57 protein-coding genes (1 of these 57 only partly in view) are annotated in these 54,173 nt (G+C 67.6%); 31 read left to right on the top strand and 26 right to left on the bottom strand.

Annotated elements, in window-relative coordinates:
* From def to MAA8898_RS10625, 5 genes are all read left to right on the top strand, one after another.
* Positions 1 to 53 carry the end of a peptide deformylase gene (gene def, locus MAA8898_RS10645; protein WP_094020997.1) on the top strand. 442 nt of this gene lie to the left of the window's left edge, so the window shows 53 of its 495 coding nt (coding positions 443-495); its start codon lies beyond the left edge, outside the window; its stop codon occupies positions 51 to 53.
* Between the two features lie 168 nt (positions 54 to 221).
* On the top strand, positions 222 to 1,133 hold the full coding sequence (fmt, locus tag MAA8898_RS10640) for a methionyl-tRNA formyltransferase (protein ID WP_094020996.1): 912 nt from the start codon (positions 222 to 224) through the stop codon (positions 1,131 to 1,133).
* Between the two features lie 62 nt (positions 1,134 to 1,195).
* Entirely contained in the window at positions 1,196 to 1,435 is a 240-nt protein-coding gene (locus tag MAA8898_RS10635; RefSeq protein ID WP_094020995.1) for a hypothetical protein, read from the top strand.
* Positions 1,436 to 1,629: 194 nt separating this feature from the next.
* Positions 1,630 to 1,863, top strand: a complete 234-nt coding sequence (locus MAA8898_RS10630) for a GlsB/YeaQ/YmgE family stress response membrane protein (RefSeq protein WP_094020994.1) — start codon at positions 1,630 to 1,632, stop codon at positions 1,861 to 1,863.
* 113 nt (positions 1,864 to 1,976) lie between these two features.
* Positions 1,977 to 2,966, top strand: coding sequence for a glutathione S-transferase family protein (locus MAA8898_RS10625; protein WP_094020993.1), 990 nt, complete (start codon positions 1,977 to 1,979; stop codon positions 2,964 to 2,966).
* 3 nt (positions 2,967 to 2,969) lie between these two features.
* Here MAA8898_RS10625 and MAA8898_RS10620 read toward each other — a convergent pair whose 3' ends face one another.
* The gene (locus MAA8898_RS10620) at positions 2,970 to 3,350 is read right to left on the bottom strand and encodes a response regulator transcription factor (protein ID WP_094020992.1); all 381 of its coding nucleotides are present in this window, start codon (positions 3,348 to 3,350) and stop codon (positions 2,970 to 2,972) included.
* 231 nt (positions 3,351 to 3,581) lie between these two features.
* Here MAA8898_RS10620 and MAA8898_RS10615 point away from each other — a divergent pair, with 231 nt between their 5' ends.
* The gene (locus MAA8898_RS10615) at positions 3,582 to 4,757 is read left to right on the top strand and encodes a lytic murein transglycosylase (RefSeq protein ID WP_094020991.1); all 1,176 of its coding nucleotides are present in this window, start codon (positions 3,582 to 3,584) and stop codon (positions 4,755 to 4,757) included.
* 28 nt (positions 4,758 to 4,785) lie between these two features.
* On the opposite strand, the gene MAA8898_RS10610 is transcribed toward MAA8898_RS10615, so the two are convergent.
* From MAA8898_RS10610 to ade, 3 genes are all read right to left on the bottom strand, one after another.
* Entirely contained in the window at positions 4,786 to 5,208 is a 423-nt protein-coding gene (locus MAA8898_RS10610; RefSeq protein ID WP_245853358.1) for a response regulator, read from the bottom strand.
* A gap of 13 nt (positions 5,209 to 5,221) precedes the next feature.
* The gene (locus MAA8898_RS10605; protein WP_245853356.1) at positions 5,222 to 7,018 is read right to left on the bottom strand and encodes a CHASE domain-containing protein; all 1,797 of its coding nucleotides are present in this window, start codon (positions 7,016 to 7,018) and stop codon (positions 5,222 to 5,224) included.
* A gap of 128 nt (positions 7,019 to 7,146) precedes the next feature.
* Positions 7,147 to 8,841 carry an adenine deaminase gene (ade, locus tag MAA8898_RS10600; protein ID WP_094020989.1) on the bottom strand — a complete coding sequence of 565 codons (1,695 nt, stop codon included), beginning with the start codon at positions 8,839 to 8,841 and terminating at the stop codon, positions 7,147 to 7,149.
* A gap of 241 nt (positions 8,842 to 9,082) precedes the next feature.
* Here ade and choX point away from each other — a divergent pair, with 241 nt between their 5' ends.
* From choX to MAA8898_RS10575, 6 genes are all read left to right on the top strand, one after another.
* Positions 9,083 to 10,003: a choline ABC transporter substrate-binding protein gene (choX, locus tag MAA8898_RS10595; protein ID WP_094020988.1), complete on the top strand. Its 921-nt coding sequence runs from the start codon at positions 9,083 to 9,085 to the stop codon at positions 10,001 to 10,003.
* 264 nt (positions 10,004 to 10,267) lie between these two features.
* Positions 10,268 to 10,891 (top strand): ABC transporter transmembrane domain-containing protein, encoded by a 624-nt coding sequence (locus MAA8898_RS27205; RefSeq protein ID WP_306456420.1) that lies wholly within the window; start codon positions 10,268 to 10,270, stop codon positions 10,889 to 10,891.
* Positions 10,892 to 10,902: 11 nt separating this feature from the next.
* Positions 10,903 to 12,150 (top strand): ABC transporter ATP-binding protein, encoded by a 1,248-nt coding sequence (locus MAA8898_RS10590; protein WP_306456426.1) that lies wholly within the window; start codon positions 10,903 to 10,905, stop codon positions 12,148 to 12,150.
* Between the two features lie 211 nt (positions 12,151 to 12,361).
* Positions 12,362 to 13,090 carry a gamma-glutamylcyclotransferase gene (locus tag MAA8898_RS10585; RefSeq protein WP_141194828.1) on the top strand — a complete coding sequence of 243 codons (729 nt, stop codon included), beginning with the start codon at positions 12,362 to 12,364 and terminating at the stop codon, positions 13,088 to 13,090.
* A 272-nt stretch (positions 13,091 to 13,362) separates the two neighbouring features.
* The gene (locus MAA8898_RS10580) at positions 13,363 to 13,731 is read left to right on the top strand and encodes a nuclear transport factor 2 family protein (RefSeq protein WP_094020986.1); all 369 of its coding nucleotides are present in this window, start codon (positions 13,363 to 13,365) and stop codon (positions 13,729 to 13,731) included.
* A 17-nt stretch (positions 13,732 to 13,748) separates the two neighbouring features.
* On the top strand, positions 13,749 to 14,036 hold the full coding sequence (locus MAA8898_RS10575; RefSeq protein ID WP_094020985.1) for a hypothetical protein: 288 nt from the start codon (positions 13,749 to 13,751) through the stop codon (positions 14,034 to 14,036).
* An 18-nt stretch (positions 14,037 to 14,054) separates the two neighbouring features.
* Here MAA8898_RS10575 and MAA8898_RS10570 read toward each other — a convergent pair whose 3' ends face one another.
* The 4 genes from MAA8898_RS10570 to MAA8898_RS10550 form a co-directional block, all read right to left on the bottom strand.
* Complete coding sequence (locus tag MAA8898_RS10570) at positions 14,055 to 14,957, bottom strand: LysR family transcriptional regulator (RefSeq protein WP_094020984.1); 903 nt, start codon at positions 14,955 to 14,957, stop codon at positions 14,055 to 14,057.
* 422 nt (positions 14,958 to 15,379) lie between these two features.
* On the bottom strand, positions 15,380 to 16,684 hold the full coding sequence (locus MAA8898_RS10565) for a type II toxin-antitoxin system HipA family toxin (protein WP_094020983.1): 1,305 nt from the start codon (positions 16,682 to 16,684) through the stop codon (positions 15,380 to 15,382).
* On the bottom strand, positions 16,681 to 17,052 hold the full coding sequence (locus MAA8898_RS10560) for a helix-turn-helix domain-containing protein (protein ID WP_094020982.1): 372 nt from the start codon (positions 17,050 to 17,052) through the stop codon (positions 16,681 to 16,683). Before MAA8898_RS10560 ends, MAA8898_RS10565 begins: the two co-directional genes overlap by 4 nt.
* 525 nt (positions 17,053 to 17,577) lie before the next feature.
* Positions 17,578 to 18,198, bottom strand: coding sequence for a glutathione S-transferase family protein (locus tag MAA8898_RS10550; protein WP_094020980.1), 621 nt, complete (start codon positions 18,196 to 18,198; stop codon positions 17,578 to 17,580).
* Between the two features lie 31 nt (positions 18,199 to 18,229).
* Here MAA8898_RS10550 and choW point away from each other — a divergent pair, with 31 nt between their 5' ends.
* From choW to MAA8898_RS10535, 3 genes are read left to right on the top strand one after another with little or no spacing between them, the layout of a single operon-like run.
* Entirely contained in the window at positions 18,230 to 19,111 is an 882-nt protein-coding gene (gene choW, locus MAA8898_RS10545; RefSeq protein WP_245853354.1) for a choline ABC transporter permease subunit, read from the top strand.
* Positions 19,108 to 20,115: a choline ABC transporter ATP-binding protein gene (gene choV, locus MAA8898_RS10540; protein ID WP_094020978.1), complete on the top strand. Its 1,008-nt coding sequence runs from the start codon at positions 19,108 to 19,110 to the stop codon at positions 20,113 to 20,115. The genes choW and choV overlap by 4 nt, the downstream gene beginning before the upstream one ends.
* Positions 20,112 to 20,633, top strand: coding sequence for a GNAT family N-acetyltransferase (locus MAA8898_RS10535; protein ID WP_094020977.1), 522 nt, complete (start codon positions 20,112 to 20,114; stop codon positions 20,631 to 20,633). Before choV ends, MAA8898_RS10535 begins: the two co-directional genes overlap by 4 nt.
* A 50-nt stretch (positions 20,634 to 20,683) precedes the next feature.
* Here the strand turns inward: MAA8898_RS10535 and MAA8898_RS26245 are convergent, their stop codons facing one another.
* Positions 20,684 to 20,845: a hypothetical protein gene (locus MAA8898_RS26245; protein ID WP_176445123.1), complete on the bottom strand. Its 162-nt coding sequence runs from the start codon at positions 20,843 to 20,845 to the stop codon at positions 20,684 to 20,686.
* A gap of 34 nt (positions 20,846 to 20,879) precedes the next feature.
* Between MAA8898_RS26245 and MAA8898_RS26240 the strand changes: the two genes are divergently transcribed.
* Positions 20,880 to 21,041, top strand: a complete 162-nt coding sequence (locus MAA8898_RS26240; RefSeq protein WP_176445122.1) for a hypothetical protein — start codon at positions 20,880 to 20,882, stop codon at positions 21,039 to 21,041.
* Between the two features lie 4 nt (positions 21,042 to 21,045).
* Here MAA8898_RS26240 and MAA8898_RS10525 read toward each other — a convergent pair whose 3' ends face one another.
* Together MAA8898_RS10525 and MAA8898_RS10520 are read right to left on the bottom strand one after the other, a co-directional pair.
* Positions 21,046 to 21,654 carry an enoyl-CoA hydratase/isomerase family protein gene (locus MAA8898_RS10525; RefSeq protein WP_094020975.1) on the bottom strand — a complete coding sequence of 203 codons (609 nt, stop codon included), beginning with the start codon at positions 21,652 to 21,654 and terminating at the stop codon, positions 21,046 to 21,048.
* Positions 21,651 to 22,406, bottom strand: a complete 756-nt coding sequence (locus tag MAA8898_RS10520) for an SDR family oxidoreductase (RefSeq protein ID WP_094020974.1) — start codon at positions 22,404 to 22,406, stop codon at positions 21,651 to 21,653. Before MAA8898_RS10520 ends, MAA8898_RS10525 begins: the two co-directional genes overlap by 4 nt.
* Positions 22,407 to 22,559: 153 nt before the next feature.
* On the opposite strand from MAA8898_RS10520, the gene MAA8898_RS10515 reads away from it, so the two are divergent.
* Positions 22,560 to 24,083: a DUF2125 domain-containing protein gene (locus MAA8898_RS10515; RefSeq protein ID WP_094020973.1), complete on the top strand. Its 1,524-nt coding sequence runs from the start codon at positions 22,560 to 22,562 to the stop codon at positions 24,081 to 24,083.
* Positions 24,084 to 24,200: 117 nt separating this feature from the next.
* Here the strand turns inward: MAA8898_RS10515 and MAA8898_RS10510 are convergent, their stop codons facing one another.
* Both MAA8898_RS10510 and MAA8898_RS10505 read right to left on the bottom strand, forming a co-directional pair.
* Entirely contained in the window at positions 24,201 to 24,953 is a 753-nt protein-coding gene (locus tag MAA8898_RS10510; protein ID WP_094020972.1) for an SDR family NAD(P)-dependent oxidoreductase, read from the bottom strand.
* Between the two features lie 72 nt (positions 24,954 to 25,025).
* Positions 25,026 to 26,273 (bottom strand): UbiH/UbiF/VisC/COQ6 family ubiquinone biosynthesis hydroxylase, encoded by a 1,248-nt coding sequence (locus MAA8898_RS10505; protein ID WP_094020971.1) that lies wholly within the window; start codon positions 26,271 to 26,273, stop codon positions 25,026 to 25,028.
* A gap of 46 nt (positions 26,274 to 26,319) precedes the next feature.
* On the opposite strand from MAA8898_RS10505, the gene MAA8898_RS10500 reads away from it, so the two are divergent.
* The 4 genes from MAA8898_RS10500 to MAA8898_RS10485 all read left to right on the top strand — a co-directional run bounded on the left by MAA8898_RS10500 (position 26,320) and on the right by MAA8898_RS10485 (position 32,962).
* Positions 26,320 to 27,648, top strand: coding sequence for an amidase (locus tag MAA8898_RS10500; protein WP_094020970.1), 1,329 nt, complete (start codon positions 26,320 to 26,322; stop codon positions 27,646 to 27,648).
* Positions 27,649 to 27,798: 150 nt separating this feature from the next.
* Positions 27,799 to 28,977: an aminotransferase class I/II-fold pyridoxal phosphate-dependent enzyme gene (locus MAA8898_RS10495; RefSeq protein WP_094020969.1), complete on the top strand. Its 1,179-nt coding sequence runs from the start codon at positions 27,799 to 27,801 to the stop codon at positions 28,975 to 28,977.
* 22 nt (positions 28,978 to 28,999) lie between these two features.
* Entirely contained in the window at positions 29,000 to 32,155 is a 3,156-nt protein-coding gene (locus MAA8898_RS10490; protein ID WP_094020968.1) for a DNA translocase FtsK, read from the top strand.
* Between the two features lie 213 nt (positions 32,156 to 32,368).
* Positions 32,369 to 32,962, top strand: coding sequence for a LolA family protein (locus tag MAA8898_RS10485; RefSeq protein WP_094020967.1), 594 nt, complete (start codon positions 32,369 to 32,371; stop codon positions 32,960 to 32,962).
* Positions 32,963 to 32,978: 16 nt separating this feature from the next.
* On the opposite strand, the gene MAA8898_RS10480 is transcribed toward MAA8898_RS10485, so the two are convergent.
* Positions 32,979 to 33,572 (bottom strand): transglycosylase SLT domain-containing protein, encoded by a 594-nt coding sequence (locus tag MAA8898_RS10480; RefSeq protein WP_094020966.1) that lies wholly within the window; start codon positions 33,570 to 33,572, stop codon positions 32,979 to 32,981.
* 246 nt (positions 33,573 to 33,818) lie between these two features.
* Here MAA8898_RS10480 and hspQ point away from each other — a divergent pair, with 246 nt between their 5' ends.
* Positions 33,819 to 34,145 (top strand): heat shock protein HspQ, encoded by a 327-nt coding sequence (gene hspQ, locus MAA8898_RS10475; protein WP_094020965.1) that lies wholly within the window; start codon positions 33,819 to 33,821, stop codon positions 34,143 to 34,145.
* A 73-nt stretch (positions 34,146 to 34,218) separates the two neighbouring features.
* Here the strand turns inward: hspQ and MAA8898_RS10470 are convergent, their stop codons facing one another.
* From MAA8898_RS10470 to MAA8898_RS25780, 8 genes are all read right to left on the bottom strand, one after another.
* Complete coding sequence (locus MAA8898_RS10470; protein WP_094020964.1) at positions 34,219 to 35,286, bottom strand: threonine aldolase family protein; 1,068 nt, start codon at positions 35,284 to 35,286, stop codon at positions 34,219 to 34,221.
* Positions 35,283 to 35,753, bottom strand: a complete 471-nt coding sequence (locus tag MAA8898_RS10465) for a YcgN family cysteine cluster protein (protein WP_094020963.1) — start codon at positions 35,751 to 35,753, stop codon at positions 35,283 to 35,285. The genes MAA8898_RS10470 and MAA8898_RS10465 overlap by 4 nt, the downstream gene beginning before the upstream one ends.
* Positions 35,750 to 36,682, bottom strand: coding sequence for a bifunctional riboflavin kinase/FAD synthetase (locus MAA8898_RS10460; RefSeq protein ID WP_094020962.1), 933 nt, complete (start codon positions 36,680 to 36,682; stop codon positions 35,750 to 35,752). Before MAA8898_RS10460 ends, MAA8898_RS10465 begins: the two co-directional genes overlap by 4 nt.
* 39 nt (positions 36,683 to 36,721) lie before the next feature.
* Positions 36,722 to 38,182: a MocR-like pyridoxine biosynthesis transcription factor PdxR gene (pdxR, locus tag MAA8898_RS10455; RefSeq protein ID WP_094020961.1), complete on the bottom strand. Its 1,461-nt coding sequence runs from the start codon at positions 38,180 to 38,182 to the stop codon at positions 36,722 to 36,724.
* A gap of 218 nt (positions 38,183 to 38,400) precedes the next feature.
* Positions 38,401 to 39,054 (bottom strand): YggS family pyridoxal phosphate-dependent enzyme, encoded by a 654-nt coding sequence (locus MAA8898_RS10450; RefSeq protein WP_094020960.1) that lies wholly within the window; start codon positions 39,052 to 39,054, stop codon positions 38,401 to 38,403.
* Positions 39,045 to 40,505, bottom strand: coding sequence for a tetratricopeptide repeat-containing sulfotransferase family protein (locus tag MAA8898_RS10445; RefSeq protein WP_094020959.1), 1,461 nt, complete (start codon positions 40,503 to 40,505; stop codon positions 39,045 to 39,047). Before MAA8898_RS10445 ends, MAA8898_RS10450 begins: the two co-directional genes overlap by 10 nt.
* A 93-nt stretch (positions 40,506 to 40,598) precedes the next feature.
* The gene (locus tag MAA8898_RS10440; RefSeq protein ID WP_094020958.1) at positions 40,599 to 41,567 is read right to left on the bottom strand and encodes a porin; all 969 of its coding nucleotides are present in this window, start codon (positions 41,565 to 41,567) and stop codon (positions 40,599 to 40,601) included.
* 8 nt (positions 41,568 to 41,575) lie between these two features.
* Positions 41,576 to 41,863 (bottom strand): hypothetical protein, encoded by a 288-nt coding sequence (locus MAA8898_RS25780; RefSeq protein ID WP_141194826.1) that lies wholly within the window; start codon positions 41,861 to 41,863, stop codon positions 41,576 to 41,578.
* Between MAA8898_RS25780 and MAA8898_RS10435 the strand changes: the two genes are divergently transcribed.
* Positions 41,856 to 42,368 (top strand): DUF3576 domain-containing protein, encoded by a 513-nt coding sequence (locus MAA8898_RS10435; protein WP_094020957.1) that lies wholly within the window; start codon positions 41,856 to 41,858, stop codon positions 42,366 to 42,368. The genes MAA8898_RS25780 and MAA8898_RS10435 overlap by 8 nt on opposite strands.
* A 73-nt stretch (positions 42,369 to 42,441) precedes the next feature.
* On the opposite strand, the gene MAA8898_RS10430 is transcribed toward MAA8898_RS10435, so the two are convergent.
* Positions 42,442 to 43,701, bottom strand: coding sequence for a glycosyltransferase (locus MAA8898_RS10430; protein WP_094020956.1), 1,260 nt, complete (start codon positions 43,699 to 43,701; stop codon positions 42,442 to 42,444).
* Between the two features lie 290 nt (positions 43,702 to 43,991).
* On the opposite strand from MAA8898_RS10430, the gene leuS reads away from it, so the two are divergent.
* The 4 genes from leuS to MAA8898_RS10410 are packed head-to-tail and all read left to right on the top strand — an operon-like array spanning position 43,992 to position 48,729.
* The gene (gene leuS, locus MAA8898_RS10425) at positions 43,992 to 46,613 is read left to right on the top strand and encodes a leucine--tRNA ligase (protein WP_094020955.1); all 2,622 of its coding nucleotides are present in this window, start codon (positions 43,992 to 43,994) and stop codon (positions 46,611 to 46,613) included.
* Positions 46,600 to 47,088, top strand: coding sequence for an LPS assembly lipoprotein LptE (gene lptE / locus MAA8898_RS10420; protein WP_094020954.1), 489 nt, complete (start codon positions 46,600 to 46,602; stop codon positions 47,086 to 47,088). The genes leuS and lptE overlap by 14 nt, the downstream gene beginning before the upstream one ends.
* Positions 47,085 to 48,110, top strand: a complete 1,026-nt coding sequence (gene holA, locus MAA8898_RS10415) for a DNA polymerase III subunit delta (RefSeq protein WP_094020953.1) — start codon at positions 47,085 to 47,087, stop codon at positions 48,108 to 48,110. Before lptE ends, holA begins: the two co-directional genes overlap by 4 nt.
* A 31-nt stretch (positions 48,111 to 48,141) precedes the next feature.
* A complete protein-coding gene (locus MAA8898_RS10410; protein WP_094020952.1) occupies positions 48,142 to 48,729 on the top strand; it encodes a glutathione S-transferase family protein in 588 nt (195 codons plus the stop codon).
* Positions 48,730 to 48,851: 122 nt separating this feature from the next.
* On the opposite strand, the gene MAA8898_RS10405 is transcribed toward MAA8898_RS10410, so the two are convergent.
* Entirely contained in the window at positions 48,852 to 49,166 is a 315-nt protein-coding gene (locus tag MAA8898_RS10405; protein WP_094020951.1) for a DUF1244 domain-containing protein, read from the bottom strand.
* Positions 49,167 to 49,179: 13 nt separating this feature from the next.
* Entirely contained in the window at positions 49,180 to 49,920 is a 741-nt protein-coding gene (locus MAA8898_RS10400) for an N-formylglutamate amidohydrolase (protein ID WP_094020950.1), read from the bottom strand.
* A 162-nt stretch (positions 49,921 to 50,082) separates the two neighbouring features.
* On the opposite strand from MAA8898_RS10400, the gene pyk reads away from it, so the two are divergent.
* Complete coding sequence (gene pyk, locus MAA8898_RS10395; protein ID WP_094020949.1) at positions 50,083 to 51,528, top strand: pyruvate kinase; 1,446 nt, start codon at positions 50,083 to 50,085, stop codon at positions 51,526 to 51,528.
* A 25-nt stretch (positions 51,529 to 51,553) separates the two neighbouring features.
* On the top strand, positions 51,554 to 51,778 hold the full coding sequence (locus MAA8898_RS10390) for a hypothetical protein (RefSeq protein ID WP_094020948.1): 225 nt from the start codon (positions 51,554 to 51,556) through the stop codon (positions 51,776 to 51,778).
* Between the two features lie 25 nt (positions 51,779 to 51,803).
* Here the strand turns inward: MAA8898_RS10390 and MAA8898_RS10385 are convergent, their stop codons facing one another.
* Positions 51,804 to 52,898: an AI-2E family transporter gene (locus tag MAA8898_RS10385; RefSeq protein WP_094020947.1), complete on the bottom strand. Its 1,095-nt coding sequence runs from the start codon at positions 52,896 to 52,898 to the stop codon at positions 51,804 to 51,806.
* Between the two features lie 558 nt (positions 52,899 to 53,456).
* On the opposite strand from MAA8898_RS10385, the gene rpmI reads away from it, so the two are divergent.
* Complete coding sequence (gene rpmI / locus MAA8898_RS10380) at positions 53,457 to 53,657, top strand: 50S ribosomal protein L35 (RefSeq protein ID WP_094020946.1); 201 nt, start codon at positions 53,457 to 53,459, stop codon at positions 53,655 to 53,657.
* 14 nt (positions 53,658 to 53,671) lie between these two features.
* Entirely contained in the window at positions 53,672 to 54,043 is a 372-nt protein-coding gene (gene rplT, locus MAA8898_RS10375) for a 50S ribosomal protein L20 (protein ID WP_094020945.1), read from the top strand.
* The last annotated feature ends 130 nt before the right edge of the window (positions 54,044 to 54,173 follow it).

The raw sequence follows: 54,173 nt of genomic DNA, 5'->3' as shown, positions 1-54,173 counted from the left end.
TGAGCAAGGTGAAGCGCGACATGCTGCTGCGCAAGGCGCGCAAGAAGGGCTGACCGGTCCCGCAGCGCCAAAGGCGTTTCGAAACGCCTTTGGACAAGCGGCTGCGCAGCCGCTTTTGAAACGCGCTTGCAAGCGCGTTGTCCAAGGGCCTTCGAAGGCCCTTGGGTCGCACCCCATCCTCGGTTAGACAGCCGTCCCGAGGCCAGCTTAGGATCGACCCGATGCGCATCGTCTTCATGGGCACCCCCGACTTCTCCGTCCCCGTGCTCGACGCGCTGGTGGCGGCGGGGCACGACATCGCCTGCGTCTACTGCCAGCCGCCCCGCCCCGCCGGGCGCGGCAAGAAGGACCGCCCCACCCCCGTCCACATGCGGGCCGAGGCGCTGGGCCTGCCGGTGCGCCACCCGGTCAGCCTGAAGACACCCGAGGCGCAGGCCGAGTTTGCCGCGCTGAAACCCGATGTCGCGGTCGTCGTCGCTTATGGCCTGATCCTGCCGCAGGCCATCCTGGACGCGCCGCGCCACGGCTGCCTGAACATCCACGCCTCGCTGCTGCCGCGCTGGCGCGGCGCGGCACCGATCCACCGCGCGATCATGGCCGGCGACGCGCAGACCGGCGTCTGCATCATGCAGATGGAGGCCGGGCTGGACACCGGCCCGGTGCTGCTGCGCGAGGCCATCCCCATCGGCGACACCGAGACCACCGGGGACCTCCACGACCGCCTCAGCGCGCTGGGCGCGCGGCTGATCGTCGAGGCGCTGGCGCGGCTCGACACCCTGATCCCGCACCCGCAGCCCGACGAGGGCGTCACCTACTCCGCCAAGATCGACAAGGGCGAGGCGGCGGTGGACTGGTCCCGCCCGGCCGAAGAGGTCTCGCGCCTGATCCGCGGGCTGTCGCCTTTCCCGGGCGCCTGGACCACGGCGCAGGGCGAGCGGATCAAGCTGCTTGGTGCCGAACCGGCGACAGGGCAGGGCGCGCCGGGCACCACGCTGGACGACGCGCTGACCGTCGCCTGCGGCAGCGGCGCGCTGCGTGTCACCCGGGCGCAGCGCGCGGGCAGGGGCGCGCAGGACGCCGCCACTTTCCTCATGGGCTTTCCCCTGCCCAAGGGCACGCAGCTGGGCGCGTGACGGGCTGGGCATTGCCCCGGCCCGCCGCTATCCTGACCCCGACCCAACAGAAGGCGCGCCAGATGTTTCCCTCCCTGATCGGCACCGTGGTGATCGCCGGGATCGTCGGATACCTGTCCGAAAAGACCGGCTTTACCCGCAACGGCATCCTGCAGAGCATCATCATCTGCATCGGCGGCGCCTTCCTGTTCTATTTTGTCACCATCATGTTCCACGTCGGCTTTCGCGCGCAGGGGCTGAACGCGATCCTCGCCTCGGTCGGCGCGCTGATCATCGTGCCCACGCACTGGCGCAGGCGCTGACCCGGCGGTGTCCCCGGCCGCACGCGCGGTCAGGGGGCGCTGCCCCCGTCGCCTTCGGCGCCTCCCCCGAGGTATTTTTCAAACCAAAGAAGCCCGAACGCGTCCACTTGCGGTCAGGAACGCCCCCTATGCCTGAGCCGCCCGCTGGACTATCCTGCGCGCAGGACGCGCCCTTTCCCCGTCAGGAGACCCCCATGCCCATCATCTGGCTCATCATCATCGGCGCCGCTGCCGGTTTCATCGCCACCCGGCTGATGAAGATGGACACCCCGATCCTGCCGACCATCGCCATCGGCATCGGCGGCGCGCTGATCGGCGGGCTGGTCCTGCGCTTCATCCTGATGGTCGGCGGCATGCTGGCGGGGCTGGTGGGCGCGGTGCTGGGGGCGCTGCTGCTGATCTGGGTCTGGAAGACCTACCTGCGCTGATCCCCGCGCCACGCGGCTGTGCGTGACCGCAAACCCCTTGCGCGCCCAGGGACCTTGGCCGCGCGGCCGACACCGACTACCTCCCTGGTACAGACACAAGAGGGGAGACCGTCATGGGACAGTTGATCGAGGGACGCTGGGACACCGGCTGGTACGACACCGGAAAGACGGGCGGCGCCTTTGTCCGCTCGGACTCGGTCTGGCGCAACTGGATCACCCCGGACGGAACGCCCGGACCCAGCGGCGAGGGCGGCTTTGCCGCCGAGCCCGGCCGCTATCATCTCTACGTCTGCCTTGCCTGCCCCTGGGCGCATCGCGCGCTGATCTTTCGCAGCCTCAAGGGGCTGGAGGACCTGATCTCCGTCAGTGCCGTGCATCCCGACATGCTGGACGATGGCTGGACCTTTGCGAGTGACCGGCAGGGCGCCACCGGCGACACGCTCTACGGCCTGCCCTTCCTGCGCGACATCTACACACGGGCGGACCCGAAGGCGACCGGCCGCGTCACCGTGCCCGTGCTGTGGGACAAGCAACGCCAGACCATCGTGTCGAACGAATCCTCCGAGATCATCCGCATGTTCAACAGCGCCTTCGACCGGCTGACCGGCAACAGCGCCGATTTCTGGCCCGAGGACCTGCGCACCGCGATCGAGCCGGTGAACGCCCGCATCTACGACACCGTCAACAACGGCGTCTACAAGGCCGGGTTCGCCACCACGCAGGCGGCCTATGACGCTGCCGTGGGGCCGCTGTTCGACACGCTCGACTGGCTGGAGGAGCGGCTGGCGCGCAACCGCTACCTGATGGGCGACCGCCTCACCGAGGCCGACTGGCGCCTGTTCACCACGCTGATCCGCTTTGACAAGGTCTACCACGGCCACTTCAAGTGCAACCGCGCGCGGATCGTCGACTACCCCAACCTCTGGGCCTACACGCGCGAATTGTACCAGTGGCCCGGCGTCGCCGAGACGGTCAACTTCGACCACATCACCCGGCACTACTACTACAGCCACGAGACGGTGAACCCGTATCGCATCGTGCCCGCCGGCCCTGATCTGGACCTCGCCGCCCCGCATGGCCGCGAGACGCTGAAGGCGGCCTGAGCCTCAGCCCGCGGGCGCGTTCAGCGGCGCCCGCGCGTAGTGGTGCACCATGCTGGTCAGGTCGTCGGGCGGCGTGGTGCTGGGCAGGTAGGCGCAGGCATTGGCGCACAGGTTGAAGATCGACCCGTCCGAAAAGAAGCCGCTGTTGGTGACAAAGATGATCCGCGCCTCGGGCTGGCGGTACTGCGCCACGTCCGCCACCGACAGCGCGCTGCCGTCCTCCAGAACGACATCCAGGATGATGACCTGGAATCGTTCGATCGCCAGCAGTTCGAACGCCTCGTCTTCGGAGGCCGCAAGCCACACTTGCGCCCCGCTGCGGTGCAGGTGCCGCTGCCAGAGCTGGGCAAGAGGCACGCGGCTTTCGACGATCAATACGTTCAAGCGGGCCTCCTGATACTATTCTTATGACTATAACAAGTTCATCAAACGTTCATAAGGGTGAAGATTCGGTTAATTGTTCGGTAATTTTGGAACAAACGGTAAATTTCCGCTTCGCGAACGGCACGATCCTGTCGCCGCGATGCCGCCGGGCAGGCTGTCCGACACAGCCCGCTTGCCCCTTGCGCCCGGATTGATAATCTGCCCGCAACAGGCATCGAACGGGGAATTTCCATGCGGTTTTCGGCATTTATCGGCGCTTTGGCGATGGCGGGCGCGGTGCAGGCGCAGGATGTGCCCTGCGGTGGCGGCTTTGGCGCCTTCGTCGAAGGGCTGAAACTCGAGGCGGTGACGCTGGGCCATGACCCGGAGACGGTTCGGCGGTTTTTCGCCGGTGTCCAGCAAAGCGACGCCGTTCTGCGGGCCGACCGCCGCCAGGGAATCTTCCAGGACCCCTTCGTCACCTTCTCGCGCAAGCTGATCAGCCAGGGCCGGCTGGACAAGGGCCGGCAGATGGCCGACCGCTACGATGCGGTGTTTGACCGGATCGAGGCCGAATACGGCTTGGCGCGCGGCGTGCTGCTGGCCTTCTGGGCCTTCGAGACCGATTTCGGCGCCTTCCAGGGCGATTTCAACACCGTCAACGCGCTGGTGACGCTGGCGCATGACTGCCGCCGCCCGCAGATCTTCCGGCCGCAGATCTTTGCCGCGCTGTCGCTCTACGAAAAGGGCGACCTTGATCCGGCGACCACCACCGGCGCCTGGGCCGGCGAGATCGGCATGGTGCAGATGCTGCCGCGCGACATCCTGGAGAACGGCGTCGACGGCGACGGCGACGGTCATGTGACGCTCAAGACCAGCGCGCCGGATGCGCTGATGTCCGGGGCCCGGATGCTGTCGCATCTCGGCTGGCGCCCGAACGAGCCCTGGTTGCAGGAGGTCACCGTGCCCGAGGGCATCGACTGGTTCGACACCGGGATGCACACCACCAAGACGGTGGCCGAATGGGAACAGCTGGGCGTGCGCGGCCGGCACGGGCCGCTGGACGACGGGCGGTTGCAGGCCTCCATCGTCGTGCCGCAGGGCCGCAAGGGGCCGCTGTTCATCGCCTATCCCAACTTCAGCGTCTACTTCGAGTGGAACCAGAGCTTTACCTACGTGCTGACCGCGGCCTATTTCGCCACACGGTTGCAGGGCGCGCCGGTCTACGACGCCGGCACCCCCGAGCCGGGCCTGTCCGGCGACGAGATGAAGCTGTTGCAGCGCAAGCTGGCCGATCGCGGTTTCGACGTGGGCGAGATCGACGGCATCCTCGGCGCCGGCACCCGCGCGGCGGTGCGCACCGTCCAGCGCGAACTGGGCATGCCCGCCGACGCCTGGCCGACCCCGGCGCTGCTCGGGCGGCTCTGACACCCGCCAGCCGCTAGCCCGGCGCGGCCTAGCGCGGCGGGCTGCCCGGCTTCGGCGGCGGCTCGCACAGCTCCCAGAAATCGCGCAGCGTCGCGAGGCTGGCCATCATGCCCTTCTTGTCGTGCGGCTTGACGATATAGCCGTTCGCGTGCTGCCTGTAGGCCTTGGCGATGTCGCGCGGGCAGTCCGAGGTGGAGAAGACAAAGACCACGGTGTCCGAACCCGCCCGCGCGCTGCGCAGCCGTTCCAGGAACTCGTGCCCGTTCATCCGCGGCATGTTGATGTCGAGCAGCACGAAATAGGGTGGCCGCAGCCGGTCCGACTCCAGCAGGTCCAGCGCCTCGAGCCCGTCCGAGGCATGGGCCACGGCGGCGTCCGGGGCAACCTTGCTCAGCGCCCGGCGGATCATCATCGCGTCCAGGCTGTTGTCTTCGACCAGCAGGATGTTCATCGCTCGCGCCATGTCACGCCGCGTGCTCCAGGGGGCCGGTCGCGCCGCCCGCGGTCCTGGGCCAGTCAAAGCTGAAATCGGCGCCTTGCCCCTCGGCCGAGGTCACGCGGACCTCGAAACCATGGCGCTGCACCGCCTTGCGGACGATGGCCAGCCCGATCCCGGTGCTTTCCGGGTCGCCCGACTTGCGCAGGGTCTGGAACACCTCGAACACCCTGTCCTGAAACTCGGGCGCGATGCCGTCGCCGTCGTCCCGGACCGAGACGCGCAGCCGGTCGCCGCTGTCGCGCATGGTCAGCCAGACCCGCGCGGTGCCCCGGCGCGGATGGTACTTGAACGCGTTGCCGACCAGGTTCTCGATCACGCGCCGGAAATTGTGGCTGTCGCAGGCGATCCGGTCGACATCGGTGTCCAGCGTGATCTGCGACCCCTCGACATCGAAATCCGCGACGCAGTCGGTCACCAGCGCGCCGACCGACAGGCCGGGACCGGGTTCGCCGTCCGGCTGGCTGACGCGCGAGAATTCGAGGATGCCCTCGGTCAGGTCGTTCATCCGCTCGACACGGTCGCGGATCATGTCCAGCTGGGACTTGATCTCGCCTTTCGGGTCCAGCGGGCCGACCATCTCTTCCAGGTCCTCTTCCAGCACGTCGGCCAGGAACCCGATCCCGCGCGCCGGCGTCTTGAGGTCGTGCGAGGCGATGTAGACGAATTGCTCGATCGCCGCGTTGGCCTTTTCCAGCGTCTCGGACTTGGCGCGCAGTTCCCCGGTCAGCTGGCGGGCATAGTCATGCGCCCGGTGGTTGGAGCGCGCCAGCATGACCAGGAAGGAGATCACCAGCACCTCGATGATCAGCCCGCCGATCAGGATCAGCGTCGGCTGGTCATAGCCGTTGGCGGCGCGAAAGGCCGCGTTGGTGCGGATGTCGATCATCCAGGTCCGGCCGTAGAGGTCCAGCGCGACGGTCTCTTCGAACATCGGTTCGGCGTCGTGCAACGGCTCGTCGCTGCCATGTTCGTCGTAGATCGTCCTCTCGCCGTCGCGCAGGCTGAAGCGGACCTCGCGCAGGTCCTTGGACAGCAGCCCCTCGACCAGGTTGCGCACCACGAAGGGCGCGTAGACGACCCCGGCAAAGCGTGCCCGCCGCTCCTCCAGCGTGGCCGGCACGGTGCCCCGGTAGAACGGCGCGTAGAACAGAAAGCCCGGCGTATGCCCGCTGTCCTGCACCAGCACGATCGGCCCGGTGATCCGGGCGGTGGCGCTGTCGCGGCTGTCCAGCAGCCCGGTCCGGCGGTTGATCTCGTGCGCCACGTCCAGCCCGATCGCGGCGGCGTTGATGTCCTCGGGTTCGATGTAGGTGATCGGCAGCAGGAACGGCTGCGCGTGATCCGGAAAGACCGAGAACGCCCGCCCCTCGGCGGCGCGCTCGGCCATGTAGGCGGGAAAATCGGGCCGCTCGACGTAGTGGATCACGCCGATGCCGTTCACGCCGGGATATGTCTCGCGCAGGTGCAGCGAATTGGCAAAGACGCGCCATTCCGCGTGGGTCAGCTGTCCGTCGCGTGACTCGACATGGGCGACCCCGGACCGCAGCGCATCCTCGTAGCGCGACATGCGGTCTTCGATCAGCCGGACGGTGCGGTCCCGCGCGGCCTCGAACCGGCCCTGGACCTGCAGATCGACCTGGTGTTTCGAATACAGCCAGGCGCCCAGCGTCAGGGACAGCGACATCGCGACGATGACGACATGCAACGCCGACAGGCGGCCCACCGTCAGGTCCAGGCGGTGCGAGGCGAACATCGACTTCATGGCGGTCCTTTCGGGATGGCGGGACCGCGCCAGCATCGTCACGAGGCGTTAACCCGAGGTGAAGGACCGTGCCCCGCGTCGGGTCAGTTTGTCTCGAAACGGGGTTTTCCCGGCGGGAACTCGCCGCCTCAGCCGATGATCTCGAACCTGTTCACATCCACCATGCCCCGGTCGGTGATCTTCAGCGCCGGGATCACCGGCAGCGCGAGAAAGGCCAGTTGCAGGAACGGCTCTTCCAGCCCCACGCCCAGCGATTTCGCCGCCGCGCGCAGGTCCACCAGCCGCGCGCGCACCGCCTCGAACGGCTCCAGCGACATCAGCCCCGCCACCGGCAGCGCCAGCTCCGCCAGCACCTGCCCGTCGCGCACCACCACGAATCCGCCCTCGATCTGCCCCAGCCGGTTCGCCGCCACCGCCATGTCGGCGTAATCCACACCGACGCAGGCGATGTTGTGGTGATCGTGGCAGACGGTCGAGGCGATGGCCCCCGCCTTCAGCCCGAACCCGCGGACAAAGCCGGTGGCGATGTTGCCGTTCCTGCCGTGCCGCTCCACCACCGCGATGCGCACGAGGTCGCGCGCGGTGTCCGGCGCCTTGTCGCCGTCGACGATGGCAATGTCCTCGTGCAGGTGATCGGTCAGGATCTGCCCCTCGCGGATGCCGATCACGTCGGTCTCCACCCGGTTGGCGCGGGCGCGGAAATCCTCGGCCACGACCCGCGGCGCCTTGACCGAATGCCGCCCCACCGGCGCCACCGTTTCCCGCCCCGCGAACGCCTCATCCGACAGCACCACGCCCCCCGCCAGCACCAGCCGCGCGTCGCAGGCCTCCAGCGATCCCAGCGCCACGATATCCGCCCGCCGCGCCGGCGCGATCATGCCGCGATCCTTGAGGCCGAAGGCCTCGGCGGCCGACAGGGTCGCCGCCCGGTAGACCGCCAGCGGCGGACAGCCCAGCCGGATCAGCTCGCGGATCATGTAGTCGAGGTGGCCATGCTCGCCGATGTCCAGCGGGTTGCGGTCGTCGGTGCACAGGCACATGTAGGGCGCAGTGCGTTCGTCCAGCAGCGGCTGGAGCGCGTGCAGGTCCTTGGAGACCGAGCCTTCGCGGATCAGCACCCGCATCCCCTTGCGCAGCTTTTCCAGCGCCTCTTCCGCGCTGGTCGCCTCGTGTTCGGTCCTTATGCCGGCGGCGACGTAGGCGTTCAGGTCCTTGCCCGACAGCAGCGGGCAATGCCCGTCCACATGCCCGCCCTCGAACAGCCGCAGCTTGTCCATGCAGTACGGATCGCGGTGGATCACGCCGGGAAAGTTCATGAACTCCGCCAGCCCCAGCCCCGAGGCATGCCCGCGCAAGGCGGCGATATCGGCGGCGTCCAGCTGCGCTCCGGCCGTCTCCATGTGGGTCGAGGGCACGCAGGACGACAGCTGCACCTTGATGTCCATCAGCGTGTGGCGGCTGGCCTCTTGGAAATAGCGCACCCCCGCCGCGCCGATCACGTTGGCGATCTCGTGCGGGTCGCAGATCGCCGTCGTCACCCCGCGCGGCCCGACGCAGCGGTCGAACTCGAAAGGGGTCACCAGCGAGGATTCGATGTGCAGGTGCGTGTCGATGAAGCCGGGCACCAGGATCAGCCCGCTGACGTCGATCACCTCGCGCCCCTCGTAGGTGTCGAACACGCCGACCACGGTGTCGCCGCAGATCGCGACATCGCCCTCCAGCAGATCGCCGGTCATCAGGTCGTAGACCCGCCCGCCGCGCAGCACCTTGTCCGCAACCTCGTCGCCGCGCCCCTGCGCGATCCGCCGCTCCAGTTCCGCCATGTGCCTGCCTCCTTGTGCCTTTCCCGGATCATGTCACAGGTGTCAGGGCGGGGCGAGGGGGGGCGCTGCCCCCCGTCCCGGAGCAAGTCCGGGACTCCCCCCGGGAGTATTTTGACAGAGAAGAAACACGGGCGCGGCGTTTATGGCTTCTTCTCTGTGCAAATACCCCCCTTATTGCACCTCGGTTGCAAAGCCGGCCAAGGCGCGGTCTACTCGCGCGCATAAAAACAGGGAGACCACCATGACCAAGACCCTTACCTCGGCCCTCGCGCTGGGCCTCTGCGCCGGTGCGGCGCTGGCAGACTGCGACTCTGTCACCTTCTCGGACGTCGGCTGGACCGACATCACCGCCACCACCGCCGCCACCACCCTCGTGTTGCAGGCGCTGGGCTACGAGACCGCCATCAAGGTGCTGTCCGTGCCGGTGACCTACACCTCGATGGCGGCGGGCGACATCGACGTGTTCCTGGGCAACTGGATGCCCACCATGGAGGCCGACATCGCGCCCTACCGCGAGGCCGGCACCGTCGACACGGTGCGCGCCAACCTGACCGGCGCGAAATACACCCTGGCCACCAACGCGGTGGGCGCGGCGCTCGGGATCGCCGATTTCGCCGATATCGCCGCCCATGCCGATGCGCTGGACGAGACGATCTACGGCATCGAGCCGGGCAACGACGGCAACCGCCTGATCATCGACATGATTGCCGCCGATGCCTTTGGCCTCAAGGAATTCGACGTCAAGGAAAGCAGCGAACAGGGGATGCTGGCGCAGGTCGGCCGCGCCGTCAGCCGCGACGAGCCTGTGGTCTTCCTCGCGTGGGAGCCGCACCCGATGAACGCCAACTATGATCTGACCTACCTGACCGGCGGCGACGACTGGTTCGGCCCGGACCTCGGCGGCGCCACGGTCTTTACCAACACCCGCGCCGGTTATGTCGCCGAGTGCCCCAACGTCGGCAAGCTGCTGACCAACCTCGAGTTCACGCTGGCGATGGAAAACCAGATCATGGGCGCCATCCTGGATGACGGGCAGGACCCGGAGGACGCCGCCAGGGCCTGGCTTTCGGCCAACACCGGCGTGCTCGACGCCTGGCTGGACGGTGTGACCACCAGGGATGGCGGCGACGCCATGGCCGCCGTCATGGGCGCGCTTCAGTAACAGGGCGCGTCACCGCGCGTATCGCCAAGGCCCCGCCATGTGCGGGGCCTTGTGTCGTCCGGAGGGACGTGAGGCGGCCCGATCCGGTCCGAACCGACGGGGCCGAGTCCCAGGGACTGCCTTTCCAACAGGCAGCCGCGGTCTGCCATGCCGGGGGTGCGACCCGTGCGGTCAATGCCGGATTGAAGCGGTCCGGACGATGCGCCATTCTGGACCCGGACCGGACCATTCCAGCCAAACGTGCCTGCGGAAAGAAATTTGTCCATGTCCAACCCCTTTGACTGGCTCACACGGCGCGCGCTGAACCTCGCTGACCCTTATGTCCACGGCTCCGGCGAGACGCCCTCGGCGCGGGTCTGGCCCTACCTGACATCGCATCTGCACCCGCTGCGGCGTGTCCTGATCTTCAGCGTGTTTGCCACGGTCCTGGCCGCAGCCGTCGAAGTCTGGCTGATCAGCTATGCCGGGCGGTTGATCGACATGCTGGCCGAAACACCGCCCGCGGCGATCTGGGACACGCACAGCCTCAGCCTGATCCTGGCCGCGGTGATGGTCATCCTGCTGCGCCCGCTGTCGCAGTTCGTCCGTTTCTCGGTGAACGACATCGCGTTTTCCTGCAACGTCGCCAACCTGTTTCGCTGGCGCGCCCACGATCACCTGACCAGGCAGTCCGTCGGCTGGTTCCAGGAGGACCTGGCAGGCCGCACCGCATCGCGGCTCGTGCTGATGGGCAACTACGCCTCGGACGCGATCTACCAGTCGATCAATGCCGTCGCCTTCGGCTTTGTCTACGTGATCGGGGTGGTGATGCTGATGGCCGGCACCGACATCCGCCTGGCGATCCCGCTGTTCATCTGGATGGCGCTGTACATCGCGCTGATGGCGTGATCGTGCCGCGCATGGTCCGCGCGATGGAGAACTTCAGCGCCGCCAAGTCGGGGCTTCTGGGCAAGCTGGTCGACACGTTCTCCAATTTCGACACCGTCAGCCTGTTTGCCCGCCGCGCGGACCTCGAGGCCGACCACCATGCCTCGCTGGAACACACGCGTGAGACCCTGTTCCGCGCGCGCCAGATCGGGCTGGCGTTGCGCACGGTGACGGTCTGGCTGGAGGGCGTGATCATGGTGGGCATCGTCGGCTACGGCATCTGGCTGTGGAGCCAGGGCGGCGCCACCATCGGCCTGGTCAGCGCGGCGGTCGCGCTGTCGCTGCGCATCACCACCATGGCGGAATGGATCCTCGAGGCGGTCTGGCGGATCTTCGAACAGGTGGGCGCGATCCGCGAGGCGCTGCACACCATCGCGCAGCCGCTGGCCATTCCCTACGACGGCGACGCGCCCGCGCTCAGGGTTACGGCGGGCGAGATCACGGTGAACGGCGCGCGGCACCACTATGGCAAGGGGCAGGGCGGTCTTATGGGGGTCGACCTGCGCATCGCCCCGGGCGAGAAGGTCGGCCTGGTCGGGCCGTCCGGTGCGGGCAAGTCGACGCTGGTCAACCTGTTCCTGCGGTTCTACGAGCCCGAAAACGGCGTCATCCGGATCGACGGGCAGGACATCCGCGCCGTCGATCCCGAAAGCCTGCGCCGCGCCATCGGCATGGTCAGCCAGCAGGCCGCCCTGTTGAACCGCTCGGTGCGCGAAAACCTGACGATTGGCCAGGCCGACCTGACTCAGGACCGGATCGAGGCCGCCGCGCGCGAGGCGCGGGCGCATGACTTCATCTGCGGGCTGAAGGACAGCCAGGGCCGCACCGGCTATGACGCCCACGTCGGCGAACGCGGGGTAAAGCTGTCGGGCGGACAACGACAGCGGATCGCGCTGGCGCGGGTGATGCTGAAGGACGCGCCGATCCTGATCCTCGACGAGGCCACCAGCGCGCTCGACAGCGAGGTGGAGGCCGAGATCCAGGTCGAACTGAAGCGCGTGATGCGCGACAAGACGGTGATCGCCATCGCCCACCGGCTGTCGACCATCGCCGAGATGGACCGCATTGTCGTGCTCGATCAGGGGCGGATCGTGGAGAGCGGCACGCATCAGGCGCTGCTGGCGGCGGGAAACCTCTATGCCACGCTGTGGAACCGCCAGTCCGGCGGGTTCATCGGCAGCGATGCCCGCACCGAACAGGCGGGCCTTGCTGGCCAGTGACGGAAGGGCCTGCCCAATCGTGCCGCCCCTGTTCCCTACGCCGCCCGCGCGGCAGCGTCGATCCCGCGCCGCCGCGATTCCCCGCTCCCGGCACGGCCTGTTCCGCGGCGCCGCACACCCCCGAAAGGCGGTGCCCGTCATTGACTTGTGGCCGGCCGGCTCACAAGCTGACCGCCATTCATGCCACGGGGCGCCCGGCCGGAGCAGGCGTTTGACCCAAAAAGACGCCTACCACCTTCACCCCGAACTGCGCGGCAAGATCAGGCCCGCGGCCGAGTCCTTCTTCCGGGATCTCGACCTCGCGGCCATCGACGCCCACGGTGCCCGGGCCGGGTTTCCCGCCGATTGGCGCACCCCCTGCGCAGAGCGCGAGGCCGACCGCCGCAAATGGCTGGACGGTCGCCGGGACCGCGACCTCTGGATCTTTGCCTACGGCTCGTTGATGTGGGATCCCTCTGTCGCGTTCGACGAGATCCGCCATGCCCGCTGTGCCGGACACCAGCGCAGCTTCTGCCTGTGGGATGACGGCGGCCGCGGCTCGCGCGAAGCGCCCGGGCTGATGCCGGCCATCGACCTGGGCGGCAGCTGCGAGGGGCTCGCCTTTCGCATTCCGCGCGAGAAGCTCGAGCACGAGACATTTGTCCTGTTCCGGCGCGAAATGCTGGCCCCGGTCTACCGTCCGCTCTGGCTCACCCTGGACACCGTGGCCGGGCCGGTCGAGGCGCTGGGTTTTGTCGCCAACCGCGAGCACGAGAGCATCAAGCCCGGCATTCCGCTGCGGGACCAGGCCAGGATGATCGCGCAGGCCCAGGGCTTGTTCGGCAGCAATTTCGACTACCTGTCGGACCTGCACGACCACCTGGAGGTCCTCGGGATCAAGGATCCCTACGTGTCCGGGCTTTTCGCCGCCGCACAGGCGCTGCGCAGCGAGGCCGGCTGACCGGCGGTCTCGGCGCACAGGCGGCACCACGGTGCCCCGTGTGACCGATGCCGCTGGCCGGACTGTCGACCCTTGCCACATGGCCAGACCGCGCACCCGGCAAAACTGCAAGCGTCGCGTGCAGGGATGTCTGTCGACGCGTTTCGCGGCTCCCGCTACCCTTCATCCTGTCGTGGGCGACACGCCCGCGACGTCACCGACACCCCTGAGCCCGGCACTCCCTCCCTTTTCGAAGGGCACAGTTGCCGCGCGCCCGAACCGGAGGAGCCCCGATGCCGATCTACCCCGAAATGGAAGCCGCGATGCGGACGGACGACGCCGACCGCTATGCCAGGCTGCTGGCCGACGATTTCGAATATGTCCGTCACAAATCCCGCGACACGATCGGCCGCGACGCCATGCGCGCCCTGCTGTACAGGGTCTGGCGCCCCGGCAACCGCACCATCGACAGCATGCGCTGCCTCTACGAGAACGACGATATCCTGGTCGTTCACACCACCCTGTCCTTTGCCAGCGGATCGCGCGAGGCCGCGATGATCGTCCACCACAAGCGGGAGGGACAGATCGTGCGCATCGAATCCGGTGTCTCGGACCTCTCGGACAGCGCGGCCGCCCCCATTCCCCACCCAGCCAGCGCCTGACGCGAAAGGACCACGCCATGCCCTATGTCATCTCGCACTTCTTCCCCGCCGGCACCGCCGCGCAATACGAAGCCGCGATGCGCGCCATGAACGGCGCGCTGGGCCGCATCCCGGAGGGCCAGATCGCCCATGTCGCCGGGCCGGTACCCGGCGGGTTCCAGGTGATCGCCATCCAGGAGTCGAAAGACAGCTGGGATCGCTTCATGACCGAGGTCTTTGCCCCGCTCATGGGGCGCGGGATCAAGGGCGGCTTCACCGCGCCGCCGACCGAACTGGCATTCGAAGCGACCCATTTCTATCGCTGAGGGCAGCCGCCCGGCGCCTCAGCCCGGGCGCCCCTCCAGGGCGGCGCGCCGCGCGACATGCCAGGCCACCAGCAGGTCAAGCACCGCGCGCAGCCGCGCGGACCCGCGCATCGACTGGTGGTAGACGATGTTCATTTCGATCACGTCGACCGGGTCGTCGAACAGCCGGACCAGCCGGTCGTCCGCGTCCCCGGCAATGCAATACAGGACCCCGATGCCCGCCCCGCTGGCGATCCGGTGCTGCGCGATGTCGATGTTGTCGACCCGGACACTGGGCGCGCCCGGCTCGGCGAACTGCTCGACCCAGGCAAAGGGCGGCATGTGCAGGAACGGCTCGGCGTATCTGACCAGCGCGTGCCCCGCGACATCGGCCGGGGTCGCCGGGCGGCCGTGCGTCTCCAGGTAGGATTTCGCGGCATAGACCCCGGACCCGAGTCCAAAGGCATGCGCGACGGCCAGGTCCAGGTCGGCGGGCCGAACCGCCCGGATCGAAATGTCAGCCTCGCCTTTCGACAGGTTGACCGGCGCGCGGCCGGACAAAAGCGCGACACCCAGCCCGGGATGGCGGGCCGCGACCATGTCGGGAAAGCGCTCGAGATAGCGGATGGCCACGGGAGGACAGGCAATGCGGACCACACCGGCCAGCTCATCGCGCGCACCTCGCACGGCTGCCCGCGCCTGGTCGGCGGCGTTCTCCATGGCCTCTGCGGCGGCAAAGGCCGCCTTGCCCTCGGTGGTCAGGGCAAAGGCGCGTCCCTCGCGCACGATCAGCGCGGCGCCAAACGCGGCCTCGGCCGCCGCCAGCCTGCGGCTGACGGTCGAGGCATCGACCTTCAGCACCCGCGCCGCCCCCGCCACCGATCCGGCACGGCCAAGCGCGAGGATGATCCGAAAGTCGTTCCAGTCCGGTTCGGCAGGCATTGTCCCTCATATCCCCGAATTGGCAACGCAGGCGCCGGACCGACGGTGCCACGACCCGGCGCGGGCCGTCGAGTCGTATCGGCCCCCGGAGTGTCCTGGGCCGAGCAGACCCAAGCGGCCCCCGCCAAGCCACACCCCAGGGCCGGCCCTGTCCACCCAGCCGACCGGCAGACACCCCGCACCCCGGTCCCTCACGCCTCCGCAACCGCGCCGCCGCGTCGATCCCGCACGCCCATATGTCCCCGCGCCTGGCGGGGCATGTCCGATGGCGGCTCCGGTCCCCAGATCGACCAGGACACGCAGCGCCACCGTCGCACGCGCAGCAAGGCGCGCCGCGGCGCAGCCGGCCCATGGCGGACCTTTGCACGACCCGCCGGCGCCGCAGGGCGGCGTCCCGGCCGTTCTGCCCACTGCAACAACACTTACTTCAGGCTCAGCCGGAAGCCATTTTTCGCGCGCTTCGCGAGATCGCCCGGCACACCGGCACGCTCTGCGTAACGCTCCCAGGACATGACCGCATCCCGAACCTCGGCAAGCATCCTTTGGGCCCGGCTCTTTCCAATATCCGCAAAAGACGCGAGGGCGATCAGGTCGTCTTCGGCGAAATCCGTCGTCTTTCCATTGATCGACATCTGATGCTGGGACGTCCACGAGCCCGACGGGTTATATGCATAGACCACATCAAAGGCCGGCGAGAGCGTCCAGGTTCCGGATCGGTCCATGAGGTATGCGATGTTCTTGGTGTGATCGTCCTGGTTCCGGATCGTCACATTGAAAAAGGCACGACGAACCTGTTGCTCCAGGTCCTTGCGCCGGAGCTTCAGTAACCTTCCCGTCTCGATCGCTTGCTCGTAGGAATAGGCGCGTGCGATGTTGAAATCAAAGTGTCGCATCGCGCACAAAGACTGCATGTGCACCTTTCGGCCATGGCCCGTGCGGTCAAAGCGCCTTGTCATGAAATGCGCGCGTCCTCCCTCCTCGTAGAGCCGACACTCCGACATCTCCACACCGGCATCCTGCGCCATCAGGTAACAGGCATACTCCAGGCGCCCGAACCCCATAGGATCCGCAAGCTCCTTGTCCTTGTTCCCCGACACGCCATCGAACTTCATCAACCAGTGTTCAAAGCCGTCGTCGACCTCGACCTGCCCGGACCTGAACTCTCCGGTGGACGGGTTCCATGCCAGCACAGCCTTGGCACGCGCTCCGCCGGCAGAAGTCCCCACCCGCAGAATGTCCCGCAAGGCTGTCTCGTCTGCCTCGCCACCATTCAGCGCGCCGTATAGCCCTTCGCGCGCCTCGATGACGTCCCGTGCAAGATCGACGAGGGCCGAGATCGACAGCTTGTCTCCCGGCTCCTTTCGTATCGGGGCCTCCGGTTGATACTCCAGCGCGCCCATGCCCCGGCTCCCGGTGTAGCAGAGACGCTCAACGGGGTTCATGGACTCCCGCGGGCGGCCCTCGCGGGCCAGCCATGCGTCAATCACCGCATTGCCGAATTTGTCCGGCAGGCTGTCCGCCAGCATGCCTGGCAGGCCCTTGAAGGAGTCCCGCGACAAGGCGGGAAAGCGAAAGATCCCCGGCCCCACAGGCATCGTCAGGGGCGCGACCTCGATACCGGCAGACTGAAAGGCCCGGTCATATTCAAAGAGCGCGACGCCCTGCGCCTCCTCCCATGTCACCGCGCCAATGGTCCTGCCCCACAGGATTACGCGTGCCGTCGTCATTCAGAGTCCTCTTCGTCTCCCCAAACCCAAGCCTCGCCGGACTTCGGTTCCTGCCTTGATGCAACCCGCTTCCGCTCGGACAGCGGCGGGCCGCCTTCCAGCCGTGCTATTGGACTCGAGCTTATGTCCGGAACCAGCACATCCAGGTTCCCGATCAGTCCGAGCGCTCGCAGCGCGCGCAGCAAGGTCTCTGTCGACGTGTTGCCGCCCTCAAGAAGACGCTGCAACGTGGGGCGGGATACCCCCATCTCCTCGGCCATGTCGGCCATCTTGATCTGGCGGGACAGGCGCCAGAGGTTGATCCTCCGCCCCAGTTCCTCTGAAACCCGCTCGATCGGAACGCGGGAAAAGTCTTCGCCATGCAACATATGTTTCACCTTGGGTCGCCTCAGAGGCCGTATTGTAAACTATGAATTACATAACGCAGATTCAACACGTCTCCGTTATGTAACCTATGCTTTTCTTTATGGCGGTAATTTGAGCCCAATGTAATGTCTGCGATGCTTCGACCTTCTCAGCCGCCGAGCGGCCTCGGCCTCGGTCGCGACAGGCTGTGCACTCCGGTCCGCAGCTTCCCCGTGGTCCGTGCCGATCAGTTTGGTGTCGGAACCGCTGAACAAGGCCGGGCCCTTGCGGGCTGCGGTCCATTGGCTGACCGGATCGGTATGTGACGCAAACCTGGGCCGGACCTCGCAGAACAGCGCCGGTTGCGCCGCCTGCCGCCGTCCCGTCCTCACCGATCCCCCCACCCATTTCAGGGATCAATCAGCCAGACGCCCCTCGACCAGGCGCGAGGTATTCAACGAATTCCGCCCATCATGTCCGACAGCGACGCAGGTGCGGCGAGCACCTGCACCAACCGGCGGCAAGGCCCGCATCCCGGACAGCCCCCCTCAGCCCATCGCCGCATCGTCCAGCCCGCGCGCCCGCACCGCCGCCTCGCGGCCCATGATCCGCGCGATGTAGGCGTCGAATCCGGGCCGGTCCGGCAAGGTGCCGAACTGCCGGCCCCAGGCGATCTGCGACCCCAGGTAGACGTCCAGCGCCGAAAACGGCTCGCCCAGCAGGTGCGTCCGCCCGTCCGCCAGCAGCCCGGCCAGCGCGTCCGCCACCGCTGCCAGGTTGCCCCATCCGGCGCGGCCATAGGCCTCGGGCGTCTCCGGGTCATAGCCAAAGGCGGCGGCCGTCACCGCCGCCTCGACCGGCCCGGCGCCGAACAGCATCCAGCGGTAATAGGCGCCGCGTTCCGGCGTGCCGGGGGCGGGGGCCAGCCCGGCCTCGGGGTAGTCCTCGGCCAGCCACAGGCAGATCGCGGCGCATTCCGTGACCACCGTGTCGCCGCGCGTGACGGTCGGCACCTTGCCCATCGGGTTCAGCGCCAGGTAGTCGGGCGCCTTCATCGTGGTGCCGTACTCCAGCACGACCGTCTCGTATTCCGCGCCCACCTCCTCCAGCATCCAGCGCGCGATGCGCCCGCGCGACATCGGGTTGGTATAGAATTTCAGCGCCGTCATGCTTGCCTCCCGTGAGCGTTCCGCGCAAACCTTGCGCCCAAGCCCCCGACAGGGCAACCACCAACCGGAGGACAGGGCCCTGCTCGACTGGCTGACCGACCACAAGATCCCCGTCGGGGACGCCGCCGAGGCCGGCTTTGGCTGGTTGCAGAAACACGGCGCCTGGATCTTCGATGCCATGGGCGTCGCCATGGAGGCGCTGATCGACGCGATCCTCTGGGTCCTGCAAACGCCGCATCCGCTGATCGTCGTGCTGGTGCTGACGGCGGCCACCTGGGCCGTGCACCGCCGCTGGCAGGCGCCCGCGCTGGTGTTCTTCGGCTTTCTCTTCATCCTCAACCAGGGCTACTGGGAGGAAACCACCGAAAGCCTGACGCTGGTGCTCTCGGCCTGCGTGGTCTGCATGGGCGTCGGCGTGCCGATCGGCATCGCCGCCGCGCACCGGCCCCGGCTCTATGGCTGGATGCGCCCGGTGCTGGACCTGATGCAGACGCTGCCCACCTTCGTCTACCTGATCCCGGCCATCGTCTTCTTCGGCATCGGCATGGTGCCGGGGCTGATCGCCACGGTGATCTTTGTCGTGCCCGCACCGATCCGCCTGACCCACCTCGGCATTGCCTCGACGCCCAAGGCGCTGCTCGAGGCCGCCGATGCCTTTGGCGCCACGCCCTCGCAAAAGCTGTGGAAGGTCGAACTGCCCTCGGCCCTGCCGCAGATCATGGCCGGGCTGAACCAGACCATCATGCTGTCGCTGTCGATGGTGGTGATCGCCGCGCTGGTGGGTGCCGACGGGCTCGGCGTGCCGGTGGTGCGCGCGCTCAACCGCGTCGACACCGGGCTGGGCTTCGAGGCGGGGCTGATCATCGTCGTCGTCGCCATCATGCTCGACCGCGCATTGAGGGGCAAACAATGACCGCCGTCGTCTTCGACAACGTCTCGATCCTGTTCGGCGACCACCCCGACCAGGCCCTGCCGCTGGCGGACCAAGGCCAGAGCCGGGCCGAGATCCAGGCCGCCACCGGCCAGGTGCTGGGCGTGCACGACTGTTCGCTCACCGTCGAGGACGGCGAGATCGTCGTGCTGATGGGCCTGTCGGGCTCGGGCAAATCGACCCTGCTGCGCGCCGTCAACGGGCTGAACCAGGTCGCGCGCGGCCGCGTTCTGGTCAACGACAAGGGCGAGATGGTCGATGTCGCCAGCTGCCCCTCGGCCCAGCTGCGCCACATCCGGCAAAGCCGCGTCGCCATGGTGTTCCAGCAGTTCGGCCTGCTGCCCTGGCGCACGGTGGCGGAAAACGTCGGCTTCGGCCTCGAACTGGCCGGCCTGCCCACCGCGCAGCGGATCGAGACGGTGAACCGCCAGCTGAAGCTGGTCGGCCTGTCCGACTGGGGCGATCGCAAGGTGGCCGAGCTGTCCGGCGGCATGCAGCAGCGCGTCGGCCTCGCCCGCGCCTTTGCCACCGACGCGCCGATCCTGCTGATGGACGAACCCTTCTCGGCGCTCGACCCGCTGATCCGCACCCGCCTCCAGGACGAACTGCTCGACCTGCAACGCGAGCTGAAACGCACCATCCTCTTTGTCAGCCACGACCTCGACGAGGCGTTCAAGATCGGCAACCGCATCGCCATCATGGAGGGCGGCCGCATCGTCCAGACCGGCACCCCGCGCGAGATCTTCTCGAACCCGGTGTCCGACTACGTGGCCGATTTCGTCGCCAACATGAATCCGCTGGGCGTGCTGACCGCACGCGACGTGATGGAGCCGGGCACAGGCGGCCCCGAGGTGGCCGCCGAAACCCCGATCCGGGACCTGATGCCGCGCCTCAAGGACGGCCCCCTCACGGTGACCGAGGCCGGCAAGGCGCTGGGCCGCGTCAGCGCCGACAGCGTGATCGCCCGGCTCGCCACCGCGTCATGAGCGCCGCTCCCGGCCTCACCGTCGCCGAGGCCATCGACGCCGCAGACCTCGACGCCGTGCGCGACCTCTGCCGCGAGTACCGCGCCTTCCTCGCCGCGCTGCCCGCGCCGGATTGCGATGCCGTGCTGCACGGCTACGCGCCCCCGGTCTTCGACCGCCTGCTCGACACCCTCGCGCAGGACCACGCCCGCCCGCGGGGCTGTCTCAAGCTCGCCCGTCAAAACGGCAAGCCCGTCGGCTGCGGCATGGCCCGCACGCTCACCCCCGGCGTGGCCGAGATCAAGCGCCTCTACGTCCGGCCCGCCGCGCGCGGCACCGGCACCGGCCGCGCGCTGATGACGGCGCTGATCGACACCTGCCGCACCGACGGCTTTGCCCGCATCGTGATGGACACCGGCAAGCCGATGGCACCGGCCGCGCGCCTCTACCTGTCCCTCGGCTTTCGCACGCGCGGGCCGTACCACGACCTGCCCCCGGACGTCGCCGCCCGCATGGTGTTCTTCGAAATGGACCTCTGAGCCGCCCCCGGGTTTCTTCTTGGTCCAAATACCTCCGGGGGAGTCTCCCGTCAGGGAGACGGGGGCAGCGCCCCCTGCCGAAAGATCGCCGCGTAGCGCGGCGCAAAGAAGGTCACGAACTCCTTCACCTCGCGCCGCCGCCAGGCCTCGGGCGAGACCAGCAGCAGGTGCTCCGCGTCCAGCTCCGCGATCGGATCGAAACAGCGCGCCAACCCGCCGATGCCCAAGGCCAGCCGCAGGTTCAGGATGCCCCGCCATCTCCTCGACCGCCCAAAGGCCACGGCCGGCGCCGAGGAGACCCGCGCCCGCCGCGCCTTCATCACCGACATGCTGGAGCGCAACCCGCAGGCCTTCACCTGCGCCGAGGACGTGCAGCACATGATAGGCCATTTCCCGCACCGGTTCTGACGCGTCAGCCGATCAGCCCCTTGATCGCCCGCGCGTGCTCGGGTTCGGCCGCCAGCGTGTCCGCCGCCAGCTCGCGCGCCGCCGCCACCACGTCGCCCTCGACCACCCGGTCGATCAGCCCCCAGTGCAGCGCCTCCTCGACCGGGATCTTCTGCCCCGCCATCAGGATCATCTTGGCCCGCGCCGGCCCCACCAGCGCGGCCAGCCGCCCCGGGTCCGAGGGCTGCGGCAGGAACCCCAGCTTCATCACCGGGTAGAACACCTTGGCCCCCGGCACCGAGATGCGCAGGTCGCAGGCCAGCGCCATGCCCATCGCACCCCCGGCCACCGTGCCGTTCAGCGCGCAGACCGTCAGCCCCGGATGGCGGGCAATCGCCCCCGACAGCCGCTCCCACAGCGGCGACACCGCCAGCCCGCCGCGCGCCTCGTCCAGGTCCGCCCCGGCGGAGAACACCTTGCCCGTCCCGGTCACGATCAGCCCGCGCGCGCCGGTCAGCGCGCCCTCGGCGATCCGCGCCAGGTCCTCCAGCATCGAGGCGGTCAGCGAATTTGCCTTGTCCGGCCGGTCGATCGTGGCGATCCACAGCCCCTCGTCCTGCTTCAGCCGGATCATGCGACACCCACCGCGCGGCGCACGCCTTCGTCGCGCAACGACACCTCGCCGCCCAGGTAGTCGTCGGCCGCCGCGCCGCACATCCAGAGCAGCGCCTTCGCCACCCATTCGGGCGGGATATGGTCGCTCCAGTCCAGCTGGCTCACCGGGTTGATCCCGCTCGCCTTGATCTCGCGCTGCATCTGCGTCGCCACCGTGCCCGGCGACAGCGAGATCGCGCGGATCCCCTGGTCGCCGTATTCATTGTGCAGCATCTTCGTCAGCATCAGGGCCCCGGCCTTGGACGCGCAGTAATGTGACCAGCCCTCCACCGGCCCGTGCGCCGCACCCGATCCGATGGTCAGCACCGTGCCGCCGCCCGCCGCCAGCATCCCCGGCAGCGCCGCGCGCATGCCGTGGAACACGCCCTTGAGGTTGATGTCGATCACCTCGCCCCAGCGGTCCGGGTCGGCCTCCGCCAGATGCGCCACCGGCTCGATCACCCCGGCGTTGTTGACCAGGATGTCCAGCCCGCCATGCGCCTTGGTGCAGGCCTCCACCGCCTTGGACACCTCCCAGTACCGCGCGATGTCGCAGGGAATGGCCACCGCCTGCGGCCCGATCTCGCCCGCGAGGTCGGCAATGGCGTCCGAGGACCGCGCCACCAGCGCCACCTTTGCCCCCGCCGCGGCAAAGGCGCGCGCCGTCTCGGCGCCGATTCCCCGGCTCGCGCCGGTGATCAGCACCGTCTTTCCGCTCAGATCGCCGTTCATGACAACATGCCCCCCTGTAAAGTCCGGTTTTGCCCTAAAAGGCGTCTCGCCACCGTGGTAAAGGGTGAATAGTATGGAATCCAGTCCCTTGACCGGCCCTGATAAGCCGCTGAGACTGCGCGCATTGGTTTGCACCGACAGAGAGGAAACTTTATGAAACGCTACTCGACAGCCTCCGTGCTGGCTCTCACCATCATGGCGGGCCAGGCCTGGGCCGACGTGACGCCCCAGCAGGTCTGGGACGAGTTCGAAGCGTACATGCAGAGCTTCGGCTACGAGATGACCGCCACCGAGATCTCGGAAGGCAGTTCGCTCGTCATCACCGACCTCAGCATGACCGTACCGATCCCCGAGGAAGAGGGCGCCGCCATCCGCATCGTGATGCCGCAGATGACCTATGCGGACAACGGTGACGGCTCGGTCACCGTCACCTACCCGGCGGTCTCCGACATCACCGTCGACATGCTGGATGACGGCGAAAAGTTCGGCGAGATCGTCGTCGCCATGACCCAGAGCAATTTCGCCGTGACCGTCTCGGGCAGCGAAGGCGACATGACCTACACCTACGGCGGTGACAGCCTCGCAATGGAACTGGTCCGGCTGTTCGGCGACGGTGAGGAAATCACCCGCGACATGCTCAGCGCGACCCTGTCGATGGGCCCGCTCTCGGGTGCCTCGCACGTGGTGCGCGCCGATGGCATGCGCTCGATCGAACAGGACATGAGCCTGGGCACGCTGGCCTACAACATCATGTTCAACGACCCCGACAGCGGCGATGCCGGCACCTTTGTCGGCCAGCTGACCGGGCTTGCCAGCTTTGGCACGACGGTTCTGCCCGAGGTCATGGACTACGATGACCCGACCGCCATGTTCACCAGCGGCGGTTCGGTCGACGTGGTGCTGCGCCACACCGGCGGCAAGACCGATTTCTCCGTCACCGAGGACGCCGGCACCACCACCGGCCAGTTCACCTCGACCGGCGGCGAGTTCGGCTTTGCCCTGTCCGAATCCGAGCTGACCTACGCGGTCTCCGCCACCGGCCAGACCATCGCGCTCTCGGGCCCGGAAATCCCGCTGCCGATCAACTTCTCGGCCAGCGACATCGGCTTTGCCCTGACCATGCCCCTGATGCCGGGCGACGCGCCGCAGGATGCCTCGCTGTCGATCATCCTGGGCGAATTCGCCACGACGGACATGCTGTGGAACATCTTCGATCCGGGCCAGATGCTGCCGCGCGAACCGGCGACCATCGCCCTGAACCTCGACGCCAAGGTGTCGCCGCTGGTCAGCCTGCTCGACACCGACAAGATGGAAGAGCTGGCCATGACCGGCGGCATGCCGGGTGAGCTGAACGCGCTGACCATCTCCGATCTCGTCGTCCAGGCGGTGGGCGCCGTGATCACCGGCTCGGGCGCCTTCACCTTCGACAACACGGACCTCGCCACCTTCGACGGCGTGCCGCGTCCCGAGGGCAAGCTGGAGCTCAACGTCGCCGGCGCCAACGGCCTGATCGACACCCTGATCGCCATGGGCCTGATGGGCGAAGAGGACGCCATGGGCGCGCGCATGATGCTGTCCATGTTCACCGTGCCGGGCGACGCCCCGGACACCGCGACCTCGACCATCGAGATCAATGCCCAGGGCCACGTCCTGGCCAACGGTCAGCGCATCCAGTAAGGCCGCCTTTGCGGAACGCGAAAGGGCGGGGGAGACCCCGCCCTCTTTCCTGCCCGGATTTTTGTACAAAACGACATTTATCGCGTACAGGACGTACCTTTTGTACAAATCCCGGGTTCAGACCCGCAGCGCCGGCAGCCCCACGCCGGTCGAGTCGAACCCGCCGTCCACCGCCACCACCTGACCCGAGACATAGGACGCCTTGTCCGAGGCCAGAAAGACGATCACCTCGGCCAGTTCGCGCTCCGATCCGTAGCGGTTCAGCGGGATCGAGTCGTGATAAGCTTGAATGATTTCAGGGGTATGCACGGCCATGGACAGCTTGGTCTTGACCGGGCCGGGGGCGACGCAGTTGACCCGGATGCCGTATTCGCCCAGCTCGGCGGCGTGCTGTTTCGTCAGCTGGATCACCGCCGCCTTGGAGGTGCCATAGGCCACCCGCAGCGTCGAGGCGCGCAGCCCGCTGATCGAGGCGATGTTGACGATGGACCCTTTGGTCTTCTTCAACTCCGGCGTAACTGCCTGAGTACACAGGAAAACCCCGTCCAGGTTGGTCTCCATCACCCGCCGCCAGATCTCGAATGTGCACATCTCCACCGGGCCGAACTCGGCCACACCGGCATTGTTGATCAGCGCATCGACGCGGCCGGACCAGGTCACCGTCTCGCGCACCATGGCGCCCACGTCCTGCGGGTTCGACACGTCGCGCACCAGCGGTAACACGTTGTCACGCAACGAAACTTGTTCCAACAGCGCGTCTTCGTCGCGGTCCAGCATGGCCACCTGCCAGCCCTGTTCCAGCAACAGGTCAGTGGTCGCCAGCCCGATGCCCCGGGCCGCGCCCGTGACGATTGCGCATTTCTTGTCCATGTGGTCCTCCCGATCCGTCCGCGCGCACTCTAGGCAGGGCAGGGGCCGGGGGAAAGGGCGCTCAGCCGCGCATCAGGCGCGCATCAGGTCTGGCAGCTCGCCGGTCAGCCCGGCCGCCTCGCGGATGAACCCCCGGCGCAGCCCCGGCCATGCGCCGACCGCCGCCATGCCCACGTCGCGCACCGCGCGCAGCAGGGGATTGTCGTTCGAAAACAGCCGGTTGAACAGGTCGGTGGAGGCCGCCAGCGCCGCCGTGTCGAACCTGCGCCACTGGGCATAGCGCGCCAGAACCGCCGGGCTGGCAAAGTCCTCGCCCCGCCGCACCGCGTGGCTGATCACATGCGCCAGCGCCGCCACGTCGCGCAGCCCGGCGTTCAGCCCTTGGCCTGCAATCGGGTGCATCCGGTGCGCCGCATCGCCCACCAGCGCCACCCGCTCGGCCACGAACTCCCGCGCCAGCGACAGCGTCAGCGGGTAGGTATAGCGCGCCCCGTCCAGCGAGATCGCGCCCAGGAAATCGCCGAAACGCGGCCGCAGGACTTCCAGATAATCCTTGTCGTCCAGTGCGTTGATCGCCTTCGCCCGCGCCTCCGTCTCGCTCCAGACGATCGAGCTCCGGTTACCTTTCAAGGGCAGGATCGCCAGCGGCCCGGGCGGCAGGAACAGCTGGTGCGCGACGCCGTTGTGCGGCTTTTCATGCGCGATGGCGCAGACCAGTGCCGTCTGCCCATAGCGCCAGCCCATCCGCCGGATGCCCGCCCGCGTGGCGACACCCGAATTCTGCCCGTCCGCCCCCACCAGCAGCCGACCGCGCAGCACCGTGCCGTCCGCCAGCGTGACCGACACCCCCTGCGCCGTACTTTCCTGTTCAACAACAAGGACTTCGGCCCGATGCTCGATCAGGTCGCACGCCGCCAGCGCCTCCAGCAGCACGCGCCGCAGATACCGATCCTCGACCATGTAGCCCATCGGGCCGTCCTCGATCTCGGCACTGTCGAAATGCAGGCCCAGGAACACCCCCGCATCGCCCACGCGCCCGTCCGAGACCTTGATCTCGTTCATCGCCTGCGCGCCCTCGGCCAGCGCCCCCCACAGCCCCAGCTTCGCCAGCATCCGCTGCGACGACCGCGCCAGCGCGTAGGACCGCCCGTCAAACGCCGCATCCTCGCGCACCGCGAGCGGAAGCGCATCCACCACGCAGGACGACAGCCCGGCCTCAGCCGCGGCCAGCGCAAGGGCGGGGCCGTTGAGACCGCCGCCGACGATGATCAGGTCATGTTCCATGCCCCGCAATATGGCGGCGCGGGCGGGATTGTCCATGCGCCCGCCTGCCGCTACCGTCTGGCCCAAAGCAGGGGAGCGCGACATGACCGACTGGACCGACAAGACCGCCGCAGAGCTGGGCCGCGCCATCGCCGCCGGCGAGACCGATCCGGTCACCCTGGCCGAGAATTTCCTCAACAAGATCAACGCGCACCCCCTGTCCGACCGGATCTATGCCCGGCTTACCCCCGACCGCGCCCTGGCCGAGGCCGAGGCCGCCAAGCGCCGCGCCGAACTGGGCCTGCGCCGCCATCCGCTGGACGGCGTGCCGATCAGCTGGAAGGACCTCTACGACACCGCCGGCACGCCGACGGAGGCCGGCTCGGCCCTGCTCAAGGGCCGCGTGCCCGACCGTGACGCCGAGGTGCTGCGCAACGCCACGCAGACCGGCCTCGTCTGCCTGGGCAAGACGCATATGTCCGAACTCGCCTTTTCCGGCCTCGGCCTGAACCCGGTCACCGCCACCTCGCCTTGCGTCAATGACCACGATGCCGTGGCGGGCGGCTCGTCCTCCGGGGCGGCGGCCTCGGTCGCGTTTCGCCTCGCGCCCGCTGGCGTCGGCTCGGACACCGGCGGTTCGGTGCGCCTGCCGGCCTGCTGGAACGACTTGGTGGGGCTGAAAACCACCTGCGGCCGCCTCAGCCTGAACGGCGTCGTGCCGCTGATCGCCCGGTTCGACACCGTCGGCCCGCTCTGCCGCACGGTCGAGGACGCGGCCCTGATGCTCTCCGCGCTCGAAGGCGCCCCCGCGCCCGACCTGACCGGCGCGAGCCTGCAAGGCCGCCGCTTTGCCGCGCTCCAGACCGTGGTGATGGACGACCTCGACGCGGCCCCCGCCCGCGCCTACGCCGACGCCCTGGACAAGCTGCGCGCCGCCGGGGCCATCATCGAACCGCTTGATTTCCCTGACATTGTCACGCCGCACACGCAGTCCGCCATGCTCTACACCGCCGAGGCCTGGGCCACCTGGCGCGATCAGATCACCGCGCAGCCGGACGTGATGTTCACCCCGATCCGGGAACGCTTCGAGGCCGGCGCGGCGCATTCGGCGGCCGATTTCATCGCCGCCTGGCAGGGCGTCCACCGCATGCGCGCGGCCTGGGCCGAGGTGACGGCGGGCTATGACGCCGTGCTCTGCCCGACCGCGCCCAACCTGCCGGAAAAGGTCGACACGCTGATGCAGCTGGGCGAAACCTACGTGTCGGCCAACCTGCGCACCCTGCGCAACACCCGCATCGGCAACCTGCTGGGCGGTGCCATCGTGACGCTGCCCACCGGCGTGCCGTCCTGCGGCATCTCGCTGATGGCGCCGCCGATGGCGGAACACCGGCTGCTGCGACTCGCCGCCGGAGCCGAGGCCGCGCTGGCCTGACGGCGGTTAACAATTCGGAAAGGTGCGTCTTTCGCGCCACAACGCCGCCCGCAGGGACGTCTGTGATGGACAGAAGCCCCTGTTTTTCCGTATCCTGCGGCAAAACGCGGGGCACCAATGATCCCGCATCGCTTGAGGCAAAACTGGCAGATGTTCCCCGAACGGTTTTCGAACCTTCCGGCCTATGCGTTCCCGCGTCTGCGGGCCCTTCTGGATTCGCATGAACCCGGCGGGCCGGTCCTGCACATGACCATAGGCGAGCCGAAACACCCTTTCCCTGAGTGGATTTCCGGCATCATCGCCGAGCATGCCGCCGACTTCGGGCGTTATCCGCCGAACGAGGGCACGCCGGGCCTGCGCGCCGCCATCACCGGCTGGCTGACCCGCCGCTACGGCGTGACGATGGACCCCGAAACCCAGGTGCTGTCGCTGAACGGAACGCGCGAAGGGCTGTACAACGCCGGCATGGCGCTGTGCCCGGAACAAAAGCAGGGCCAGCGCCCGACCGTGCTGATGCCCAACCCGTTCTATCAGGTCTACATGATCGCGGCGATTTCGGCCGCGGCAGAGCCGGTCTTCGTCCCCGCCACCGCCGCCACCGGCCACCTGCCGGACTACGCCGCCCTGCCGGCGGAGGTGCTGGACCGCGCCGCGTTGTGCTACCTCTGTTCCCCGGCCAACCCGCAGGGCAGCATGGCCGATGCCGCTTACTGGCGCGACCTGATCGCGCTGGCCGAGAAACATGATTTCCAGATCCTGGCGGATGAGTGCTATGCCGAGCTTTACCGGCATGATCCGCCGGTGGGCGCGCTGGAGGTGGCGGCGCAGATGGGCGCGGACCCGGAGCGCGTGCTCAGCTTTCATTCGCTGTCGAAACGGTCGAACCTGCCGGGCCTGCGCTCGGGCTTTGTCGCCGGCGGGCCGCAGAGCATCGCCCGGATGAAGCAGCTGCGCGCCTACTCGGGCGCGCCGGTGCCGCTGCCGCTGCAACACGCCTCCGAGGCGCTGTGGACCGAAGAGCAGCACGTCACCGCCAGCCGCCGGCTCTGGGCCGAGAAATACGCCCTGGCGGACGACATCCTGGGCCATGTGCCGGGCTACATGTCGCCGCAGGCGGGCATGTTCCTCTGGCTGCCGGTTCCGGACGGCGAGGCGGCGGCGCTGAAACTGTGGCAGGCGACGGGCGTGCGCGTCCTGCCGGGCGAATACCTGTCGCACGAGACCGCCGGGCAAAACCCCGGCAAGGCCTATATCCGCGTGGCCCTGGTGGCCCCGCGGGACGAGACGAAGGACGGGCTGACCCGGATCCGGGACTGCCTGTTTGCATAACAAGAAAAGTAGCGAGGCGAAGATGGCATCATTTCAGGCACGGGGCCGCGATCCCCTGTTCGACACGAACACCGCCGCGACGCTGGAAAAGCGCGGCCGTGAGTTGATCGGGCTGGCGCTGATGGCGCTGGGCCTGGCCGTGGCCGCGATGATTGCCTCCTATACCCCGGATGACCCGTCCTGGCTGTCGGCCACCGATGCGCCGGTGCAGAACTGGATGGGCCGGCTGGGCGCCTATGTCGCCGCGCCGCTGTTCATGATCATCGGCATGGGCGCCTGGGCGCTGGCGGCGGTGCTGACGGTCTGGGGCGTGCGGCTGGCCGCCCACCAGGGCAACGGGCGCGCCTTCACCTGCCTGATCTTCTCGCCGATCTGGGTGGCGCTGTCGTCGGTCTATGCCTCGGGCCTGCACGTCACCCCCGGCTGGATGCATGACTTTGGCCTCGGCGGGCTGTTCGGCGACATGATGATGGGGTCGTTCCTGACCCTGCTGCCGTTCTCGCCCGGCACCGGAGTCAAGATCGTGCAGATCGGCCTGGGCGGCGGCATCCTGGTCCTGGGCGCCTTCGTGCTGGGCTTTACCCGGGTCGAGATCCGGGCCATCGCGCGGTTCCTGATCGTCGGGCTGATCGTGGTCTACGCCACGCTGGTGCGGGCGCTGGGTCGCGGCGCGACCGGCGCTGTCGGCGCCGCGCAACGCGTGCAGGCGTTGCAAAGCGAACGCCGCGCCGCCCGTGCCGCCGCAGCCGAGGCCGCCGCCGCGCTGTCGGTCTCGGCCACCCCGGCCGCCCCGCTGAAACCCGCCGCCCCCGCGCGCGTGCTGCGCGCCGATACCCGGCTTCCGCCTTCGCCGGAACGCGGCTGGGACGACGACGAGGACGATGAGTTGATCGAGGTCCCGCGCGCCCTTCAGGCGGAAAAACCCGGCCTGCTGGCGCGGGTGCCGGGCGTGTTCCGCCGCGCCGACCCCGAGCGCATGCCGCAGCCCGAACTGGTCGAGCAGCTGATCGACCACGATGTCGAGGTCCCCGGCGAAGAGCGCATTGCCGCCAAGATCGCCAAGGCGGTCAAATCGCGCCTGCCCAGCACGCCGGACCCCGTCACCCCGCCCGTCGACCCCTCCAAGCCGCTGACCAAGGGCCGTGGCTACGGTCCGCAGCCGCTGCTGTTCCGGCCGGCGATCCGCGCCTCGGACCTGCCGCCCGAACCGCCGCTGACCGCCGCCGCGCGCAAGCTGCCAGCCGAACCGCCGCTGACCGCCCGGCCCGCCGCCCCCCGGGCGGCGATCCCGGCCGCGCCTCGGATGCCGGACCCGGCCCCCGCCGCCGCGCTGGCCCCCGCACCCGCCCCGCGCGTCCCCCCCGCGCCCCTGCGCGCGCCCACCGCTCTGCCCGAGGCGGAGGTCGACGAAGAGCTGTATTCCGACCTCAGCGATTTCGACGACTACGGCGATGACTACGGCGATGACTACGGCGACGACGACCGCGACGACGACGACGCCGACATCCTGACCGACGACCACACCCCGCCGCGCCTCCAGCGCGTGTCCGCGCCAGAGCCGAAGAAGGTCGTGCAGCAACCGGCGCGCAAGCCGATCCTGCCGTCACGACGCGCCCAGGCCGAGGCCCAGCCCAGCCTGCGCTTCGACGACGACTCGCCGGATTACGAACTGCCGCCGCTGTCGCTGCTGATGTCGCCCGACAAGATCGAGCGTCACGTCCTCAGCGACGAGGCGCTGGAGGAAAACGCCCGGATGCTGGAGACGGTGCTGGACGACTACGGCGTCAAGGGCGAGATCGTCAGCGTCCGCCCCGGTCCCGTCGTCACCATGTACGAGCTGGAGCCGGCGCCGGGCCTCAAGGCCAGCCGGGTGATCGGCCTGGCCGACGACATCGCGCGCAGCATGTCGGCGCTCTCGGCCCGCGTCTCGACCGTGCCGGGGCGCAGCGTGATCGGCATCGAACTGCCCAACGACAACCGCGAGATGGTCTGCTTCCGCGAGATCCTGTCCAGCCGCGAATACGGCGACGGCAAGCACAAGCTGCCGCTGGCGCTGGGCAAGAACATCGGCGGCGACCCGATGGTCGCCAACCTGGCCAAGATGCCCCACCTGCTGATCGCCGGCACCACCGGCTCGGGCAAGTCGGTGGCGATCAACACCATGATCCTGTCGCTGCTCTACAAGCTGACGCCCGAGGACCTGCGGCTGGTGATGATCGACCCCAAGATGCTGGAACTCAGCGTCTACGACGGCATCCCGCACCTGCTGTCCCCCGTCGTCACCGATCCGAAAAAGGCCGTCGTCGCCCTGAAATGGGTCGTGGGCGAGATGGAGGACCGTTATCGCAAGATGTCCAAGATGGGCGTGCGCAACATCGACGGCTTCAACAGCCGGGTGGCCGACGCGCTGTCCAAGGGCGAGATGTTCAGCCGCACCGTGCAGACCGGATTCGACGACGACACCGGCGAGCCGGTGTTCGAGACCGAGGAATTCGAACCCCGCAAGATGCCCTACATCGTCGTCATCGTCGACGAGATGGCCGACCTGATGATGGTCGCCGGCAAGGAGATCGAGGCCTGCATCCAGCGCCTGGCGCAGATGGCGCGGGCCTCCGGCATCCACCTCATCATGGCCACCCAGCGCCCCTCGGTCGATGTCATCACCGGCACGATCAAGGCCAACTTCCCGACCCGGATCAGCTTTCAGGTCACGTCCAAGATCGACAGCCGCACCATCCTGGGCGAAATGGGCGCCGAACAGCTCCTGGGCATGGGCGACATGCTCTACATGGCCGGCGGGGCCAAGATCACCCGCTGCCACGGCCCCTTTGTCAGCGACGAGGAAGTCGAGGAAATCGTCAACCATCTCAAGGCCTTCGGCCCGCCGGACTATGTCGGCGGCGTGGTGCAGGGCCCGGACGACGAAAAGGCCGAGGACATCGACGCGGTGCTGGGCCTGAACACCGGCGGCAACACCGGCGGCGAGGACGCGCTCTACGACCAGGCGGTGCAGATCGTCATCAAGGACCGCAAGTGCTCGACCTCCTACATCCAGCGCAAGCTGGGCATCGGCTACAACAAGGCCGCGCGCCTGGTCGAACAGATGGAGGACGAGAACGTGGTCTCCGCCGCCAACCACGTCGGCAAGCGCGAGATCCTGGTGCCCGAACAGGCCTGACGCGCCTGTCTGGACGCCGGGGTGAGGGGGCGTCGCAGGTTCGGGGCCAGCCCCGCATCCCGCGCGCTCCCCGGGACATCGCGGGCCGGAAGACGCCGGAGCGGTGCTTGAAGGGGCGGGTTTCCGCCCCGATATCTCCTGTCAGCGGGCCCGCTATCGCATAGCCGTGGCGTTCATGCGAAAAGGCGGCCATCCGAGCAGGAAGGACCACAGATGATCCGCAGCACTCTCGCCGCCCTGGCACTACTGACCTTTGCCGCACCGGCCTTCGCGCAGCAGCTTTCGCTGAACGAACTGTCGCGCTACCTCAATTCCATCACCTCCGCCACCAGCGGCTTTACCCAGATCAACGCCGACGGCACGCTGTCGACCGGGACCATCGCCATCAAGCGGCCCGGCAAGGTGCGGTTCGATTACGACCCGCCCGAGCGCGCGCTGGTCATGGCCACCGCCGGCGCGGTCTACATCCTCGACCGCAAGCTGAACGCGCAGCCCGACACCTATCCGCTCAGCCAGACGCCGCTGTCGATCATCCTGGCGCGGCGGGTCGATCTGGGCCGCGCCGGCATGGTGGTGGGGCATGGCTACGACGGCACCGCCACCACGGTGACCGCGCAGGACCCCGATCACCCGGAATACGGCACCATCCTGCTGAAATTCACCGGCGACCCGGTAGAGCTGCGGCAGTGGATCATCACCGACGGCAACGGCACGCAGACCACGGTGATCCTGGGCGGGCTCGAGGAAAAGAGCCTGTCGAACGAGGTCTTTTCCATCGACGCCGAACTGGCCCGGCTGAAACGCTGATCGCGCGGCGCCGCCCCTAGCGGGCGGCGCGGCAGGTTCTCAGTTGCCGTTCGTAGATCTCGGCACGGGTGCCGACGTCGGCCGACACGCGCAGCAGCCAGGACTTGGCGTTGTAGCTGCCCCGGCGATAGCCCGACCGGCCTTCGTGGTAGGCCAGGTAGTGCCGGCGCGCGTCCGACATCGGGATGCCCAGTTCCTGCTCGGATTTCTTCATGTACCAGCCCATGAAATCCGTGGCGTCGTTGATGTTGTCGCGCCGCGCGCTGCGGCGGCCCTTTTCGGCCAGGTATTCGTCCCAGGTGCCGTCCAACGCCTGGCTGTAGCCAAAGGCCGAGCTTTGCCGGCCCACCGGGATCACCCCCAGCCGGTACTGGAACGGCGTGCGCGCGTCGCTGTCGAACTTGCTTTCCTGGTAGATCGTGGCCATCTGCACGTGCACGGGCACGCCCCAGCGGCGTTCGGTCGCGCGGAAGGCGCGGTAGTAGCCCGGCCGCTGCTCCAGGATGGAACAGGCGTTGTCCAGGTTGCGCGGTGATTCGCCAGACCCGCCGCCGCCTCCGCAGGAGGCCGCCAGAAGAACGATCACCAAAGCGCGAAGGACTCTGCTCATTGTCACTCGCCTCGGTCTGTCTTTTTATTGAAAGACATTTTAGCTGATTGCGCCCGGCGATGGAATCACATTTCCTTGGCAGGGCGAGTCGTTGCTGCCGCAGGCTCGTGGCCGTGCCGATACCGGGGCGGCGCCGTGAGGCGGACTGTTGGCGGGGGTGTCACAGTTTGTTTCCCTGCAATTTGTGGCGAAAGTTGGACAATGCCCCTGGAATGGCGGTAACAAGGGGGTATGAAGAGGTCTGTCATGATGCACAAGCGCGCCAAGTATCACCTGGGCCAGGTCGTCCGCCATCGCAAGCACCCCTTCCGGGGCGTGGTCTTTGACGTGGACCCCGAGTTCTCGAACACCGACGAATGGTACGAATCCATTCCCGAGGACAGCCGCCCGTCCAAGAAACAGCCCTTCTACCACCTGCTGGCCGAGAACGACCAAAGCTTTTACGTGGCCTACGTGTCCGAGCAGAACCTGGTCGCCGACTACTCGGGCGAACCGGTGGACCATCCCGACATCCCCGACCTGTTCGGCGCCTTCCAGGATGGCGCCTACGAGCTGCATTTCCAGATGAACTGACCTTGCGGGGCAGGGTGCTGACCCGGTCTGCCCCGGTCACAAGACGAGCTGAGCCGGCGCGTCTTCCGGCCCGTCAGAGCGCGGTCTTGAGCGCCGCCAGCAGGTCCGCCACCTCGTCCTCGGTCGTCGACCAGCTGCACACCAGCCGCGCCGTGGCCAGCGCCTCGGGGTCGGCGGGCGGGTTGCCCCACAGGTGATAGACCGCGCCCGCCGCCTGCGCCGCCTGATGCGCCCGCAGCGGCGCGCGGAAAAACAGCATGTTGGCGCGGGACTTGTTGACGATCTCCAGCCCCAGCGCCTCCAGCCCCGTCGCCAGCGCCGCGCAGCGGGCATTGGCGCGCGCGGCCAGGTCGCGCCACAGGTCATCCTCCAGGTAGGCCAGCATCTGCGCCGCGACATAGCGGTGCTTGGAATAGAGGTGCCCCGCCCGCTTGACCCGCAGCTCGAACTCCTGCGCGCGGGTGAACCCGCTGCTGGCAGGGGTGTCCGGGTCAAAGATCAGCACCGCCTCGGCGTCCATCAGCCCGTTCTTGGTGCCGCCGAACACGGCGATGTCCACGCCCGCCTTCCAGGTCATCTGAGCCGGGGAACAGCCCAGCGCCACGCAGGCATTGGCAAAGCGCGCGCCGTCCAGGTGCACCGGCAGGCCGAACTCCCGCGCCACGCCGCACAGCGCGCCCATCTCCTCGACCGAATAGACGTTGCCGCCCTCGGTCACGTTGGTGATCGACACCGGCCCGCGCTGCGGCCCGTGCACGCCGCGGTTGCCCTCGCCCTCGATCGCCCTCCGAAGCGCCGCAGGCGTCATCACGTCGCCGCCGCGCACCAGCGTCAGCTTGGCGCCGCCGGTGTAGAACTCGGGCGCGTTGCACTCGTCCTCGTGGATATGCGCCTTTTCCGAGCAGAACACCGTCTGGAACGGCGCACAGAGCGTGGCCAGCGACAGCGCGTTCGCCGCCGTGCCGGTGGCGACCAGATAGACCGCCGCGCCCGGCGCCTCGAACAAGGCGCGCAGGCGGTCGCCCACCTCGGCCGTCACGCCATCGGCGCCATAGCTGGCGGCATAGCCGGTGTTCACGCGGGCAAGCGCGTCCAGCACCTGAACGGGCACCGGCCCGGCATTGTCGGAGGCAAAATTCATCGCGGTTCCTCGATGATGTGGTCTTCCCAGTCGTCTTCGTCGATCTCGAACTCGGGCACCGTCGCGTCGCGCATCGACACGCCGGCCGCATGCACCGTCTCGGCGTCGCCCGAGATCAGCGGATGCCAGTCGGCCAGCGGCTCGCCGTTCCAGAGCAGCTTGTAGGCGCAGGTTTCGGGCATCCAGTAGAGGTTCTTGGCGATGTTCGACGGCCGCAACACGATGCATTCCGGCACGAACTGGTGCCGGATCTCGTATTGCGCACAGCGACAGGTCGAATCGTCGAACAGGCGGCAGGACACGCGGGTCAGCGCCACCTCGCCTGTGTCCTCGTCCTCCAGCTTGTTCAGGCAGCACTTGCCGCAGCCGTCGCACAGCGCCTCCCACTCGCGCTCACTCATGTCCTGAAGACGCTTGCGTTCCCAGAATCGCGGCGCCAGCCCGCTGCGGTCGATCGGGTCGCTCATAACGCGGCCAGGATCGCGCGCGCCTGTGCGCAGTCGGCGTCCATCTGGGCGATCAGCGCGTCGAGCCCGTCGAACTTCAGCTCCGGGCGCAGGTAGTCCACCAGCCCGACCGACAGCGTCGCGCCATAAAGATCGCCGGTGAAATCGAACAGAAAGGTCTCGATGTTGGGCACCTCGCCGTGGAACATCGGCCGCACGCCGATGCTGGCCGCGCCGTGATAGCTGCCCCGGTGCGGCCCGTCGCGCACGTCGACCAGCACCGCGTAGACGCCAAAGCGCGGCGGGTGCAGCCCGTCGATGGACATGTTCGCCGTCGGATAGCCCAGCTGGCGGCCGCGCTGTTCGCCGCCGATGACCTCGCCCTCGATCCGGTGCCAGTGGCCCAGCAGGGCCTTGGCGTCGCGCGGGCGGCCGTCGCTCAGCGCGTCGCGGATCGCCGTCGACGACACCTGCACGCCGCCGGTCTCCAGCAGCTCGGCCACCGTCACGCCGAATCCCATGTCCGCCCCGAACCGTTTGAGATCCTCGACATCGCCCGCCCGTCCCTTGCCAAAGCAGAAATCCGCGCCCACCACCACGTTGACCAGGCCCAGCCCGTCGCGGATCACCCGCCCGGCAAACTGTTCCGGCGTCAACGAGGCCAGCGCGGTGTTGAAATTCAACTGGTACAGCCGCTCGACCCCCAGCTTTTCCAGCCGCGCGGCGCGCGCCTCGGCGCTCATCAGGCGAAACGGCGGGGCCTCGGGGGCAAAATACTCGCGCGGGTGCGGCTCGAATGTCATCACCCCCAGCGGCGCATGTGGCGCCGAATTGCGCGCCAGGTCGATCACCGCCCGGTGGCCCAGGTGGACGCCGTCAAAATTGCCGATCGCGGCGCTGGCGCCCCGGTCCTCGGGTCTCGTGTACTGGTAGTCTCGTATGATCCGCATGGCGTTTTCGTTAAAGGCCCCTCTCTCCGGGTGCAAGCGTCACCGACGCAGCGCCGCCGCGATCCGCGCCAGCCCCTCGCCGATCCGCTCGGCGGGGATCGAGCTGTATCCCAGCCGGTAGAACTGCCGCGGCACCTGCTGCCCGGCAAAGAACGGCGCGCCAGGTTCGATCAGCACGCTGTCGGTGCGCAGGGACCTGGCCAGCTGCTCGGTGTCCACCGCGTCGGGCGCGCGCATCCACAGGCTCGATCCGCCATGCGCGCCCTTGCCGGCGATCTCCAGCCCGTATTTCGCGATGGCCTCTTCCATGACGCGCCGCCGCGCCGCCAGCGCCTTGCCCAGACGGCGGATCAGCGAGTCGTAGTGGCCCAGGCTGAGGAAATGCGCCGCCGTGCGCTGGATCAGCCCGGGCGGATGGCGCAACACGCTGGCGCGCAGCGCCCGCGCCTCGCGGATGAAGGGGGCGGACCCGACGAGGTAGCCCAGCCGCAGGCCGGGAAACAGCGACTTGGAAAAGCTGCCGACATAGATCACCCGCCCGTCCTCATCCAGGCTTTTCAGCGCAGGGCTGGGCGGGCCAAGGTAGGACATCTCGAATTCATAGTCGTCCTCGACGATCAGCGCGCCCAGCTGCGCCGCCCGTGCCAGCAGCGCCTGACGACGCGCCAGCGGCAGGGTGGCCGAGGTCGGGCACTGGTGGCTGGGGGTGGTAAAGATCACCTGCGTGCCGTCGGGCACCCCCCGGGGCGGCAGCCCGTGTTCGTCCACCGCCACCGCCTGCACCTGCGCCCGTGACTGGCGCAGCAGTTGCCGCAGGGCCGGGTAGCAGGGGTCCTCGATGGCGACGCGGCGGCCCACGGTCAGGACCTGCGCGGCGATCCACAGCGCGTTCTGCGCGCCCATGGTGATCAGGATCTCGTCCGGGCGGGCCAGGATGCCACGGCGGGGCAGGGTGTGCCGCGCGATGAAGCTGACCAGTTCCGGGTCGTCGGCATCGAACTGGTCCTGCGTCAGCGCGTCAAAGTTGCGGACCCCCAGCGCCTGCACCGCGCAGAGCCGCCAGTTGGCATGGTCGAACAGCGTCGGGTCCGCCTGCCCGTAGATGAAGGGATAGCGGTAGCGCGTCCAGTCGGCGGGCTTGCTCATGCCCAGCGGCGGCCCGTCGGCAAAGCGCTGCGCCAGCGCGCGGTCCCAGTCCACCCGGTCCGTCCGCTGCGGCGGCGCGCCGAAATCCGGCGGCTCTGGCGCGTTGTCGGAGACGAAATAGCCCGACCGCCCGCGCGAGGTGAGGTAGTCGTTGGCCAGCAGCTCGGTATAGGCCAGCGTCACGGTGATCCGGCTGACGCCCAGGTGCCCGGCCAGCCTGCGGGTCGAGGGCAGTTTCTCGCCGCGCCGGAACCGTCCGGCCAGGATGCCCTCGGCCACCATCTGCTGGATGCGCGCCTGAAGCGTGCCCTGGGCGGTCCGGGTCAGCTGAAAGGTTTCGACGGGGATGGCCATGGGGTGCAGGCTAGACTGGACTGATGGGTCGCGCAATCTGGACTGACGGGCGGGAAGGGGGCTCTGCCCCCCGCCTGCCTGCGGCAGTCTCCCCCCGGGATATTTGTGGCCAGAAGAAACGCGGGGCGGGCGCCCGGTGTCCGCGGTGCGGGATTTTGTACAAAACGACATTTTTCGCGTACAAGACGTACCTTTTGTACAAGTCTCGCCGGCGGCGTTCAGGTCTTTTGCCGCTCGCCGAAGATGGCCGAACCGACGCGGACATGGGTCGCCCCCAGCGCGATGGCCTCTTCGAAATCGGCGCTCATGCCCATGGACAAGCCCTTGAGTCCATTGCGTTCCGCCAGTTTCGCCAGCAGCGCGAAATGCAGCGACGGGGTTTCGTCCACCGGCGGGATGCACATCAGCCCGACCACCGGCAGGTCCAGCGCGCGGCATTCGGCGACAAAGGCATCGGCGTCTGCGGGCAGGATCCCGGCTTTTTGTGTTTCTTCTCCGGTGTTTACCTCGATGAAGATGTCGGGGCAGCGGCCCTCCTCCTGTGCCAGGCGGGCCAGCGTCTGCGCCAGTTTCGGGCGGTCGAGCGAGTGGATCGCGTCGAACAGGCCAAGGGCCTGCCGCGCCTTGTTGGTCTGCAAGGGGCCGATCAGGTGGACCGAGACGCCGTCGAACCGCGCCTTGAACTCCGGCCACTTGCCGGCCGCCTCCTGCACCCGGTTTTCGCCGAACAGCCGGTGGCCTTGTTCGAGCACCGCCTCGACCCGCTCCAGCGGCTGCACCTTGCTGACGGCGATCAGCGTGACCGCGTCCTCGGCGCGGCCCGCCGCCTTGCAAGCCCTTGATATGCGGGCGCGAATCTCTGTCAGTCCCATGGTGTGTCTCCCCAGGCCTCGATGAAGGGGGCCAGTTCGGTTTCGTACTTGCGCCAGGCCTCGCGCCGGCCGGTGTGGATCGGCTGGCGGACCTGCATCAGGCTCAGCGTTTTCACGTTGGTCTTGGCATTGTGGAAGTCGAGGCAGGCGTCCTCCCACTCCAGCCCCGCCGCCGCCACCAGCGCGCGCGCCTGCGGGTCCGGGTCGCTGACCAGGTCGTCGTAGCTTACCTCGTGGATGCGGTCGGGCAGGCGGGTCTTCCAGTGGTCGACCGAGGCGCGGAACATCTTGATGGCATTGGCGATGTCGGCGAAATCGTTGGCGTAGCGGTGCGTGCCCAGCTTGAAGTGGTTCTTGTAGATCGACAGGGCGGTGTCGCGCGGATCGCGGTGGACCACGACGATGCGCGCGCCGGGCATGCCACGCGCGATCAGGCCAAAGATCATGTGGCTCTGGATCGACTTGTCCGTCACCACGCCGGAGTCGGCCCCGGTGTCGCGCCGGACCAGCCGCGCATAGGCTTCGGCCCAGCGGCCCAGCCGCACCTCGGACAGGCCCTTTAGCGGGGTCATCTTGTGGGCTGGGCCGAACTGCTGCACCGCCTGTTTCAGCGCATGGCCCAGTTCGCCCCCGGCCTGTGCCATGCTGTGGCTGGCGATGATCTGTTCCACCAGCGTGGTCCCCGACCGCGGCATCCCGGTGACAAAGACGGCGCCGGGCCTGCGTGTCTCGCCCACCGGGGTGTAGTCGTCTGTCTCCTGCGCCTTGAGGAAATCGGTCCACTCGGCGGTGCGTTCCTCGGGATCGAAGGGGGCCAGCTTGCGCTGCAACTGGTTCGCGCGGTCGAGGTAGGCAAAGACCTTGTCGGTTTCGCCCACCTCCTCGCAGGCCTTGGCCAGGGCAAAGCCCAGGTGCATGCGCGAGGCGTCGGTCAGCCCCTCGTCCTTCCAGAGGGTCTTCATCCGGTCGAACAGCGCCTCACCCCTGGCCATCTTCTTGCCGCCGGAGAGCACGCGGTAGATTTCGCCCTCGCGGGGGAACTTGCGCAGCAGTTGCAGGATGATCTTTTCGGCGGCGGCAAAGTCGCCGATGTTCTGCAGGTAGACCGCCTTTTCGCCCAGCGGCTTGGTCGGATTCGGCTCAAGCGCGATCAGGCGGTCGTAGAGTTTCAGCACCTTGTCGGCGTTGCCGAGGCGGGTGTGGGCCAGGATCGCGGTCTCGATCAGGGCCTTTTCCGCGGGTCGTTTCTCCAGCGCGCGTTCCAGTTCGCGGACCTGCGCCCGGCTGTCGCCGCGGGCCTCGGCGATGCGGGCCAGCTGGAAATGGACTTCGGCCGCCCCCTTGGACGGCAGGAGAAGGGCCTTGAGCGTGGTTTCCGCCGGGGCCAGCTGGCCTTGGGCAATCTGCGTGAGTGCGCGTTTGTACTGCGCCTGGATCTGCTGGGGCGTCATGGCACCGTCTCTTGTCTCCTGCGCCCCGGTTCTTCCAAAAGAAAAGAGCGGACGCAAGCGCCCGCTCTTTCCTTAGCCAGTTGGCTGGTGTCCTTAGAAGGACATTGCCAGACCGAACGAGTAGCTGTCGTAGTCGCCCGGGAGGGCGCCAGCGAAGCGACCGTCGCCGATGCCGAACACGGCCGGGCCGACGTCGACCGAGCTGGAGCCGTAGCCGAACTGTGCGACCAGACCGCCGCCGAGGTCATAGTTCACGGCCAGGCCGAAACCGCTGTCCTTCAGCGAACCGGGGAAGCTGTACTCACCGTAGTTGGCCGACACGGTCAGAGCGTTGACGGTGTAACCCAGGCCCAGACCCCAATGATCGACGGTGGTGCCGGCGATGTCGGTTTCCGAGTAGTTCAGGATCGCCATCAGGCCGTTGTCGAAGGTGGTGTCGAGGCTGATACCGGCAACCTGCACGTCGAAGCCGCCGCCGAAGTCCACGCTCTGGTAACCGATGCCGACGCCAAGGGTCAGGCCGGCGAGATCGCCAGTGTACTTGAAGCCGATGCCCCAGACCGGGTCAACGACGCCAGTGTCGTCGATTTCAGCCGAGATGGCGACCGAGAACGCGTCGAAGGTGTAATCGAAGCGTGCGATCTGGCCGTCGTGGGTGCCGTCCAGGCCGGAGTTGAAGTTGAAGCCGGCGTGGGTGGTGTGGTCGTCAGCGATCGAGCCGCCGATGCCAACTTCCTTCATGGCCCAGTCGAACGCACCGTCGGTGTCGCCCATGGTCAGGCGTGCGCCACCGTATGCGATGAAGACGGCGAAGTCGTCTTCCACGGTGGTTGCGATGCCGCCGGCTGCTTCTTCCAGCTTGATCTTCGAGCCGAAGGTCAGGCCGTTGTCAGCTTCGCCCGACAGGGTGAAGGTGATGTCGGTATCGGTGTGGAACTGAGCCGTCGCCAGGTCATCACCGTCGATGACACCCATCTCAGCCGAGCCAGTCACCTTAACTTCTGCCGCGGCGAGGCCTGCGGTCGCAACCAGCGCGGTGGTCGCAAACAGGATCTTTTTCATTGTTTCCCTCATGTGTTCAAAGGCACGTACCAAGCCGGTGCTCCGGCCTTGATGACGTTTCTATGCGCTTTGGGGGGTGGCCAATGCAACCCATCCAGAAACGTCCCCCGCAACAAGCGGATCAGTGATGCGATATTGTCACAAGGGTTTTGGGGGTGGCCCATCTTTGCGCGCGTTTGCAGCGTGTTGCGCCGGAACTTGCGCAAAAACCCGCCGATCATCTTTGCTTGCCGCTGGACCGTGCCGCTTGTATGCAGGGCGTCGAAGTTTTCGGCACGGGGGACCGTCATGAGCATATCGCGAATCCTGATCGGCACCGGCCTGGTGGTGATCATGGCGGCGACCTCCGGGTGCGGCGCGTTCGGTGGAAAGCGCGCAGCGCGCGAACCGGTTGAGACGCCCTCGGCGGATGCCATCATAGAGGACCTGCGCGCAGAACAGGGCGGCGCCCGCTCCAAGAGCACGATCTGGGACATCTTCAAGGCGCGCGAGGACGTCGGCCGGGTCGGCGCGGTCAACCGGTATATCTGGAACGCCTCGCTCGACGTGCTGGATTTCCTGCCCGTCCAGTCGATCGACCCGTTTACCGGCGTGATCACAACCGGTTACGGCACACCGCCGGGGGGTGGCACGGCCTATCGCGCAACCGTGCTGATCAGCGATCCGGCGCTTGATGCCCGGTCGCTCAACATCGCGTTGCAGACCCGCTCCGGTCCGGTCGATCCGGCCACCGTGCGGGCCATCGAGGATGCGATCCTGACCCGCGCGCGCCAACTGCGCTCGCAGGACGCAAAGTTCTGACATCATCGGCGTTTGTCGCTGATCCCAGGGCCGGATCCCCCGTGGAGGCCGGCCTTTTTCATGCCGCGCGCGCTCAGTCGCGGACAGGTCTGGCGGGCAGATCCCCCAGCCGAGCCACCCAGTCGAGGTGCTGCGGCAGGCAGACCCGGCTGAGATCGTAGGTGTCGCGCACCAGAGCGCCGGCGTTCGCACCCAGCCGCGCGCGGGTCGGCGCATCGTCCAGAAGGGTGCAGATTCGGTCGATCAGCGCCTCGCGGTTGAAGAAATCCACCATCCAGCCGGTTTCGTCCTCGGTCATGACCTCGCGCACCGGCTCCGTGCCGCTGGCGACGATGGCGGCCTCGGCGCTCATCGCCTCCAGCAGGGACCACGACAGCACGAAAGGGTAGGTCAGGTAGACGTGCACCCGGCTGACCTGCATCATCGCCAGGAACCGATCATAGGGCACGCGGCCCAGGAAATGCACGCGATTCCAGTGTGGGGTCGGGATGCGGCCGCGCACCTCGTCGATGAAGATCTGTTTCCACGTCTTGCCCTGCGGCGGCTTGGCTCCGTAGGACACCCCGTCGCCGCCCAGCAGGACGACATGGGCATTCCTGCGCCGCTTCAGCAGCTCGGGCAGGGCGCGCATGAAGACGTGGTAGCCGCGGTAGGGCTCGAGGTTGCGGTTGATGAAGGTGATGACCTCGTCGTCGCGCGTCAGCGTCAGGCTGTCGGTCACCTGCAACCGCGCCGCCGGGTTGGGCTTGACCAGGTCAGTGTCGATGCCGTCATGCGCCACGGTCAGCCGGTCCTGCCAGTGGTCCGGAAAGGTCGAGGCCTGGAACCGCGTCGGCGAGATGCCGGCATCCATGACTTCCTCGTGCAGCCGGTTGTTGAGGTTCTTCATCCGGATCCGCATCTTGTCCGCTTCGGGACTGCGGCTGGGAAACTCCGGGTCGAAGTCGACGAAGGTCTCGGTCGTCAGGTGGTAGAGCTCGCAGTAGAGGCCCAGCCGCGCGTTGGGCCAGACATCCTTGAGGAACATGCTTTCGCCCCAGCCGTGGTGCGCGCAGATCACGTCGGGCACGAATCCCGCCTGTTTGAGGGCCTGCGCGCCGCGATAGCACGAGGTGGCGCGGATGATCTTGGTTTCGAAATCCGCCAGCCAGGGGTGGATCTTGGGGGAGGAGGCGCCGGTGATGGCATAGGGGACGATGCGCACCCCCTGCCAGACCTGGGCTTCCTTGACCTTGCAGGTCAGCGCGACGACCTCGTGCCCCAGTTTCACCAGCGCCGGGGCAAGGTGTTTGTATTGACCCGGAAAGTTCTGGTGGATCAGGAGTATCTTCATCTGCGCGTCCTCGTGCGGCCTCTGGCGGGCGGGCTTTGCCGGCATCCTAGACGCAGGTTCGACAAAAGGGAATCGGCTGGATGACGATCGCCGGTGCCTTCGCCGCGACGGGAAAGGGCTTTGCAAAGCCCTTCAACGCGCTTCGAAGCGCGTTGGCGCCCGGCCCGCCGGCTGCGCGCCCTCCCGATGACCGCCCCGGGACCGCCCGCCGGCATTTGCGCTTCCTCTGGACGATCCGGCCCGCGCGCCCTATCACCCCGCCCCAGACCCCGCCTGCCGGAGAATGCCCCATGTCGCGTTACGACCCCGCTGAAATCGAGCCGAAATGGCAAAAGGCCTGGGAAGAGGCCGAAACCTTCAAGGCGCGCCGCACCGGCGACAAGCCCAAGTACTACGTGCTGGAAATGTTCCCGTACCCCTCGGGGCGCATCCACATCGGCCATGTGCGCAACTACACGATGGGCGACGTGATCGCGCGCTACAAGCTGTCGACCGGGCACAACGTGCTGCATCCGATGGGGTTTGACGCCTTCGGAATGCCGGCGGAAAACGCCGCGATGAAATCCGGCGGCCACCCCAAGACCTGGACCTACGACAACATCGCCACGATGGTCGGCCAGATGAAGCCGCTGGGCTTTGGCCTCGACTGGTCGCGCATGTTCGCCACCTGCGACCCGGAATACTACGGCCAGCAGCAGGCGCTGTTTCTCGACTTCCTCGAGCGGGGGTTCGTCTACCGCAAGAACGCGGTGGTGAACTGGGACCCGGTCGACATGACCGTGCTGGCGAACGAGCAGGTGATCGACGGCAAGGGCTGGCGCTCTGGCGCCGAGGTGGAGCGGCGCGAGCTGACGCAGTGGTTCTTCAAGATATCCGACATGGCGGGCGAGCTGCTCGACGCCATCGACGGGCTCGACGAATGGCCGGCAAAGGTCAAGCTGATGCAGCAGAACTGGATCGGCAAGTCGCGCGGATTGCAGTTCTCGTGGGATCTGAGCACCCCCGTGCATGGCTTTGAAAAGCTGGAGGTTTACACCACGCGGCCGGACACGTTGATGGGGGCGAGCTTCCTTGGCCTGTCACCCGACCATCCGCTTGTGAAAATGTTGGAAAAGGACAACCCCGAGCTGGCGGCCGCCGTGGCGCAGATGCGCAAGGGCGGCACCACCGAGGAGGCCATCGAGAAGGCCGAGAAGCTGGGATACGACACCGGGTTGACGGTAAAGCACCCGCTGGACCCGTCCTGGGAAATCCCGGTCTGGGTGGCGAACTTCATCTTGATGGACTACGGCACCGGCGCGATATTCGGCTGCCCGGCGCAGGACCAGCGCGACCTCGATTTCTGCCGCAAGTACGGCCTGCCGGTGATCGACACCTTTGTTTCGCTCGATGACCCGAAGCGCGTCGAGAACACTGCTTTCGTTCCGCCCAAGACGGAAAAGGTGAAGTGGCTCAACCATTTCGCCGGTCTTGATGAGGCGACGGGTGAGGAGGCGATCGAGACCACCATCGACTGGATGGAGGCGCGTGGCCTCGGGACGGGCGTCGAGAAGTACCGCCTGCGCGACTGGGGGCTGTCGCGGCAGCGCTACTGGGGCTGCCCGATTCCCGTGGTGCATTGCGCCGATTGCGGCGTGGTGCCCGAGAACAAGGAAAACCTGCCGATCCTGCTGCCCGACGATGTGTCATTCGACGTGCCGGGCAACCCGTTGGACCGGCACCCGACCTGGCGCGACTGTGCCTGCCCGGCCTGCGGCAAGCCGGCGAAGCGCGAAACCGACACGATGGACACCTTCGTCGATTCGTCGTGGTACTTCGCCCGCTTCACCGCGCCGCACGCCAAAACGCCGACCGACCTGGCCGAAGCGGCCTACTGGATGAACGTCGACCAGTACATCGGCGGCGTCGAGCACGCGATCCTGCACTTGCTCTATTCGCGCTTTTTCGCCCGCGCGATGATCGCCTGCGGTCACCTGCCTGAGACCGCAAAGGAGCCGTTCAACGCCTTGTTCACGCAGGGAATGGTGACGCACGCGATCTACAAGATCATCGGTTTGGATGGGCGTCCGACCTATCTTTTCCCGTCCGAAGTTCATCAAATGGTTCTTTTTGGGAAGGAGGTAGCAATTCGTAAACCGGCCAACTTTGACCAAATGACCGATGAGGAGTTCATTGAATATGCTCGCGAGCATGAGAATGAAGTAGAAATCGTCCCCTCGGCCAAGATGTCAAAGTCTAAGAACAATGTCGTCGATCCGATGCAGATTATCGCAAACTATGGTGCCGATACCGCGCGCTGGTTTGTTCTTTCCGACTCACCCCCGGAAAGAGATGTCGAATGGACTGATCTTGGTGCGGTAGCAGCCAACCGCCATCTTGCCCGCGTCCATCGCATCGCGGCCGAGATCGCCGCCTCTGACGCGCCGGCCACGCAGGAGGACGAACCGCTGCTGCGCGAGATGCACAAGTGCATCCACGATGTGACGATGGGGGTGGAATCCTTCGGCTTCAACGCCGCCATCGCCAAGCTCTACGCCTTCACCAACGCGCTGGCCAAGTCGCGCGCCGGGGCGGAAGTCAAGCGGCAGGCGGCGCGGACCCTGGCGCAGCTGATGTCGCCGATGACGCCGCACCTGTCCGAGGAAATCTGGCAGCTGCTGGGCGGCGAAGGGCTGATCGCCAATGCGCCCTGGCCCAAGGCCGACCCGGCCATGCTGGTCGAGGACACGGTGGTCCTGCCGATCCAGGTGAATGGCAAGCGCCGGGGCGAGATCGAGGTGCCGAGGGACCTGCCCAAGGAAGAGGTTGAAAAGATCGCTCTGGCGCACGAAGCTGTTCAGCGGGCCCTCGACGGGGGCCAGCCGAAAAAGCTGATCGTGGTGCCGGGGCGGATCGTGAATGTGGTTGTCTGACCGAAGGGGTTTCATCCTGGGTGCGCTGGCGCTGGGAGGCTGCGGCTTTACCCCGGTCTACGGACCGGGCGGCACCGCGGCCGGCCTGCAAGGGGCCATCGCGCTGGCGGAGCCGAAGACCGAGAACAGCTACTACTTCAACCGCCGATTCGAGGAACGGCTGGGCCGGGCCGGGGCGGGGGCAGCCTACAGTCTGGCCCTGCAACTCCAGACCGACGAGCAGGACCTGGGGTCCACATCGACCGGGAACACCACGCGCTACCGGCTGATCGGGCGGGCCTTCTACACGCTGAAGGACAGCACGACAGAGGCCAAGCTGCTGGAGGGGCGGACCAACGCCTTTACCGGCTATTCCACCACCGGATCGACCGTGGCGACACGCGCGGCGCGGACCGATGCGGAACGGCGGCTGATGGTGCTGCTGGCCGACCAGGTGATCGACGACCTGCTGTTGTCGGGCGTGGGCGACGCATGAAGCTGTCGCCCCGCGACGCCGCCGCCTTCTTTCGCAAGCCCGATCCCAAGGTGGCCGGCCTGCTGATCTACGGCGAGGACGCAATGCGCGTCGCCATGAAGCGGCAGGAGGTCATTGCCGCGATCATCGGTCCCGAGGGCGAGACCGAGATGCGGCTGACCCGGCTGAACGGCGGCGAGCTGCGTCGCGACCCTGTGGCGCTGCTGGACGCGGTCAAGGCGCAGGGCTTCTTTCCCGGTCCGCGCGCCGTGCTGGTCGAAGAGGCGGTGGATGGTGCCACCGAGGCGATCAAGGCGGCGCTGTCGGACTGGCGCGAGGGCGACGCGCAGGTGATCGCGACCGCCGGGGCGCTGGCGGCGAAATCCTCGCTGCGCAAGTTGTTCGAGGGCGCCAGGACCGCCTTTGCCGCCGCGCTCTACAACGATCCGATGGGCCGGGCCGAGATCGAGACCGAACTGGCGCGCGCCGGATTGCGCGACATCGACCGCGAGGCGATGGGCGCGCTGGAACACCTGGCGCGTGACCTGACGCCGGGGGATTTCCGCCAGACGCTGGAAAAGATCGTGCTCTACAAGTTCGAGGATAGCAAACCGCTGACCCCGGACGAGGTGGCGCTGAATGCCCCCGCATCGGTGGAGGCCGAGATCGACGACGTGTTCCACGTGCTGGCCGAGGGCCGGACCGGAGAGATCGCCCCGGTGATGCAGCGGCTGGAGGCGCAGGGGGTGACGCCGGTGACGCTGCTGATCATGGGGATGCGGCACTTTCGCGTGCTGTTTGCCATTGCGACCGCGCCGGGCGGCCCGGCACAGGGCATCGGCAAGCTGCGCCCGCCGATCTTTGGCCCCCGGCGCGACCGGATGCTGCGGCAGGCGCAGGGCTGGTCCTCGGCCCGGCTGGAAGAGGCGCTGATCCTCTTGATGGATACTGATCTGACGCTACGCTCCGCCGGGCAGAAGGCGCCCGCCATGGCGCTGGTCGAGCGCGCCTTTGTGCGGCTGGCCTGGATGGCGCGGCGCTGAGCCTGCAAGGGTTTCAAGGAGAACAGACCCCATGTCCTACACCGTCTACGGCACCGTCCGCAGCCGCGCCCTTCGGGTGCTGTGGCTGCTCGAGGAACTGGGGGTGCCCTACAGCCATGTGGCAGCCGAGCCGCATTCGCCGGAGGTGCGCGCGGTCAGCCCGCCGGGGAAGGTGCCGGTGCTGGTCGATGGCGACGCGGTGCTGCGCGATTCGAGCGCGATCCTGACCTATCTGGCGGACAAGCACGGGGCCTTGACCCATCCCGCCGGGACCATCGCCCGCGCGCAGCAGGACGCCTGGACCTTTCGCATCCTCGACGAGGTCGAATCGCTGCTCTGGACGGCCTCCAAGCATACCTTCGTGCTGCCCGAGGCCGAGCGGGTGCCCGAGATCAAGGACGCCTGCCGCGCGGAATACGCCCGCAACATGGCCCGCATCATGGACGAGGCCGAAGGGCCCTGCCTGATGGGAGAGGCGCCTTTGGTGCCCGACATCCTCCTGGCCCATTGCGGCGGCTGGGCGCAGGCGGCGAAGTTCCCCGAGGCGACGGAGCCTTTCGCGGCCTACCTGGCCCACATGCGGGCGCGCCCGGCGTTCCGCCGCGCCATCGCCCTTTAGCGGTCTGGACGGGACCGGCGCTCGTCCCGGCCCCTGCGGGCCGGAACATCGCCCCGCCCACCGTCCCCGGCCGCAAGTGTCCCGGGCCTGACCCGGGACTTTCGGTGAATGGCGCCCCCGACTCAGGCCTTGTCGGTCACGTTTTCCTTGAACGCCTTTTCAAAGGCCTTCTGCTTGTCCGCCCCGGCCTCGGTCTGGAACTTGTCCTTCCAGGCGTCGTAGGGCATGCCGTAATAGATCTCGCGCGCCTCGTCCTTGGTCATCTCGATGCCGCGCGCGTTGGCGGCCTCCTGGTACCAGCGGCTGAGGCAGTTGCGGCAGAAGCCGCCCAAGTTCATCAGGTCGATGTTCTGCACGTCCGCGCGGTCTTCCATCAGATGCTTGCGCAGCCGGCGGAAGGCGGCGGCCTCGAGTTCGATGCGGGTCTGGTCGTCCATGTTTCTCTCCACTTCAGGTCTGGGCGCGGGCCAGGGCCTCGGCGAGCAAAGGCGCCAGCCGGTTGCCCCAGTGCCGTTGCCCGGCGTCTTCCTCGATCAGGTCGTTGCGGACCTCGATCAGCGTGTTGTGCCGTCCCGGGCGCAGGGCGTGCCGGTCGATGGCGTCGCCGGGCAAATGACCAGGGTAGGGCTGGTTGCGGCCCACCACCAGATCGGCTTGCGCCTCCAGCAAGTCAATGAGCGGGTCTGACAGCCGCGCGTCCCAGGCGGCGTGCAGCACGCCGATGTGCCAGGGCCGCAGCGGGCGGCCGTGCAGTTGCGGCGTGAAGGAGTGCACCGCGACGATCGCCACATCGTCGCGCCGCGCGCACATCCGGCCCAGCGCGGCATCGTAGGGCCGCCAGTAGGCGTCGAGCCGGCGCGCCCGTTCGGCGGCGTCGACGTGGCGATTCCCCGGCACGACGGAGCCGTCGTAGAGCTTCATGATCAGGGTCGGGTCATCCTCGCCCCGGTTCGGGTCGATCACCAGGCGCGAGAAGTTCGACAGCACCACGGGCGCGTCCAGCAGTTCGCCCAGCGTCCGGGCGACCCCGGCCGCGCCGACATCGTAGGCGATATGACGGGCCATGTCCGACGTCGGCAGGCCCAGCGTCCCGCCCAGGTCGGGCGGCACGAGGTTGCTGGCGTGATCGCAAGTGATGAGGAACGGGCTTTGTCGGTCCTCTCCGATGATTTCGAATGGCGAATAAGTCATGGTCTCGTCATCTGTGGCCCGCTACACATATGTCAGTTGCACGACAAAGGGAAATGCGTGATAACGCGGGCGGTGTTAGCGTTAACACCACAGATGAAGTGATCCTGGGCGGACGAGGTTCGCGCATGGCCGTGACTGCCGACCGGGCAGGGGAGACGAGAAATGAAACGCGACCGCAACGTCAAGATCGTGGCCACACTGGGCCCGGCCTCGAACACTTACGAGATGATCCGGGCTCTGCACGAGGCCGGTGCAGACGTGTTCCGCCTCAACATGAGCCACGGCACGCACGAGGAAATCGAGGCGCGCCACCACATGATTCGGCAGGTCGAGAAGGACCTCGACAGCCCCATCGCCATCCTGGCGGACCTCCAGGGACCCAAGCTGCGGGTCGGCGAATTCGCCAACGGCTCGGAAGAGCTGGAATGGGGCGCGAAATTCCGGCTCGACCTCGACCCGGCGCCGGGCGATGCGACTCGGGTGCAACTGCCGCACCCCGAGATCTTTGCCGCGCTGACCGGCGGATCGCACCTGCTGGTGAACGACGGCAAGATCCGCCTGCGCGTCGCCGACTGCTCCAAGGACCATGCCAACTGCATCGTCGAGGCCGGCGGCACGATCTCCAACCGCAAGGGCGTGAACGTGCCCGACGTGGTGCTGCCGCTGGCGGCGCTGTCGGAAAAGGACCGCCGCGACCTGGAATTCGCCTGCGCGCTGGGCGTCGACTGGATCGCGCTGTCCTTCGTGCAGCGGGTCGAGGACGTCGAGGAGGCGCGGCGGCTGGTCTGGGGCCGGGCGGCGATCGTCTCGAAGATCGAAAAGCCTTCGGCGGTGGCGGCCTTCGACGAGATCCTCAAGGTCTCGGACGGGATCATGGTGGCGCGCGGCGACCTGGGCGTGGAACTGCCGGTGCACGCGGTGCCGCCGATCCAGAAACGCCTGGTGCGCAAGTGCCGCGCGGCGGCCAAGCCGGTGATCGTGGCCACGCAGATGCTGGAATCGATGATCGAATCGCCGATGCCGACCCGGGCCGAAGTGTCCGACGTGTCCGGCGCGATCTACGAGGGAACCGACGCGATCATGCTGTCGGCGGAATCGGCGGCGGGCAAGTACCCGATCGAGGCCGTGCAGACGATGAACAACGTGGCGATCTCGGTCGAGAGCGACCCGACCTACCGCGAGGTGATCGAGGCATCGCGCAGCGCGGTGCGCAATTCGGTGGCCGACGGCATCGTCGCGGCGGCCCGGGAAATCGCCGAAACGACCGAGGTCAAGGCGATCTGCTGCTTTACCTCGTCGGGCACCACCGCCTCGCTGGTGGCGCGGGAACGGCCGCGCGTGCCGATCATCGCCATGACGGCGTCACGCGGCGCCGCGCGGCGGCTGACCCTGACCTGGGGTACACAGACCGTCATGACGGGTGAGCTGGAGCGCTTCAAGCAGGCTGTCGTCAACGCGGCGCGCGCCGCGCGGGCGCAGGGCTACGCCTCGGAAGAGGATCAGATCGTGGTCACCGCCGGTGTGCCGTTCAACCAGCCGGGCACCACGAACATCCTGCGCGTCGCGCCCTGCAACGAGCGTTTGATCTACTCGACCGATCCGGAATAGGCTCGGTCCCGAAAGGGGCCGCCAGATGGACACGGACGTGATGCTGGTGACGGGGATGGCGCTTTCGGTGCTGTCCCTGCCCTCGATCGTCGCGGCCTGGTCCGATGGCCGCAGCCCGCGCGTGGGCGCGCTTGTCCTGCTGTGCGGCGGCGGCCTGGTCCTCTGGGCGCTGCGCCAGAAGGAGGACGGCTATGACTGGGCCGACATTCCGCAGGTGGTCTATGTCGTGATCGGCCAGATGCTGCACTGACCTTGGCGCTGGCGTGGCGCGGTCCTCAGGGGGACTGGCGCGGGTGCGGCAGGTGATCCTTGCGGGTGTCGCCCACCTCGAGATCGAGGTCGGGCAGTCCCTCGCGCGACATCAGGATCGCCACCGGCCGCAGGCTCTGGATGTGCGAGCAGATGATCATGATGGACACCATCATCGGCACCGCCAGGAACATCCCGACAATCCCCCAGACCGCCGCCCAGAAGGCCAGCGAGGCGATGATGCCGAAGGACGACAGCCGCAGCGTCCGGCCCAGCAGCAGCGGATCCAGCACCTGGCCGACGCCGAATTGCATCACCGTCACGATCGACAGCACCGCGATGCCGGTAAAGGCGTCGCCGGTCTGCACGTAGCCCACCAGCGCCACGACGACCGTCGCCACGATGGAGCCGATGTTGGGGATGAAATTCAGCACGAAGGTCAGCACCGCCATCGGCATCGCCAGATCGAGGCCAAAGACCGTCATCACCAGGTAGACCAGCGCGCCGGTCACCGTGCTGATGATCAGCTTGACCACCAGGTAGCGGTTCACGCGGTGGATGATCGACGAAATGATCACCTCGACCCGGCGGGCACTTTCCTCGTCGCCCATCAGGCTGGCCAGCTTGATCGGGAACCACAGCCGTTCCAGGAACATGAAGCCGACAAACAGCGTCACCAGCACCGCGCCCGAAGCGATGTTGCCGGCCTGCCCGGCCAGCGAGGACAGGTAGGGCCCCAGCTGGATCGAGGTCAGCCAGTCGATCACCGCGGCCTCGGTATCCGCGCCCATCCAACCGACCAGGTCCGAAACCACCTGCTGCGCGGGGGCCGAATATTGCAGGATCGTGACGACCACCGTGTTGGCCTGCGCCAGGATGATCAGCGAGGCCGAGATGAGGATCGCCGCGATCAGCAGCACCGCCAGCAGCGAGGCGATCCAGATCGAGACCTTGGCGCTGCCGATGCGCAGCCGCTGGAAATAGTTGATCGCGTCCGAGGTCAGCGAGAACAGCATGATCGCGATGGCCAGCGAGATCAGCAGGAACTTGGCCTGCACCAGCAGGAAGAGGATCACCGCAAAGGCGATGATCCCGAGAAACCAGGCCTGCAGGATCTGCATGTCCCGGTCGCGGCCTGCCGCGGCGCGTCTGTTCTTTGGTTCTTGCGTCATGTGCTGTCAGGCTGATCCGGACCACGGTCCCTGTGAATTATTTCCGCAGGATAGGTAGCGCGCCCGGGGGGGGCAAGGGGGCGTGCCGCCGCGCCCGTCGCCCTCTTGCGGCACCATTTGCTCGGGCAGGGCGATCCCGGGGTCAGCGAAGTCTGCACCGCGCACAGCGGCTACCTCGTCGCCGGGCTCAGCATGGCCGTCTCGGTCGAGGTGGACTATCCCGAGGGTGCGGCCTTCGTGACCGCCGTGCCCGAGGGGCCGACCGGCTCTGTGATCCTCTGCGACAGCCCCACCTGGTGGACACGGTGTCGCCCGGATCATGGCCTGCGACAGCGCGCTGGACCGCATGGCGCAGAGTGGCTTGCCGCTGCGGCGCGCCACGGACCAGCGTCGCGCGGCACACGAAAGCGCTTGTCAATCCCCGGGTGTGCCCCTATACGGCCCGCTCTAACCGCGCGGCCGGCCACGAGTGGCATGCCGAGTCGCGCCTGAATAGCGGAGAGCAAAATGCCCAAGATGAAGACCAAGTCGAGCGCGAAGAAGCGCTTCAAGGTGAGCGCCACCGGAAAGGTGATCACCGCCCAGGCCGGCAAGCGGCATGGCATGATCAAGCGCACCAAGAAATTCATCCGCGACGCACGCGGCACCACTGTCATGTCCGCCCCTGACGCCAAGATCGTCAAGGGTTACATGCCGTACGACCGCTGAGAGGAGTCTGAGAGATGCCCCGTACCAAAGGCGGAACCGTCACCCACGCGCGTCACAAGAAGGTCATCAGCCAGGCCAAGGGTTACTATGGCCGCCGCAAGAACACCTTCAAGGTGGCGGCACAGGCTGTCGACAAGGCGAACCAGTACGCCACCCGCGACCGCAAGAACCGCAAGCGCAGCTTCCGCGCGCTGTGGATCCAGCGGATCAACGCGGCCGTGCGCGCACACGATGAATCGCTGACGTACTCGCGCTTCATCAACGGCCTGCTCAAGGCTGGCATCGAGGTTGACCGCAAGGTGCTGGCCGACCTGGCCGTGCACGAGCCGGAGGCCTTTGCCGCCATCGTCGACCAGGCCAAGGGCGCGCTGACCGAAGCGGCCTGAGCCGTCACACTCCGAGGGACAGACAACGGCCCGGGCGGAAACGCCCGGGTCTTTTTCGTGGCGGACACGACGGCGCCGCGATCGGCAGGCTCTGGCCAGCGGCAAGATGCAAGCCCGGGTCGGTGCGTAA

The sequence above is a fragment of the Antarctobacter aquimaris genome (genome assembly GCF_900184945.1).
GTDB classification, from domain to species: Bacteria; Pseudomonadota; Alphaproteobacteria; order Rhodobacterales; family Rhodobacteraceae; genus Maliponia; species Maliponia aquimaris.
This window is presented reverse-complemented; position numbering and strand designations above follow the sequence as displayed.

Coding starts and splice junctions, on each gene's coding strand:
- MAA8898_RS10460 (WP_094020962.1), bottom strand. CDS start 36,682: ATGCGGATCATACGAGACTACCAGTACACGAGACCCGAGGACCGGGGC.
- MAA8898_RS10450 (WP_094020960.1), bottom strand. CDS start 39,054: ATGGGACTGACAGAGATTCGCGCCCGCATATCAAGGGCTTGCAAGGCG.
- MAA8898_RS25780 (WP_141194826.1), bottom strand. CDS start 41,863: ATGCTCATGACGGTCCCCCGTGCCGAAAACTTCGACGCCCTGCATACA.
- MAA8898_RS10430 (WP_094020956.1), bottom strand. CDS start 43,701: ATGAAGATACTCCTGATCCACCAGAACTTTCCGGGTCAATACAAACAC.
- MAA8898_RS10400 (WP_094020950.1), bottom strand. CDS start 49,920: ATGACTTATTCGCCATTCGAAATCATCGGAGAGGACCGACAAAGCCCG.
- MAA8898_RS10495 (WP_094020969.1), top strand. CDS start 27,799: ATGTTCCCCGAACGGTTTTCGAACCTTCCGGCCTATGCGTTCCCGCGT.
- holA (WP_094020953.1), top strand. CDS start 47,085: ATGAAGCTGTCGCCCCGCGACGCCGCCGCCTTCTTTCGCAAGCCCGAT.
- MAA8898_RS10485 (WP_094020967.1), top strand. CDS start 32,369: ATGATCCGCAGCACTCTCGCCGCCCTGGCACTACTGACCTTTGCCGCA.
- MAA8898_RS10385 (WP_094020947.1), bottom strand. CDS start 52,898: ATGCAGATCCTGCAGGCCTGGTTTCTCGGGATCATCGCCTTTGCGGTG.
- hspQ (WP_094020965.1), top strand. CDS start 33,819: ATGATGCACAAGCGCGCCAAGTATCACCTGGGCCAGGTCGTCCGCCAT.
- MAA8898_RS10435 (WP_094020957.1), top strand. CDS start 41,856: ATGAGCATATCGCGAATCCTGATCGGCACCGGCCTGGTGGTGATCATG.
- MAA8898_RS10500 (WP_094020970.1), top strand. CDS start 26,320: ATGACCGACTGGACCGACAAGACCGCCGCAGAGCTGGGCCGCGCCATC.
- MAA8898_RS26240 (WP_176445122.1), top strand. CDS start 20,880: ATGCCCCGCCATCTCCTCGACCGCCCAAAGGCCACGGCCGGCGCCGAG.
- MAA8898_RS10410 (WP_094020952.1), top strand. CDS start 48,142: ATGTCCTACACCGTCTACGGCACCGTCCGCAGCCGCGCCCTTCGGGTG.
- MAA8898_RS10630 (WP_094020994.1), top strand. CDS start 1,630: ATGCCCATCATCTGGCTCATCATCATCGGCGCCGCTGCCGGTTTCATC.
- pdxR (WP_094020961.1), bottom strand. CDS start 38,182: ATGGCCATCCCCGTCGAAACCTTTCAGCTGACCCGGACCGCCCAGGGC.
- MAA8898_RS27205 (WP_306456420.1), top strand. CDS start 10,268: ATGTCCAACCCCTTTGACTGGCTCACACGGCGCGCGCTGAACCTCGCT.
- MAA8898_RS10470 (WP_094020964.1), bottom strand. CDS start 35,286: ATGAATTTTGCCTCCGACAATGCCGGGCCGGTGCCCGTTCAGGTGCTG.
- rpmI (WP_094020946.1), top strand. CDS start 53,457: ATGCCCAAGATGAAGACCAAGTCGAGCGCGAAGAAGCGCTTCAAGGTG.
- MAA8898_RS10440 (WP_094020958.1), bottom strand. CDS start 41,567: ATGAAAAAGATCCTGTTTGCGACCACCGCGCTGGTTGCGACCGCAGGC.
- MAA8898_RS10565 (WP_094020983.1), bottom strand. CDS start 16,684: ATGACGACGGCACGCGTAATCCTGTGGGGCAGGACCATTGGCGCGGTG.
- MAA8898_RS10405 (WP_094020951.1), bottom strand. CDS start 49,166: ATGGACGACCAGACCCGCATCGAACTCGAGGCCGCCGCCTTCCGCCGG.
- MAA8898_RS10445 (WP_094020959.1), bottom strand. CDS start 40,505: ATGACGCCCCAGCAGATCCAGGCGCAGTACAAACGCGCACTCACGCAG.
- choX (WP_094020988.1), top strand. CDS start 9,083: ATGACCAAGACCCTTACCTCGGCCCTCGCGCTGGGCCTCTGCGCCGGT.
- pyk (WP_094020949.1), top strand. CDS start 50,083: ATGAAACGCGACCGCAACGTCAAGATCGTGGCCACACTGGGCCCGGCC.
- MAA8898_RS10625 (WP_094020993.1), top strand. CDS start 1,977: ATGGGACAGTTGATCGAGGGACGCTGGGACACCGGCTGGTACGACACC.
- MAA8898_RS10570 (WP_094020984.1), bottom strand. CDS start 14,957: ATGCCTGCCGAACCGGACTGGAACGACTTTCGGATCATCCTCGCGCTT.
- MAA8898_RS10465 (WP_094020963.1), bottom strand. CDS start 35,753: ATGAGCGACCCGATCGACCGCAGCGGGCTGGCGCCGCGATTCTGGGAA.
- choV (WP_094020978.1), top strand. CDS start 19,108: ATGACCGCCGTCGTCTTCGACAACGTCTCGATCCTGTTCGGCGACCAC.
- rplT (WP_094020945.1), top strand. CDS start 53,672: ATGCCCCGTACCAAAGGCGGAACCGTCACCCACGCGCGTCACAAGAAG.
- MAA8898_RS10635 (WP_094020995.1), top strand. CDS start 1,196: ATGTTTCCCTCCCTGATCGGCACCGTGGTGATCGCCGGGATCGTCGGA.
- MAA8898_RS10510 (WP_094020972.1), bottom strand. CDS start 24,953: ATGGACAAGAAATGCGCAATCGTCACGGGCGCGGCCCGGGGCATCGGG.
- MAA8898_RS10550 (WP_094020980.1), bottom strand. CDS start 18,198: ATGACGGCGCTGAAATTCTATACCAACCCGATGTCGCGCGGGCGCATC.
- MAA8898_RS10515 (WP_094020973.1), top strand. CDS start 22,560: ATGAAACGCTACTCGACAGCCTCCGTGCTGGCTCTCACCATCATGGCG.
- MAA8898_RS10560 (WP_094020982.1), bottom strand. CDS start 17,052: ATGTTGCATGGCGAAGACTTTTCCCGCGTTCCGATCGAGCGGGTTTCA.
- MAA8898_RS10525 (WP_094020975.1), bottom strand. CDS start 21,654: ATGATCCGGCTGAAGCAGGACGAGGGGCTGTGGATCGCCACGATCGAC.
- MAA8898_RS10590 (WP_306456426.1), top strand. CDS start 10,903: ATGGTCCGCGCGATGGAGAACTTCAGCGCCGCCAAGTCGGGGCTTCTG.
- MAA8898_RS10610 (WP_245853358.1), bottom strand. CDS start 5,208: ATGAACATCCTGCTGGTCGAAGACAACAGCCTGGACGCGATGATGATC.
- MAA8898_RS10605 (WP_245853356.1), bottom strand. CDS start 7,018: ATGAAGTCGATGTTCGCCTCGCACCGCCTGGACCTGACGGTGGGCCGC.
- MAA8898_RS10520 (WP_094020974.1), bottom strand. CDS start 22,406: ATGAACGGCGATCTGAGCGGAAAGACGGTGCTGATCACCGGCGCGAGC.
- fmt (WP_094020996.1), top strand. CDS start 222: ATGCGCATCGTCTTCATGGGCACCCCCGACTTCTCCGTCCCCGTGCTC.
- MAA8898_RS10490 (WP_094020968.1), top strand. CDS start 29,000: ATGGCATCATTTCAGGCACGGGGCCGCGATCCCCTGTTCGACACGAAC.
- ade (WP_094020989.1), bottom strand. CDS start 8,841: ATGGCGGAACTGGAGCGGCGGATCGCGCAGGGGCGCGGCGACGAGGTT.
- MAA8898_RS10535 (WP_094020977.1), top strand. CDS start 20,112: ATGAGCGCCGCTCCCGGCCTCACCGTCGCCGAGGCCATCGACGCCGCA.
- MAA8898_RS10390 (WP_094020948.1), top strand. CDS start 51,554: ATGGACACGGACGTGATGCTGGTGACGGGGATGGCGCTTTCGGTGCTG.
- MAA8898_RS10575 (WP_094020985.1), top strand. CDS start 13,749: ATGCCCTATGTCATCTCGCACTTCTTCCCCGCCGGCACCGCCGCGCAA.
- MAA8898_RS10480 (WP_094020966.1), bottom strand. CDS start 33,572: ATGAGCAGAGTCCTTCGCGCTTTGGTGATCGTTCTTCTGGCGGCCTCC.
- MAA8898_RS10615 (WP_094020991.1), top strand. CDS start 3,582: ATGCGGTTTTCGGCATTTATCGGCGCTTTGGCGATGGCGGGCGCGGTG.
- MAA8898_RS10580 (WP_094020986.1), top strand. CDS start 13,363: ATGCCGATCTACCCCGAAATGGAAGCCGCGATGCGGACGGACGACGCC.
- lptE (WP_094020954.1), top strand. CDS start 46,600: ATGTGGTTGTCTGACCGAAGGGGTTTCATCCTGGGTGCGCTGGCGCTG.
- MAA8898_RS10505 (WP_094020971.1), bottom strand. CDS start 26,273: ATGGACAATCCCGCCCGCGCCGCCATATTGCGGGGCATGGAACATGAC.
- leuS (WP_094020955.1), top strand. CDS start 43,992: ATGTCGCGTTACGACCCCGCTGAAATCGAGCCGAAATGGCAAAAGGCC.